We start from the raw sequence: 54,619 nt of genomic DNA, 5'->3' as shown, positions 1-54,619 counted from the left end.
CGCACCGAGCCCGATCGTACGTGTACTGCCCCAGCCCCACTCCCCGGCATTGACGATCGGCAGCAGCAGACCGATCAGGCCCACAGTCAGACCGATTGTGCCGACGACGTCGAAGCGCCCCGTGGCCAGCCGCTGCGACTCAGGAACCACTACTGCAACCGCAAGTGCGCACAGCACAGCCAGCACACCCGATCCCCAGAAGAGCATGTGCCACTCGACACGCTCCACGACCAGGCCCGCCAGCGGGATCCCAGCGACGGCACCCAAGCCGAGTACCGCCGTCAGGAAAGCTATCGCTCCACCGATTCGGGCAGGTGGCAGTTCATCCCGGAAGACACCCAGAACAAGCGGAATCACCCCGATCACGCAGCCCTGCAGCCCACGGCCGATCACCATCGGCCACAACGAACTTGTGAGCGCGGAAATCGCTGAACCAATGACCACCACGATGAGCATCAGCAGCAAAGTACGCCGTTTACCGAAAAGATCGCCCAGGCGTCCGCTGACCGGGGTGATGACCGCGCCGGTCAGGAGTGTGGTGGTCACCACCCACGAAGCGTCCGTTGGTGAGGTGCCCAGAAGCAGGGGAAAATTCGGGATGAGCGGAACAACCAGCGTCTGCAGCAACGACGCCAACAAAGTGGTAGTGGCGAGAACTACGATCATGACCGAAGGCGAACCGAAACGCTTCATGAGATCTCCGTACAGGCGAATTTATTAGATCACGGGCAACCCCTCCGCCCATCAGCTCGATTAACGGGGCAGTGACGGTGGGACCACTGGCCACCCGAGGCGCCAGGATGATGGGTACGATTTCTCATCCCATGCTTCACAACGGCAATGCGGATCTGCCCTGGACAGCGCGAGTCCGCAAAAGCACGACCTGTTTGGGTCACAGGGTCCGTGTGAAGTCCGTCGAGGATTACTTCGCTGTCTGCGCGTTCCCGTCCGGTCCGGCGCCTTGGGCGTCTCCTCGGCGCAGATCGTTGCACCAGGCGACCGCGCACGCGGCCAGATACAGCAACGCGATGGGCGCGGCAAGCACCAGCATGCTGAGCGGGTCGGTGCTGGGGGTGGCCACCGCAGCGAAGACGGTGATGCTCATGAACATGGCGCGCCACCAGCCGGCCATCCGGCGCGCGCTGATCACGCCGCCGAGGTTGAGCAGGACGAGGACCAGCGGAAGTTCGAAGGAAAGCCCGAAAACGACAACCATGCGCGTTGCCAGGTTGAGGTAGTCGTCGACCGGCAGGATGTTGGTCGCCTTGTCGGGGGTGAAGGAGATCAGCACCCGTGCCGTGGTCGGCAAGAGCCAATACGCCACCGCGGCACCAGACAGGAACAGGGGAATGCCGGCTGCCAGAAAGGTCCGGGTGTACTTCCTCTCACCGCGGTGCAGTCCCGGTGCGACGAATGCCCACAGCTGGTACAGCCACACCGGGCTGGCCACGACGACTCCTGCCGTGATCGACACCTTGAGCGCGAGGGTGAAGGGTGAGAGAAGGCCGTTGATCGAAATCACGCCACAATGCCCGGATTCACTGGCACTGGCCAACTGACCCGCGGTGCAGTCGGGCAGGGGATCGATGAGAATTCCGATAATTTCTTGGTAGAAGAAGGCTGCTGCCACCGTGACGAGCAGGATCGCTCCTACGGCTTTGGCGAGGCGGTTTCGCAGCTCACGCAGGTGCTCGGTAAGGGGCATCTGCGCAGCGGCGTGCGACGTTCGGGTGGGCATGGGCAGTCTCCGGCGCCTTCACGTACGGCACCTGCCGCACTGAGGCCTGTCGGTGGTGGAGATGGTGTATCAGCGCCGTTGAGCAGTGTCCGCCTCGGTCGCATCCGAGGTCGTGTGGCGGCCTTCGTGCGCGCCCTGCAGTACGGCAGCGGCTGGGCGTGCATCGCTGTCGGATTCCTTCACATCGTCCGTGCGCATGGCCTTCGTCTCGTTCTTGAGGATTCTCAGCGACTGCCCCAATGAACGGGCCATATCGGGAAGACGCTTGGCGCCGAAGAGGAGCAGAACGACAGCAAGAATGATGATGATCTCGGGTGCTCCGAGCCTTCCGAACATGAGTAGTTCCCTTTCTGGAGATTCGAGTGCGGAGGCGAGACTCCGACGCGGGTACCGGGCCGACGGATACGGAGACCCATCCTGTCGTCCGGTTTCTGAAGTGCCGGCCCAGCAGGGGCGGTCACCACTGTGATCAGGCTTTCACGGGCGCTGAAGTGACTACGTCGTAAAATGCGGCGGTCGTCGACAGTTCGCTCGCCCCCGGTATCGGGTGTCGTCAGTGGCGGGAGACGACGGCCGCGGAGTCCGTAGCTCCCTGCGGCTTCTTCGGCACGTCCGTCGTCGGGCTGTCGGGCGCCTCCCCTTCCAAGTCCGGACTCGTTTCCGGTTCGGACAGCACCAGGTCCTCGGCACTCAGCAAGTGTTTGCGGACGAGCACCTTCGGATTGAGGTCCTCCAGCGCCATGTCCTGCAGCTCAGGGGGGAGTTCATTGCGGATGCCGGCCTGCGCGCTCTGCGAGAACTCGCGGAACTTGCGCAGGGTCCTCGCTGCACTTGACACCATCGAGGGGAGTTTTTCAGGCCCGCCGAGAATGACGGCCAGAACAAATAGCGTCACGAGTTCGAGCGGGCCGATATCGAAGAACATTTACGGCTCCCGTTTGGAATGGTGGAGCGTCGCAACACCCGGACGGACGGCGAAACATGTTGATTGGCGAGAATGGATCAAGTGGCCGCCCGGGTGTGCCAAGAACAAAGGCCAAGCGCTCAGCTGTGTGTTGCCCCCGGGCACACGCCCGACGAGCAGGACGGGCGCTGCTCGACCGAAAGCAGGGCATACGGTCGACGGAGAACGCGTGCTCGAGGTTGGGGTGGGCTTCCCAGCCCACCCCAACAAAGATCCCGGGCGCGTGGGCGCTGTGTTCGTGGCGCATCCACGGGGAGATCAAATTCAGCCGCGTGCGCCCGGCCTGCCGACCGCTGCTCCAGCGGACAGCCGGGGGGACGGCCGTGGGATTGTGTCAGTGGTTGGTGAGCTGGTTTTCGAGGCCGATCATGGCTCCGAAGGCGCCGCCGTGTTCCTGCTGGATCTTGGCGACGCCGGGGACGGTGGCGGTGTGGGACCAGTCGCGCTGGAGTTCGCCCCCCACGGAGGTCCAGGTGATGGGGACGACGCCTGCCTGTTCCATGCGGCGCACGGCCATGTCGTGGGCCTCGGGGCTGACGTCGCCGGAGGCGTCGGTGACGGCGTAGACCTCGTAGCCCTCGTCCAGTGCGGACAGTGCGGGGTAGGCGAGGCAGATCTCGGTCCACAGGGCGGCTATGACGATCTTGCGGGCGCCGGTCTTGCGGATGGCGTCACGGACGGGGGTGTCCTCCCAGGCGTTGATCGCGGTGCGGTCGTAGACCTTCTGTCCGGGGAAGACGTCGGTGATCTGGGGGAGCAGCTTGCCACCGCGGTCGGCCAGGACGCTGGTCAGGACCGTGGGGACGCCGAACAGCTTGGCGGTCTTGGCGAGGCCGGTCACGTTGTTGATGACGGTCGTCGAGGGGTGGCTGCCCACGGCGGCGATGAGGGAGGGCTGGTGGTCGATGAGCACCAGGACCGAGTTCTTCGCGCTGATCGGGTCCCAGTGGCGGGCCTGCTTCGTGCCGGCTGTGGTCATGCCCGCCGGGGTGGCGTTCGTGCCCGACGCGTGGGCGGTGCCCGTGCCCGCGACCACGGCCGCCGCGCCCGCGGCCGACGCCGCCAGGACCGAACGCCTGCTGGTGATACCGGACATGATGCATCTCCTGTGGATGTAGGGGAGTCAGAAAGTCGCTGCCCGATCGGGGCGACACACGGACCATAGACCCCAGATTGTTAATCAGTCAACTACTGGTGATCGATTGGGCGGGGTGACCAGGCGGGCCATCCAGGCGCAGGTCATCCGGTCCCCGGATGGCGACCAAGGGCCGGTTCGGGGCCACTCCGCGGGTTGCGCCGGAGCTCACGGGCGCCTCTCGACACCGGCGCGACAGCAGGACAGATCGCTGCCCGTCCGGCAATTCGCAGGGGGCAGCCCCACCCCCTGCGGTGCCGCGATCGCCGCTTGTGCCCCGCGTCACCTTCTTGATCGACCGCATCGCCGGTGTCACACTCCGCCGCCCCAAGTCGTCGCCGCAGGAGACCTGGTGACGCGCCACCATAGGTTTCAGTCCCTCGCCGTCGTGGGTGCTGGCGGCCGAGACGCCGACGGACCAGGGGCAGTCAGTTCGCGTGCGGCAGGATGTGCAACCCGGAATCCGGCTGCCCCAGTCCACGGGGCTCGGACCTGTGTGTTCGCCCCCTCTCTCACGCAAGCCGTCCCAGACTGGCCGGGATGGGCCATGGCAAGCGGCCGGGCACCGACTTCCGTTGCGCTGATCAGAAACTCGACGGAGAAGGGGCCGGGGCGTCGGTTCCCAGGGACAGCGGCCGCACCGGGCGGCGTATCAGCGACCGTGGCAGTGGTGCAGCCCGCCTCATGGCGGTGTTCCCAGTGGCTCTTCCGGGAGCCGTTTGGGAGCCGACCCGCTCCCGGAGCCCCGTCCACACCACGCGAGACCAATCGGGACCATGGCCCTGACCAGCGCAACCGCAATCCACGTTGGCAAGATCAGCAACCGAACCTCATTCGGGACGAAGAGGTCGTGGGTTAACATCCGCCGCGCCGAAAGCTTTCCCTGCGTGAGCGGACGGCGGAATATGAGGCACCGAAAGCAGGGCCCAGCATCAGGCGGGATGGCACTGACCTGCAAGGACAGCACCACACGGCGTGATCCCACACCCCGATCATGAATTCGATCCCACTCCTAAAGCGGGTGTCGCAGGTTCGAGTCCTGCCGGGGGCACAACGTATTACCGGTCTGACCTGGGATTTCTTCCCTAGGGAGGGGTCCTGATCGGCCTCGGGCTTCTCGTCCGGGGCCGTTTGCGTGAGCAGATGTCCCAGCGGCCTCAGTGCTGCGGTAGATGTCGGCGCCATCTCGTGGTCCGCGAGCGCCAGGTCTGACATCAGCGCCGCTCTACTCGCGCTGTAGGCGCCTCGTGAGGAGCCGGTCCATGTGGCTACGCCGCAGCTCCCTCCAGCACCTGGACTCGATGCTGATCGGCTACCGAGCTGCACTGAGCCCGGGCGCGGAGTCAGATCCGGCAGAGGTTGTTCCGGCGCAGGACACCGCCACGGGCGCCGAGGAAGACGAGCTCGGTCCGGCCGGCACCGGAGTACTGGGCAAGGCGATGAGTCAGCTCCTCGACGAACTGGCTTGATCGTCTTCGGACGTCTCTGAACCAGCGGCGGCGGCGCGCCAGCGGCTGCCGCCAAACCAGTGGCGCCCCGTCGACGAGCCTCATAGCTTGTGCGCTCGTGGCTGATGATCCGAAGGCGCGCCCGAATCGATATGACCTCGGCCGGGTGTTCAACGAGGTGCCGGAGATCTATGACCGGGTCCGGCCGGGATACCCCGACGAGCTGTTCGCGGACCTTGTCGCTGTCACCGGCATGGACGAAAGGTCGTCGGTGCTGGAGGTGGGCTGCGGTACCGGTCAGGCGACGCGCTCGCTGGCAGCGCTCGGATGCTCAGTGACCGCCATCGAGCCGGGCGCGGAGATGGCCGCACTGGCTCGCCAACGGATCGCCACCTTCCGTAACGTCGAAGTCGAGACGTCGACGTTTGAGGAGTGGGACGACCGCGGTCGACGCTTCGATGTCCTCGTGGCTGCGTCGTCGTGGCACTGGGTCGACCCGTCGATCGGCTGGCAGCGAGCGCATGGCGTGCTCCATCCTGGAGGCTGGATGGCACTGCTCGGCAACGTCGTTGTCCGCCGGCCGGGAGAGCCTGAGGTGTACGCCGAGACCGCCGACCTCCATGAGCGGTTCTGCCCCGGGAACCCCGGCTGGGGCCATCCGCCTCTGGAGGACGACGTGCGCACCACCGACGAGGGTTGGGGACTGGTCGACGATCCCGGAGGATTGTTCGGCCCGACCATCGTGCGCTGGTACCCGACCGTTCAGTGGTTCGACGGGGACAGTTTCGCCGATCTCCTTCGCTCGACGTCGCTGTACCGGAAGATCGACCGTGACGTCCGTGAGCCCCTGCTCGACGCCATCGCCCAGCGCATCCGCACGCGTATGGGCGACCGAGCGCCCCGCCGTTATCTGAGCGTCCTCCGTGTCGGCCAGCGCGCCGAATGAGTCCAGGCTGCCGAGCCGAAGGACTGATCACCTCACCTCGGTAGGCGTCGTATGCGGCCGAAGCCCGAGGCCTCCTGCCTAGGTTCAGTTGAGCTTTGACGGATCTGCGTCAGTTGATGCTTTCCGGTTCCTAGCCTGTCGTGCGGTTCTTCGTGCCGTAGGCCTTGAAGCGGGTCACCTCCTTGCTGGTGGTCCGGGGTACCGTCCGCAGGCGGTGTCCGTCCTGGTCGAAGACGTGCAGGGTGGTGTCGGTGACCTCGACGCTGACCACGGTGCGGGCATGGACCATGCCGACCTGGACCTGCTGGCCGCAGACCTGGATGCTGCCGCGGGTCGAGACCTTGCGCCCGACCCGCACCGCGTCCTGCGGGGCCTTCGGGGACAGAGGGCTGAGCTGGGCGTCGCTGATGTAGGCACGCCGCTGGGGCGGGATCGGACACGGCAGGGTCCGCACCAGCATCCCGTCGGCGACGACCTGCATCAGCGGCCCGTCCAGCCGCAGCGTCACGCGCCGGCCGGCCAGCGGGACACCGACGGTGATCTGCTGTCCGGCCAGGCCCACCACCCCGGAGGCGTTCACCGTGCGGGCCACCTCGATCGGGCATCGGACCGCCAGCGGCCAACGCCCCGGCGAAGGCCGCGGACACCGCCCGGCCGGTCGCCCGTTCCACCACCGCCGCGATCACACAGAACCGGGAGTGGTCGTCCACCCCGGTCACCAGCTTCATCTCACGGCCGTCGGACAGATAGATCCCGCCCATCACGTCCAGCTGCCACAGCTGCATCGGCCCCGGCCGTTCCCACCGCCGGTAATCCTCCCGGCGTCTTCGCCTGGCGACCGGCACGATCAGCTGATGGCGGACCAGGATCCGATACACCGACGCCTCCGACGGCACCGGCTCAACACCCCGCCGCCCAAGCTCATGACGCAGCCGACGCTGACCCCACCGCGGATGCAGTCGCCGTAATTCCAGCACCGCCGCCTCCACCGCAGCAGGCATCTGCCACGGATGCGACCTCGGCCGGTGCGACCGGTCCGCCAAAGCGGCCAGACCACCCTCTTCATAGCGGCGCACCCACGAGTGCACCGACTGCCGGGAGACCCCATACCGGGCCGCGACCTCCGTCTTGGAAGTCTAAAACTGACGATCATCATTGACACCTGGGTCTCCGATCACTACGGAGATCCACATGCCGAAGTCCACGCCCATCACCCCGCCGCTTGACCGTGAAGCCAAGCGGCGCCGGGGCCAAGCCCTGGGCCGCAGCGGGTGCGGGCCCGAGTCGAGAACTGTGAGCACGCCGATGGGCCGGTTGGCTCCGAGACTTTAGGCAGCCACCATGGGGCGAGCCTCGAAGATCATGGCCCCAACGTCGTGCTTTACGGGCAGGTCCACTGACTGCCCGACTCGCCGGAAGCTTACGGGGCCATGATCACTCGCCCCATGGCACCTCCAGCCCAAAGTCTCGGAGCCAACCTCTCACCATCGTCGCCCTCGGATCGCGGATGTCGACTCCAAAGACGGAACTCGATTGCAGTTCCTCCCATGCCTCCGGTGATACTCGGCCATGAGCAGATTCGCCGAGGTCATCGTGTTGGCCAGCAGCGCAGAAGAGATCATGGAACCGCTGACACGGCCGGACCCCAACCGAAAGTGGCGTGGCCAATTCACAGATATCGGGCATGGCATGTTCGGTGGCTGGGCCATTGAGTTCATACGACGGAGCAACTGGGTCGGACTCCTGGAACACCTGGAGTCTCAGCCTTGGCCATCCCCGCACTCCGTGCAGGTACTGATCCACGACGAGGAAGATGACTGCTTCGGCTTGTGGATGATGCACGACGGCCGACTTGTGGAGGTGCCGCTGCCGCGCACCAGTCGCTACTTCTGGCGAAACCACTACACGGGCGAAGTCGATCCAGACTGCCCCGGAATTCTCATGCGCACGGACAAGTCCGATGGCTCGCCCGAAGGGGACTGAGGGCCGGCCCTCAAACTGTCCAGTCCAGGCAGGCTGCCCCGGGCTGCGGTACAACAGTGAAGTACAGCAACCCCAGCGACCGGCAGTGCCGACCAACGGCGCGCATAAGCCTCGCGGCAGCCTGTATGACCGACGCTGACCGATCTGCATAGAGCTACGGATCAGAAGTTGCCCGTGCCCCATCCGTGCCCGATCGCACGGGGAACCGCGGGGAATCACGGTGCCGAGCGGGCACCGCACAACGCGACGGCCCCTGACCGTATCGCCTGGTCAGGGGCCGTTCACCTGCGCGGTGGGTGTGGGATTTGAACCCACGGTGACTCGCGCCACGACGGTTTTCAAGACCGCCGCGCATCAAGCCTCTTTGGGGCTCTGATCTGCGTCGGAGCGCGCTTTGCTAGGTCAACCGTCCTCACTTGCCCACACATGACCCACGGCTCCCACGAAGGGGTTGTGCCATTGCAAGGCGAGCCGGGTGGGCCGACACCCGCTTTAGGGCGGTGGCGGCTGGTGAGCAGGTGCGGGTCAGTTGGCCGGCACTGGCTCTGCGTGCGGCGCGGGTGCGTGGTGTGCCGTGTGGCGGCGGATGACGTTGTGTGCCGTCTCCGCCGCGATCAGGGAGAGCACGATGAGCACGGCGCTGATGAGGCCGAGCCAGTGGGCGCCGGACCAGGTCATTCCGGCCTGTCCGAGCAGCGGGGCGAGGGAGACGCCGACGTATGTGGCGGCGGAGTTCAGGCCGCTGAGCATGGGGGCCGCGGCGGGCATGGCGCCGATCAGGCGGTGGGTCTGCGCGGTGAGGAATCCCCAGCCGCACAGGCCCCAGACGACCAGGGCCACGACGGCGGTGGCCAGGTGCGCGCTGGACCAGGGCAGCAGGGCGAAGTCCAGTGCGAGCGCCACGAGGGCGGTGTTGATGATCCGCCGGGAGCCGAGGCGGTCGACCAGGCTACCCGAGCCGAGGGTTCCGATGATGGACGCCACGCCCCAGACGAACAGCAGGATGGCGAGGGTGGTGCCACTGCCGCCGGTGGCGCGGTCCAGGCCCTCGGCGATGTAGGAGTAGACGGTGTACAGGCCGGTGAACAGCAGAAGGGTGGTCAGCAGGGTCAGGCCGATACGGCGGTCGCCGAGCGGGGCGAGGCGGGCGCGCAGCGGGACCAGCGGCGGGTTGGGGATCGTGGGCAGCAGCAGGGCGATCCCGGCGGCGGCGAGCACGCCGAGGGCGGAGACGAAGAGCATGGTGGCACGCCAGTCGCCGGCGAGGCTGCCGATCGCCGTGCCGAGGGGAGCACCAAGCGCGGTCGCGGCGCTGAGACCGGCCATCACGACGGAGATGGCGCGTCCCCGGCGCTCCGGTGGTGCGAGCGCGGCGGTCGCGGCGACGGCGGTGGGAGTGACCATGGCGCCGCCGACCCCGGCGAGTGCCCGCGCGAAGAGGGCCACGCCGAAGTCCGGGACGAGGGCGATGAGGAGGCTGCCCACGACAGAGAGGCCGAGGCCGGTGAGGAAGAGCGTGCGGCGTGGCCAGCGCGTGGTGGCCGCTGCCATGACGAGGCCGAGGATGGCATAGGTGAAGGCGTAGGCGGTGATCAGCCATCCCGCGGCGCCGATGTCGACGCCCAGGGAGTGTGCCGCGTCGGGCAGGATGCCGGCGATGATGAAGCTGTCGGTGCCGATGACGAACATTGCAGCGGTCAGTACGAGGAGTGATCGGTACACGTCGGAGGGGTCTCCCAGGTGATGTAACAATTCTTGTTACATTTAAGGCTTGAAGAAAGGCCGATCCATGTGGGTCGGCCGGGGTGGACTGCGGCTTGCTCGAGGGGTCAGGCGATTGTCTTTTTGAGCACGTCGGCGACGGTGACGGTGGCCAGTTCGGCTGTCATCGAGTCTTGCGCGCGGCCGTACGCCTTCTGCAGTACGGGTGGAATGCCCCGCCCGACGGGGCACTCCTGGTTGGGGGGCGTGGCGTGCAGCGAGAGGAGAGGCTCCGGTTCGACGGCCAGGTAGACATCCCGCAGCGTGATCGCGTCCGGGGTGCGCGCCAGCCTCCAGCCCGCACCCTGCCCGCGCTGTGAGACGACCAGGCCCGCGTCGCGCAGGCTGCCGAGGATGCGGCGGATGACGACGGGGTTGGTGTTGACGCTGACGGCGATCTGGTCGGAGGTCACGATGCCGTCGGAACGCTGGGGGCAGACCATCGCCATCCAGGTCAAGGCGTGTGTGGCCACAGTCATGCGGCTGTTGGCGCTCATCGGACCTCCTTCTGTTCGGAGCGGTCGAAGCCCTCCTATCGAAACCGATTTTGTTACGTCAGGAGAGTGTGTGTCAAGCTCCGCGAGTCGGGTCGGTCGGCGACGCGCTGGACGGCGCGCCGGTGGAGGCCGCGATCGGCCTGCGAATCCGGAGCCGATCGCATCGTGGCGGACGCCAAAGTCGCGCGCCGGGGTCGAGTCGGCCACCACCGACCGGGTCGACCGGCAGAGCCTGACAGGGACGCGGTCACGGCGGCCGGGCGGCCAGGAGAGGGGTCGCGGAAGACGAAGGACGGTGCCGGGCCCGGTGTGTGACCGGGCCCGGTCTGCCTGGTCAGCGGCTGTAGCGGGCGGCGGGCCGGGACAGCGACAGGTGGGGGCCCATGGCCTGGCGGGCCTGGTCGTAGGACTCCCACTGGCCGTACTCGGGCAGCGAGGGGATGGTGACCAGTTCGCCCGCCTCGAGTCCGGCGAGTCCGGCCCGGGCGGCATCCTGCGGGGACATCACCATCTCCTTCGGGAGCTGGTCGAGCTCGATGCCCGAACCGTTCCAGAGCGCGGTCTCCAGCGCCCCCGGCAGTACGACCTGCACCCGCACCGCGGTATCGGCGAACTCCTGGGCCAGCCCCTGGGTGAAGGCCAGCACATAGGCCTTGGTGCCGCTGTACGCGGCGCTCACCGGGAGGATGTTGAGCGCGAGCGCAGAGGAGATGTTGACGATCGTGCCTGCGCCGCGCGCGGCGAATGCCTTCGCCGCGGCGGCCGCGATCCGGGTGAACGAGGTCAGATTGAGCGTGATCAGCCTCTCCAGCCGGTCCGGGTCGGCCTTCGAGAGCGGGCCGAGCAGCGCCATGCCGGCGTTGTTGACCAGTGTGCCGATCGATGCGTCGTCGGCCAGGCGCTCCTCGACCGAACTGATCCCCTCGGCGGTCGTCAGGTCCGCGCTCAGGGTGGAGACCTTTCGTCCCGACCGTTCGGCCAGCCCCGCGGCGGCCTTCTCCAGCCTTGCCTCGTCTCGCGCGACCAGGATGATGTCGTGTCCCCGTGCGGCCAGTTCCTCGGCGTAGGCCGCACCCAGGCCCGCGGTCGCGCCGGTGATCAGTGCAGTGCCGGCGGTGGTGGTGGACATGGCTGGACCTCTCCTTGTACTTGGCGCGAGGTCGCACCGTTTGGATGGTGGCGACCTCCTGTTGCAACCAACTCTGTTACGTCACGGAGGTGCGTGTCAAGCTCCGGGCTCTGCGACTGGCAACAGCTCTGAACCATCGATGCGCACGAGATGCGCGCCAGAACGGACGGTCAGCCACAGTCAACGGACGCAACCTTCGCGACCCGGCGGCGACGGGCATTAAGAGCAATCCTTGTAGTCAGCGCCCGTAGCGCAGGCTTCGTTCACGTGAAGTAGCAGCGTTTGATCAGTGCTTTGGGTAGCAGTTGGTGATCTTGGTTCCTGCAGCTGCTCACGCGAAATGACGTCACCGCAGTGGGGTGCCACCGGAGTACGGCAGAAGCGGACCGCGCGGTTGGCGTCAAACGGCCCGGAAAATGCCCCGAAGCGATTTGCTTCAGGGGCATTGTGTCTGTTCGGCCTATATGGCCAGGGCTGGGGTCGAACCAGCGACCGAGCCCGGAGCTTGACACGCACCTCCGTGACGTAACAAGATTGGTTGCAACGGGGGGTCGCCACCATCTAAACGGTGCGACCCCGCGCTGAGTACGAGGAGAGGTCCAGCAATGTCCGACGGCACCCTCGGGTACGACGTCTTCGTCTCCGACCCGTTCCCGCAGAACATCCCCGGACTGCTGCCCAATGGCGAGCCACGCCTCTTTGCGCCGCTGTCGACCACGCTGATCTACGGCCGTGACGACGCCGTGCTCGTCGAAGCACCGCTCCTCGGCGACCAGGCGAAGGAGGTCGGCGACTGGGTCGAGGCGCACGGGAAGCGGCTGACCCACATCTTCATCACCCACGGCCACGGCGATCACTGGTTCACCGCCGACCTCCTGGCCAAGAGGTTCGGCGCCCAGGTCGTGGCCTCGGCCGGCACGATCACGCAGATGCACGGCAGTGTGGCCGCCCGCGAGGCGGTGTGGGACAAGGCCTGGCCCGGGCAGATCCCGCCGTCCCCGGTCACGGCGGTCACCGTGCCGGACAATCGGTTCACCCTTGAGGGGCACGAGCTGGTCATCGTCGAGGTCGGCCACAGCGACGGCGACGACACCACCGTCCTGCACGTGCCCGACCTCGATCTGGTGGTGGCCGGAGACGTCCTCTACAACGGCGTCCACCAGTACCTCGGCCAATCGATGGGCGGCGGGCGCGATGCCTGGCGCCAGGCCATCGAGACCGTCAGGGCCCTGAACCCGCGCTGGATCGTCGCGGGGCACAAGGACAAGACCCTCGACGACGACGCCACCCGCGTCTTCACCGAGACCCGCGCATACCTCAATGCCGCCGACGAACTCCTGGAGAAGCACGACACCGCTCTCGACTTCTTCAACGCGATGCTCGAACGCTTCCCGAACCGCCGTCTGGGAGCGCTCACCCTGTGGTCCAGCTCCCAGGCGCTCTGCAACTCGCGCGAGCACCCCGAAGACACCCGCCGGCACATGCTCGAAGGCTGGGTAAAGGTTTATCAGCCCTGACAGCCGCGCCACTTCACCGGCTGGACCCTTGAGCGAGGGGGGTGGCTGCCGCGCCCGGTACAGCACGGAAGTAGAGCAACTGCAGCAACCGTCATCGCCCGGCAGGGTCCTTCAGCGCCTGCGAAGCGACCGCTACGGCAGCCACTGACCCATCCACATAGAGCTACGGATCAGAAGGTCGCCGTGCCCGTTCCGTGCCCGAGAAGGCGGTAAACCACGGTCAACGGCGGGTGCTGGGGCGAGCTCATTGGTTCGCCCTAGCTGCCGTTGACGCTGGTCAGAGGACGACCGGGCCGCAAGGCCCGGTGATTCCCAAGCTCAGCGTCCCGAATGAGCATGTCCTTCAGTCGAGCCACACGAGCATTGCATCTTCCGCCACAGCGGCAGCCTCGAAGAAGTGCGTCAGGCCGTCGTACCAGGGACGCCCCCACTCAAGCGCTCCGGGCTCATCCCATCCGAGGGGATAGGCCCCAGCCAGGGGATACACATCAGCCTTGGTCAGGTCGGCCGGATTCACGCCATCAAGGAGCTGGTCATACGTGGTGGCACGCAGCCCCCCCGCTGCAAGACGCACCCGCTCCGAGCGCAGGTACCTCGGCGGCCCGTAACCCCAGTCCTGATCCTCGGCAAACGGCTCCTCACCATGGATGACATCCACCCGGAAGTCGGCACGCGCCAAGAGGAAGCCCAGCATGTCCCAGGTCTTGGACGTGCTGAAGTGACGCGCCTTGGTCGGCGCAGGCTCTGACTCCTCCTCGGCGTCCTGGACCTCTTCGGCGAAATCCAGCGCCCAGTCGGGGTCCTGAATCGCCCGGTCAAGTTCAGCAGCCGTAACGCGCAGGTACTCACCGATCATGCTCATGGCCGGAGATTAGACGAGGCCTCTGACAGCGGTAGGCGGGCAGATCGTCTCAGTTTCCGTCTCATTCAGCCCCGTTCAGCAACGTTCATCTACGCCCCCGTCCCGGTCCCCACCTGGTGGCGAGCTGCCCATGAACCCAGGTGAACGCCCCTGCACACACCCCGACACCCCACCAACACAGTTGGAAAGCGTGCGCCGTCGAGCGCACAGCGGGCCTGGCACGGGCACGTTGTCAGAGGCTGGTGGGATCGTGCGCGCATGGACACACTCTTTGAGCTTCCCGAACCGGAGACGTCGGAACAGGCCGTCATCGCCCACTACCGCCTCAGTGACGACGAGTACGGCTCACGTGCTGAGCGCGAAGCGATATTCGACGCTGAGCGGGCCATGGCGGTCGCCGTCAAGAAGGCGGGAGTCGGCGAGGTCGACGGCAACGAGTTCGGTGGTGGCGAGGCCGTGGTGTACGCCTACGGCGCGGACGCAGAAGCGCTCTTCAAGGTCATGGAGCCGACCCTTCGCCGTCTGCCGTTCAGGCCCGCGCACGTCGTGTTGCGGCAGGGGAGCCGGGAGACAGAGTCCCGCGTGGATCTGTGATGCGGATGGTCGGCTGTTCGGACCGCAGACGCCTTCACGTGGAAGTCCCAGGGTGCGGACCATGGAGGTCGCGCGGATAGGTGCGCACAGAGCACCCAGATTGCGGTGCAGGAATTGGTCTGGGGCTCACGTGGAGGGTTGCCGATCCACAGCGGAGATCTCCGTGAACCTGTATCACCGTGGACCGATGAGTTTGACGCAGGTGGTTCGTCTGACCTGATGACGATCGACGACCGTACGAGCGGCATGGAGTTGATGACCTTGACGGATGACGCCTCTCTGCAACCTGCTGTAGCAGCCGAGTTCGTGGCCCTCGCCGACTTGCTCGGCTTCGCCTCCGATGCGCAGTGGGATACTCCATCTCTGTGCGAGGGGTGGCGGGTTCGCGAAGTCATCGCGCACATGACCATGGCGGCCCGGTACTCCCAAGAGGAGTTCATGGCCGAGTTGCGCCGCTGCGACTTTGACTTCAGCCGCTTGTCGAACCAGATCGCCCGCCGGGACGCCGAACTACCGACTGACAAGCTCGTCGCCAACCTGCGCGGCGAGGTGATGCACCACTGGACGCCGCCGGGTGGTGGGTACCACGGCGCGCTCAATCATGTAGTGATCCATGGCCTCGACGTGACCGTACCGCTTGGGGTGCCGCGCCGCTCACCCGACGAGACGATCCGGGTCGTCCTCAACGACCTCACCGAGGGCGGCGTGCACACACACTTCGGCATCAACATTGAGGGACACAGCTTCCAGGCCACCGACCTTGACTGGTCGTACGGATCGGGTCCGGCGCTGCATGGCGCCGCCGCAGACCTGGCACTCAGGCTCTGCGGTCGGACAATCCCGGATGGACGGCTGAAGGGCACACCGCTTTAAAAGTCCTGACAAAGTGAGTGGTGGACGAGTCGGCGCCAGCAGATGATGCCGCAGGCCAGGCTGAGGAAGGCTTCATGGATGTCGTCGCGGATTTCGCCGAGCGGCGGGATCTGCTGGGGACTCATGGGAAACAACGGTGTCGTTGAAACTCCCGGCCAAGGTCGCTGTGCCGACCTCACGGCTGACTGCCTCCTGGACCATCACTGGGCGCCTGACATGATCCGCGGTATGACGACGGATGGGGTTGCCGAAGCGCTTGATCGACACGTGCGCCAGTTCTTCGCCGGCCACTCGGTGGGGACGGCGTACTACGACCTGGGCGACGGGCGTCGCGGCATGGTCCGTGACCTGCGGATCCTTGAGGTCGGCCCTGGGCCACGTGGCAACTGCTGGACCTACGTCACCATCGGGTGCTGGGCGCGGGCCCACCATCAGGGACACGGCCTGGAGTTCATCATGACGGCGCCGGTCAGCGATCCGCGGTTCGCGGACGTGCTCGCGATGACGGCCTTCTACCACTGCGGCGGGCCGGAGCCTCACCTTCTTGATCTGGGTCACAGCCTGCCGATGGGGGAACCCTGGACGCCCGGATCGACCTGCGAGTATCTGCTTGTCAGCCTGCCCTACCTGCACGGGCCCGACCTTGAACGGTGTGACCTGCCAGACGGACACGCCCGCTTGCTCTGGCTGCTTCCGGTGACCGCATCCGAGATCACGTTCCGCAGAAAGCACGGAACCGAGGCCCTGGAGCAACTCTTCGACGAAGCCGAGATCAACCCCGTTGATCCGCGCAGGCCCGCAGTCGTCTAGGCAAGGGAATGTGGGGGCGCCGTCCACGGGTGCCCCAAATGCCGCGCAGAGTGCGTCACCGGACGCCCGGTGCCCCTCGTTCCGTCTGAGCGGATGCCGGCCCATGTTTCCCCAGCCGGTGGTCACGCAGCGAACGCGTCGACGAAGTCCTCTGCCGGATTCAGCGGTACCAGCCGTCTGCGGGTCAGTCCTCTCTTACGACTGTCACGACGTTCTCCAGTGGCTCTCCGGCGACGAAGCGGCCGATCTGGGAGCGCAGCAGGCGCTTGACCCGCGGCAGGAAGGCGGAGGTCGCGTTGCCCACGTGGGGGCTGATGAGCACTCCCGGAGCGTGCCACAGCGGATGGCCCGCGGGCAGCGGCTCCGGGTCGGTGACGTCGAGCGCCGCGCGCAGCCGTCCGACCTCCAGCTCGGCGAGCAACGCCTTGGTGTCGACGACGCGGCCGCGCGCGATGTTCACCAACAGGGCGCCGTCCCGCATGCGCGCCAGGAAGGCGGCGTCGACGAGGTGGACGGTGGCGTCCGTGAGGGGCATGGCCAGAATCACCACGTCAGCGCGGGGGAGCAGATCGGGTAGGTCCGCAAGGGCGTGAACCGGGCCCAGGGGCGCGCTTCGAGCGGTTCGCGCGACCCTCAGCACATCGCACTTGAACGGCGTGAGCCGGTCCTCGATCGCGCTTCCGATGGCCCCGTAGCCGACTATCAGCACGGAGCGGTCGGCGAGCGCGGGGCGGACACCGGAGCGCCACTCCTCGACGTCCTGCCCATGGACGAAGTGCGGGATGCCGCGCAGCGAGGCGAGGGTGAGGGTCAGCGCCAGCTCCGCAACGCTCGCGTTGTGCACCCCGTGGGCGTTGCACAGCACGGTGCCGGGCGGTACGTGACCGTGCACGTGATCGATGCCGGTGGTGAGGGTCTGTGACTGGAACCGTGAACGGACTCCGCGTGCCCGGGGAGCGAGAGCCATGGTGGCCGGTGACCCAGCCGACCCCGGTCACTGGTTCCCGTGAATCCACGTCCGGGCGAGTTCCGCGACCCAGGCGGCTGCCGCGTCGGAAGTCGGCGGGGGTGCGCCTACGACCACGAGTTCTGCGATACCCGCTGCGGCGAGTGCGGGCAGATGCTCCGGTGTGCCGTCGCTCAACGCGACGGCAACCATGAGTTCGTCGAAGGCGCGACCTTGGCGGGCGCACTCGTCGGAGAGGACGGCGACGCGCGAGCCGACGTCGGCCGCCGGGACATTGAAGCCGTACCAGCCGTCGGCGAGCGCGACCGCGCGGCGCAGGGCGGCGTCGCTGTTGCCGCCGATCATGACCGGGAGCCGGCCGCCGCGCAGCGGCTTCGGGTTGACCCGGATCGCGTCGAAGCGCGTGAACTCCCCCGCGAAGGAAGCCGGGTCCTCGGCCCAGAGAGTACGCATCGCGGCGAGGTACTCCTCGGTCCGCCGCCCGCGCCCGGCGAAGGGGACTCCGAGCGCTGCGAACTCCTCGGCCGACCAGCCGACCCCGACACCGAGGCTGAACCGCCCGGCTGAGAGCACGTCGAGTGTGGCGGCCTGTTTGGCGACCACGATCGGGTTGTGCTCAGGCAACAGAAGTACGCCGGTGGCGAGTTCGATCCGGCTGGTGACCGCCGTCGCGAAGCTCAGGGCGAGCAGCGGGTCCAGCCAGTCCGCGTCCGCGGGCACGGCGATCTCACCGTCCGCGGAGTAGGGGTAACGGGAGACGGGCGCATCCACGAGCACCACGTGCTCGCCGCACCAGAGCCTCGCGAAGCCGTGCGTCTCCGCGGCTGTGGCCACCGCTCGGATAACCTCCGGACGGGCACCGTCACCGATGCCGAGCGCGTGCAACCCCACTCGCATCCGCTACCTCCTGGCGTGACCTTAAGTGCGAAGCGCGGACGCGTTCGGGTGACGTGGCACAAGGCGGGTGGAGGCGGCGCGGCATGTCATCCGGACGGGCGAGACCACCGACGAGATCGGCGCGCCCAGGATCGCCGCGCTGGGAGAGATGCGCCGGTTCAAGGTGCCCGTGCCTCATGCGTGCCCCATCGTGCGGGGTACCCCGGGGAACCAGGGTGGGACCCGGTGTGGGTTGTGCTGTGAGGCGGAGCCGCCCATGGCGCAGTACTGCACGACCGAGCGCCGGGGTCCTCCCCGGGCCGTCCGAGGCGAATCAGCGTCTATACGCTCGGCGCTATCGGCCGTCGGTATGACCAGCAAACAAGGTGAGGACTTGAGCAGGCCGGCACCACGAAGGATGTCCCCTGATCCGCCGTGGGCGTGCGCAGCCGAGGGAGGAACGGGAGCCGGGCTCAGCGCCAGGACTATTGTCGCGGACATGGTCGGACATGATGCTCTCAGTGCCACCCGTGATGCCTACGACGCTGCTGCCTCCTTGTATGCGCGGCGGTTCCGCGACGAGCTGCGTGGCAGGCCCCTTGATCGCGCAGTCTTGAGTGCCTTCGCCGAGGTCGTCAGTGCGAGTGGCGACGGTCAGGTGGCGGACCTGGGATGTGGGCCTGGCCATATCACCGCTTGCCTGAGCGAGTTGGGGCTGGCGGCGTTCGGCGTGGATGCCTCTCCTGCGATGATCAAGTTGGCTCGACAGGCCTACCCGGACCTGCGGTTCGACGTGGGCTCGATGGCCGCGTTGGACATCGCCGACGGAATGCTGGAAGGCGTCCTCTCACGTTGGTCCATCATCCACACTCCACCGCAAGAACTCCCCGCCATCTTGGCGGAGTTCCATCGTGTGCTGGCACCTGGCGGCTATCTTCTGGTCGGCTTCTGGGCCGGCGATGACCCGTCTCACCCGCCACAGGTCTTCGACCACGCGGTTGCGCCGGCCTATCGGTGGTCGCCTGATCACCTCGCCGCGATGCTGCGCACGTCCGGATTGGCCGAGGTGGCCCGGATGGTTCGTAACCCACAGCCCGCCGACCGGCGGCAGTTCCAGGAGATTCACCTGCTCGCGCGCAAAGTCGAGGCCACGTCCACAGACCAATAGTGGCCGCCATCCCCTTGATGATGAGCTTGCAGCTCCTCGGAGGCCGGGCCGGCGGGACATCGGGTGAGACCGTTCAGATGGCTCTCATTTTCGCGTCGCACACTCTCGGCATAGGACGAGGGAGCCGGTCAGCGCACGGTGCAGCCGGCGTGCGTGCGCCGTCTGGGAGTGCGCCCGGGGCCGGTGGGCGGCCATGGTGCGACGCGCCTGCCTCGGAGTGGCAAGGGGCGCGCAGTGAACACTCGGGGGAACGACTGACATGAAGAGCCCGCTCTGGCGTCTGACCTTGCGGCTGCGACTGGGACTGTCCGCTGCCGTGGCCGTGGCCGTAGCGGTGAGTGCTGTCGCAGTAGCGTCATGGCTCGTCACCCGACAGCAGCTGACAGCTCAACTGGACTCGAACTTGGAGAGCGTGCAGGCATCGCCCTCGTATGTCCAGGATCTGCTGAGTCTGTGCGGTACGGAATTGCCGGACACGGGTCAACGCAGCGAAACGCCCACGCCCTACGTGGTGCAGGTCATCACCGCGGACGGGACGGTATGTGTCGCTCCTGGCAACAAGAAGATTGCCGTCGATGAGAGCGATCTCGCCGTCGCGCGGGGCATGCTCAGGTCGGCGGTGCATGACGCCACGTCGCAGGACGGGCAGAGGATGCGCGTTTCGACGACACATCCCGATATGCCCCCGCGGTTCTCGGGAGACTACGCGGTATCCATCGCGCAATCCCTCAATGTCGTGGACAAGCCCCTGAACAGTCTCGCCCTCTTCCTGCTCGGCTTCGCAGGACTCGGCGTCGTCGGCGCGGCCACGGCCGGGATAGGAATCAGCCGTGCCGGCCTGCGGCCGGTGGGACATCTCACGGATGCCGCGGAGCACATCGCACACACGCAAGACCTGACAGTTCGGATACCCGCCGACGGCAATGACGAGATCGCCCGGCTTTCCAAGAGCTTCAATGACATGACCGAGGCTCTCGCGACGTCGCGAGACCGCCAACAGCAACTCATCGCCGATGCCGGACACGAGTTGCGCACCCCACTCACATCGCTCCGCGCGAACATCCAACTCTTGATCAGGAGCCACAGGTCAGGCCGGAACCTTCCCGAAAAGGCCATGAATGACCTGCTTCACTCCGTGGAGTCTCAGGTGGGAGAACTTGCGGCCCTCATAGCCGACTTGCAGGAGCTCTCCCGGCCGGACACCACCCCAGACGAGACATCCCTGCATGTCGTCGCCCTGCACGAGGTGGCAAGACGTGCCCTGGAGCGTGTGAAGCTGCGGGGCAGTGAACTTGAGTTCACCAGTGACCTGGATGAGTGGTACGTGTTGTCCGAACCCTCCGCTCTGGAAAGAGCGGTGGTGAACCTGCTCGACAATGCCGTCAAGTTTTCGCCCGCCGGAGGCACCGTGAGCCTTCGGCTCAGCGACGGCCGGCTGACGGTGCGCGACCAAGGTCCGGGCATTCCCGCCGACGAGTTGCCGCATGTGTTCGACCGGTTCTGGCGCTCGCCGACAGCGCGCAGCCTGCCGGGAAGCGGTCTGGGCCTCGCCATCGTGGCCAAGGTTGTTGAGCAGGCCGGTGGCACAGTGACGCTGCAGCCCGCCGACGCTCAGGGGACCGAGGCGGTCATACGTATCCCCGGTACGCGCAACCCACCGTCAGCCATGGAGCCCGGGCGCGCGCGCTCCGAGGCAGCGGCGTAGTAGGGGAGCACAACACCTTCCACCGCACGGTCCGCGTGCGCGTTGAACACGTGCGCGCTCCGATGGAGGGTGGAAGAACCTCGGGACGTGGTCCTCGGTCTCGGCTGGCCCGCTCGCTGATCATGACGTCCGGTGTGACGTGACTGTCGGCGCGCTGTCGGGAGCCTGCTCGCGGCACCCGCAGCGCACGCCTGGTACGCAGACAGGCGACGAGCCCGCGCTTGAGCACTCGGCGTCCCTGGGTGCGGAGGGCCCGGGAGATCGCCTCGTGCGGGATGCGCGTGGAGCCATCGTCGGGGACGTCGGTCTTGAGCCGATGGGAGATCTGTTCCGGAGCCCACGACGTCGCCCACCGGCGGTCCTGATGCCGGGGCTTGTTCTGTCTCTCTCGCGGCAAGGGGCGACAAATCATGCGGGACCTGTCCACAGCATGCAATCTGGACATGGGGCGCCATCCAGCGGCGAGCAGCAGGGCAGGTGGCGGACGACCAGTGGGGAAGGGCCGACGCAGACAGGGTTCGGTGGGCGATACGACCGATCGGAAGGCGAGAAGCTCTATGGACGAATACCCACCGATATCGGAACACGGGCTCATCGGTGACCTGCAGACGGCCGCACTGGTCTCCTCCGAGGCGACGATCGACTGGTTCTGCAGTCCGCGGTACGACTCGCCGAGTATTTTCGGATCGCTCCTCGATCATCAGACTGGTGGCTACTGCAAGATCAGTCCTCGCGTGGAGACGTACGCGAAACGGCAGCACTATTCTCCGGACACCTGCGTGCTGGTCACCAGATTCCTCACCGAGCAAGGCGTGGCGGCGGTCATCGATTTCATGCCCCCGGTGCTGACGGGCAGGCCGACGAGGAACCACCGGCTGGTACGTCTGCTGCGGTGCGCGCGGGGCGAAATGGCGTTCAACATCGAGGTCGCGCCCCGGTTCGACTATGCACGGCAACCGCATGACGTCAACGCGACCGCGGAGGGCTGGGAATTCACCAGCGGAGATGAGCGTTTGGCCGTACACGTCGTGGATTCGCTCGGCGACAAGTGCGCGGGCGAAGGGCGGATTCGCGAGGGTGTGCTGCAGTTGACGGCAAGGCTGAGGGCCGGCGGTGCCAGCGGGGTGCTGCTGGAGACGGACCCCGACGGTCCGCCCCGCATCATTCCGCCGGAGGAGTGCGACCGGCTTCTGGAGGACACGGTCAGCTTCTGGCACGACTGGTTGGCACATTCCCGGTACACGGGTCGATGGCGGGAAATGGTCAACCGCTCTGCCATGACACTCAAACTCATGACCTACGCCCCCTCCGGGGCCATGATCGCGGCTCCCACGACCAGCCTGCCGGAACAGATCGGCGGCGAGCGCAACTGGGACTACCGCTACGCCTGGGTCCGGGACACCACCTTGTCCCTGCACGCTCTGCTCGGGATGGGTTTCACCGAGGAAGCCGCCGCATTCACGGACTGGATGGGCGACCGCGTCCGGGAACAGGCCAATGAGGGGGGACACCCGTTGAAGGTCATGTACCGGGTGGACGGCTCGGGGAATCTGGGAGAGGAGACCCTGGACCATTGGGAGGGCTACCGGGCCTCCGCTCCGGTACGCATCGGCAACGGCGCCGCGGACCAGTTGCAACTCGACATCTACGGGTCGGTGCTGGACTGCCTCCAACACGCCGACCAGCGCCGTCTGCAGACGAGCTACGCCAACTGGCAGGCGCTGACCCGCATAGTGGACTGGGTGTGCGACAACTGGGAGCGGCCCGAGGCGGGAATATGGGAAACCCGTGGTGGGGACAAGAACTTCACTTACGGTCGGGTCGCGACCTGGATCGCCTTGGACCGGGCCATTCGCATGGCGACCGCCAGAGGCCGTCCGGCCGAGCTGAGCGACTGGATCCGCCACCGCAATGCCGTTTACTCGCAGGTCATGGAACGCGGCTGGAGTCGGGAGCGCGCCGCGTTCACGCAGTACCTCGGCAGTGATGTCCTGGACTCCTCCCTCTTGGTCATGCCGGCGGTGGGGTTCATCGCCCCCAACGACCCCCGCTGGTTGTCCACGATGGAAGCGATCAAGAAGGATCTGGTGTCGGACAATCTCGTCTACCGCTATGATCCGGCCGCTTCCCCGGACGGGCTACGCGGTTCCGAAGGTACTTTCTCCGCGTGCACCTTCTGGTATGTCGAAGCCCTCGCTCTCGCCGGCCGTCTTCGAGAAGCCAGGCTCGTATTCGAGAGGATGCTCACATATGCCAATCATCTCGGACTGTATTCCGAGGAAATCGGGCTGACCGGCGAACAACTGGGAAACTTCCCCCAGGCGTTGACCCACCTCGCCATCATCAACGCGGCGCTGACCCTGGACGCCCACCTCGATGAGATGGCCGTGCCGGTCGTCCCGCGCTCCTCGCTCGTTCCGGGGCCGTACTGGGTGTCCGCTCGGTAGCCCCGTCCCCACCGGCCGGCGCCGCAGACCGAGCACGAGGGCATGGTCACCGGCCGCCGTCACGGGGGGCGGAACCGAGGACGCAGGCACCGTCGACGGGGCGGGGAAGCACTGGGACCACCGGAGCATCGGCCCCGCGCCCGGGCGCCCGCCGCACCGATCCCTCGAGCCCCCGGCCGAGGCGGACGACCGGCCTGCGGAATCTCAGGCTGCCGCGTGGCGACGGGGGCGGTGGCGGGAGGCGATGGTGGCGGTGAGGGCCTCGACGGCGTCGACGGTTGCGGCGCTCAGGGCGACGGCGTGGCTGGTCACGGCTCTGTCGGAACCGTAGGACAGCTCGGCCGGCAGGCCGGACCGGGCGGCGAAGGAGTCGAACACCGACCGCAGTGCTCCTGGGGCCACGGGCTCGGCTCCGGCGGCGGACCGGGCCAGGGCGGAGAGGTGTTCGTGCATCGGATCGGCCAGTTCGGTCAGCTCCGGCACGGTGTCGTGCGGAGTTCGCGGCAGGTGTTCGTGCAGCAGGGTGACGCACCGGGCGACCATGGACACCTGGGTGCTGATCTGCTCCAGCTGCGCGGTCGACCAGGGACTGTGGCGCTGGGTCGGTTCGGCGTGCGACTCCTTCACCGCGGTCTCCAGGTGCTCCCTGACCTGCCGTGATCGCGCCCGCAGCTCGTCGACGGCCGCCGGATCGGTCGCTCCGACGTCGGCATAGCCGGTCAGCAGCTCGGGGAGCAGCCGGTCCTGCACCCGCAGCCACTCCGCGAGCAGGCCCGGCAGCCGCCGGGTGGACCAGGTCGGCCAGACCAGGAAGATGAGTACGGCGAGCGCGGCGCCGACCACGGTGTCGGCGGCGCGTGCCCACGCCGTGGGCCCGGGCAGCCCGCCGACGTGGTGGATCAGGAAGACGATCCAGGCGGTCAGCCACAGGTTGAGCATCAGCTGTCCGGTCCGCAGGGTCACGAACGAGGCCGCCGCCAGCACCACCGACGCGACCGCAAGGCCGAGGGGCGACCAGTGCGGCAGGGACAGCGCCCAGGCGAGCAGACCGCCCAGCACGGCCCCGGTCGCCCGTCCCCAGCCGCGGGCGATGGTGTGCCCATACTCCGGGAAGAGCACCAGCATGGTGGTCAGGGCGACCCAGAAGCCGTGCGCGGAGATGCCCAGCCCGCCCCACCCGCCGATCGACCGGCCGATGACCTCGGCGACGCCCACGCCCACCGCGAGCCGCACCGCATGGCGGAAGATCGGCGACTGGGGATGCAACTGCGCCCGCATCCGCCGGGCGGCGCGTGCCGCGGAGGCGGTGCCCGCGTACAGGCCCGGCACCTCGGAGTGGGGTTCCAGCGCATCGCCGAGGCGGTCGTCGGTCGAGCGCAGGGCCAGCTGCTCGGCCGGCCGCAGCCGCGTGGCCAGGTCGCGCACGCTGCGCACGGGCGAGGCGGCCGCCCACGACTCCAGGACGGTCCAGACCTCCTCGGGGGTGCCGTGCTCGCGGCCGGAGGCCACCGTACGGGAGATGCCGTCCAGCACCTGAGCGGCGGCGGCCAGTACTTCCTGGCTCCCGGCCGCTGCCTCCGTGGGTGCCGTCAGCCGCACGGTCTGCAGCGCGCGACGGATGCGCTCGGCCTCTCCCAGCAGTCCGAACATGGCCGCCGCCGGAGGTCGGCTGAACTGCGGCAGCAGATCCAGGGCCTGCCGGGCCGCCGTGAACGGAGCGGACCGGGCCAGGGCGGCGGAGTCCGCCGCGACCGAGGCCTCGGCGAGTGCCCGGTACAGAGCCGCCAGGGCACGGCGCTGGGCGGCGAACCGAGGACCGTACGGCGGGAGCAGCTGGACCACCACGACGAGTCCGGTCCCGGTCGCGATCCACCCGGCGACCACCAGGCCGCCGTGCACGTCGGGAGCGAGATCACCCGTGATCATCAGCCCGATGAGCGTGAGGCAACCCCGGATGCCGGGCGCGACGCCCAGCGTCCGCCACAGTCCGGCGGCGAATGCCGCGAGCGCGAGCAGCAGGAGGAACAGCCAGGTGGTGTCGTGCACCAGGGCCCCCAGCACCGCCATCGCGCTGAAGACCGCGGCCATCCCGAGCGCGTTGACCACACGGTGCCGCAGTGGGCTCAGCAGCGTGCCGATGCCGCAGATGAACGCTCCGACGCTGGCCATGGCCCCGGCGACAGGGTCGTCCAGCAGCCGGCCGAGGACCGTGGCGAGCAGCACGGCCAGTACGGCCCGTGCGATGGCCGACGGAGCCGCGAAGACCTGCTGGACGCGCAGCCCCTCCCGGCCGATCGTGACCAGCGACGACCACCAGCGCATGTCCGGGGCTCCTTACTTCTCCGTATGGCCGAAGGTGAGGGGGAGACCGAGCTGGACGCGCTCGGTGACCCAGCGGGTCGGCCGGTGGCGAGGGTCACCCGTGGTGCGGTGGAGTCCCTCCTGCAGGGTGAGCAGTCGCCGCCGTCCGATCAGCTCGCCCCAGGCGAGCGGGCCGTGCGGGTAGCCGAGGCCGGCCGTGACCGCCGCGTCGATGTCGTCGGGGGTGGCGATCGAGCGCTCGGCGATGGATGCCGCCACCGAGACGATCGAGGACAGCAGCCGCTGGGCGACCGATCCCGCGGTGTCCCGGACGACCGTGACGGTCGCACCGGACCTGGTCAGGACGGCCTGCGCGTCGCGCACCACATCCGGGTCCGACGCGGGGGTCGTGGCCAGTACTCGGCGCGGCGTGTCGAGCGACAGAGCGTCAATGCCCAGGGTACGCCGGGTGGGCAGGCCGTCGCCGAAGACCGCAGCGGCCACGGTCGTACCCCAAGTGGGAACCAGGACGATCGCCCGGTCGGACGCCGACAGGTCGGCACCGGCCCGGGCCAAGGTCTGGCGCAAGGCGTCGGCGTCCGGTCCGTCACCCGCGACCTGGACCGGCCGGTCGGCGTCACCGGTGATCGGTTCCTCGGCCGGGGCGGGGGCGTCGGGAGCGTACGAGTAGAAGCCGCGCCCGGTCTTGCGGCCGTACAGCCCGGCCGCCACCCGGTTGGGTGTCAGGTAGGAGGCCCGGAGCCGGTCGGAGTAGCGGAAGCCGCGCCAGATCGAATCGATGACCGCGGCCGATACGTCCAGGCCGGTGAGGTCCATGAGCTCGAACGGCCCCATGCGCAGGCCCAGTACGTCGCGGGCGATCCGGTCGATTCCGACCGGATCGGCGACCGACTCCTCCAGCAGGGCCAATGCCTCGGTGGCCAGACCGCGGCCGGCGTGGTTGATCAGGAAGCCGGGGGTGTCGGCCACCGTCACCGCACGGTGCCCGGTCTCCTGGACCAGCTTCACCAGAGCGGGTGGGATGTCCGGGCGGGTCAGCTCTCCAGGGATGACCTCCACGATCTGCATCAACGGCACGGGGTTGAAGAAGTGCAGCCCGACCAGTCGCGAGGGGTCGGACAGCCGCGCGGCGATCTGGGTGACCGGCAGCGAGGAGGTGTTCGTCGCGAGGACGGTCCGGGCGGGCAGGATCCGCTCGAGCCGCTGGAACAGCTCCGCTTTGACGTCGAGGTCCTCCAGGACCGCCTCGATGACCAGATCCACGTCCTGGCCCGGTGCCATCGGCTCGTCCAGCGGGATCAGCCGTTCTGCCGCGGCCGTGGCGTCCACGGGTGCGATGCGGTGCTTGCTCGCTGCCCGCGCGAGCATGTGACGGACGAATTCGATCGCGTCCTGGACGGCTTCCTTGCGGGCGTCGGCCAGTTCGACGGTGTGACCGGCGGTGGCGGCCCACTGGGCGATGCCGCGGCCCATCACGCCGGTGCCGATGATTCTGATGTGCACGTGGGTCTCCTTTGGATCGGCGTGGACAGTCGGCTGGGACCGCGGGTTCGGCGCGGCCCTGTGCGCTCGGGTCGATACGCGTGTGCGACAGGCGCAGTTGTTCGCCTGTGCCCGACCGCGCGAGGATGCCCAGGTCGGTGGTCGCCCGGTGACGCCTTCCCCGAGCGGGCGGGCTCACGGCCCGTCGGCGGCGGATCGGCCCCGTACTCCTCGGCCGTACGCTGAGCTGATCGGGATGGTCGGGCGACCTCGTGGGCCATGTGGCCGGGAATCGGGTCGGCCCGGCTGAGAACGTCGCTGATGCGCCGGCGAGTCTCATGTCCGGCACCCGTCGCACGCGCTTTGGCCGAGCAGCACGCCGGACGGTGTGGATACGGGACAGTCCCCGACGGTCAGGCTTCCAGCACGACCGCGATCCCCTGCCCCACGCCGATGCAGAGTGCCGCGAGGCCGATCCCACCGCCTCGCCTGCGCAGTTCATGGGCCAGATGCAGGGTGATGCGCGCGCCTGACGCACCGAGGGGGTGGCCGATGGCGATGGCTCCGCCGTGGATGTTCACGCGCTCGGGGTCGAGTTCGGGCCAGGACGTGAGGCAGGCGAGCGACTGGGCGGCGAAGGCCTCGTTGAGTTCGACGAGGTCGACGTCCTGCCACCGCAGGCCCGCGCGGGCCAGCGCTTTGTCGGCGGCTTCGACGGGAGCGATCCCGAAGATGTCCGGGTCGTTGCCGACGACGGTACGGGAGACGATCCTGGCGAGCGGATCGCCCTCGATCCCCGCGTGGGAGTTCGCGATGAGCAGACAGGCCGCGCCGTCGTTGAGGGGCGAGGAGTTGCCTGCGGTCACCGTGCCGTACGGGCGGAAGGCGGGTCGCAGGGCGGCCAGCTTCTCCAGGGTGGTGTCCTCCCGGATTCCTTCGTCGCGCGTCAGGTTCGATCCGGCCGGTGCGACGAGTTCGTCCTCAAAGACGCCGTCGCGACAGGCCTGAGCGGCAAGCCGGTGGCTGCGCAGCGCGAAGGCGTCCTGTTCCTCGCGGCTGATGCCGAACTTGTCCGCCAGGATCTCGGCGGTCTCTCCGTTGGAGACCGTCCACTGGGCGGGCAGCCTGGGGTTGGTCATACGCCACCCCAAGGTGCTGGAGTAGAGGGTCTGATCGGCTGCGGGGAACCCCCGTTCCGGCTTGGGCAGGACCCAGGGCGCGCGGCTCATCGACTCGACGCCGCCCGCGAGGAGCACATCGGCGTCCCCCGACTCGATCGCGCGGCTCGCCTGGACGACCGCTTCGAGACCGGAGCCGCAGAGGCGGTTGACGGTGGCTCCCGGGACGGACGTCGGCAGACCGGCCAGAAGTGCGCTCATCCGGGCCACGTTGCGGTTGTCCTCGCCTGCTCCGTTGGCGTCTCCCAGGAAGACGTCGTCGATGCGCGCGGGATCCAGGTCCGGGTGCCGGGCGAGGAGGGTGGTGATGACCTCGGCCGCGAGGTCGTCGGGCCGGATGTGGGCCAGTGCCCTTCCGTGCCGGCCGAAGGCGGTTCGCACGCCGTCGTAGATGTAGCTTTCGGTTGTCATGTCAGTTCTCCTCCCGGCGGATCAGGCGAAAGCGGCTATGCCGGTGATGTCGCGGCCGACGATGAGGGACTGGATGGAGTCCGTGCCTTCGTAGGTGTGGACCACTTCCATGTCGGTGAGGTGACGTGCCACGTCGTTCTCCAGCAGGAGCCCGTTGCCTCCGAGCATGTCCCGGGCTTCCCGGCACAGGTCACGGGCCCTGTCGCAGACGTGCATCTTCAACAGCGACGCTTGTGCGTTGCGGAGCCGTCCGCTGTCCTGCAGGGCTGCCGAGCGGAAGCACAGGAGCTGCATGGACGTGAGCTCCCCGAGCATCTTGGCGAGCTTGTGCTGGATGAGCTGGAAGCCGGCGATCGGTTTCCCGAACTGGTGGCGGGTCAGGGCGTAGCGCGCGGCGATCTCGTACGCCGCCGTGGCGTGCCCCAGTGCTTCCCAGGCGACCGTGGAGCGTGTGGCGCTCAGGACGGTGGAGACGTCGCGGAACGAATGGGCATGGGCGAGCAGGTTGTCGTGGGGGACGAAGACATCGTGAAGCTGGATGTCCGCCTGGGGGACGGCTCGCTTGCCGATCTTCCCGAGGATGGGGGACGCCTGGAATCCGTCCGGGTAGCGGCCATCGGTCTTCTCCACGACGAAGCCCCGCACCTTGCCGTCGGCCTCGTCCCGGGCCCAGATGACCACGACATCGGCGATGTGCCCCAAGCCGATCCAGCGCTTCGCACCGGACAGGAGGTATCCGTCGCCGCTGCGGCGCGCGCTGGTCTCCAGCCGCACCGAGTCCGAGCCGTGCTGGGGCTCGGTGAGACCGAAGGCCCCGAGTCTGTCGAGCCGGGCGAGTGACGGAAGCCATCGCTGCTTCTGCTCCTCGTTGCCGAAGAAGTCGAGGGTGCCCATGACCAGCCCGGAGTGCACGGCGTTGATGGTGTTGAAGCTCCCGTCACCACGGGAGAGTTCCATCGCGACGAGGCCCGTCTGGAACCGGTTGAGGCCGGGTGCTCCGTACCCCTGCACCGCTGTGCCGACCACACCTGTCTTCGCGAAGCCCGGCAGGAGGGCTTGGGGGAACTCCGCTCGTTCCCAGTAGCCGTTGATGACGGGCAGGAGTTCGTCCTGCACGAAGGATCGGACGCGCTGGAGGAGTTCGCGGTCCTCGTCCGACAGCAATTCGTGCAGGCCGTAGTAGTCGGTGTCCACGGGGCGTGTCGGGATGCCTTCGACGGGTTCGGGTACTGCGGTCATCGAGGATCCCTTTCGTTGAGTTCGGAAGCCGGGCCGTCGAGCCAGGCGAGGATCTCCTCGCGGTGTTCGCCGAGTCCCGGGGGTGCGTGTCGGTATGTGGGAGGCGTGGCCGAGAAGGTGATGGGGTTTCGGATTCCGGGAAGGGCCTGGTCGCCCTCGCCGCTCAGGACGACGGGATCGAGTCCGAACCGGGTCGCGGCGGCCAGACCGCCGGCGGTGTCCTGGATGGGGGCTGCCGGTATCGACGCGCTCGTCAGGAGGTCGAACCACTGGTCGGCGGTCCGCTCGGACAGGGCGTGGGTGAGCAGCGGCCTGAGGTGGTCCCGGTTCACGCTGCGGGCGTGAGCGGTGCCGAAACGGGGGTCGTCGGCCAGCTCGGGCAGTCCGAGCACCCGGCAAAGGCGCCGGAACTGCCGGTCGTTGCCGATGGCGATGACCAGCTGTCCCCCGCGCGTCTCGAAGGGCGCATAGGGGTAGAGGCTGGGGTGCTCGTTGCCCATCCGGTGCGGCACGGTCCCTGCCATGACGTATGCGCCGGTCTGGTTCACCATGCCGGACAGGGCGGACATCAGCAGGCTCAGCTCGACGTGCTGGCCTTCACCGCTGCGGATGCGGTGGTGCAGGGCCGCAAGGATGCCGATCGCGGTGTGCAGGCCGGTCATGACGTCGACGATCGGCACGCCGGCCCGCAGCGGCGGTGCATCGGGTGTGCCGGTGACGTCCATCAGGCCGGACATCGCCTGGACGAGGAGGTCGTATCCAGGCAGCCCCGCGGCCTGCGGCCGGGTGCCGAAGCCGCTGATCGAGGCATAGACGACGGCGGGGTTCTCCTTCGCGACCGAGGGATGGTCCAGCCCGAAACGGGCCGCGCCTCCCGGTTTGAAGTTCTGCAGGACGACGTCCGCGCGGCGCGCGATCCGCTGGGCCGTGCCGAGGTCCGTGGGGTTCGTCAGGTCCAGCACGATGGATCGCTTGTTGCGGTTCAGGGACAGGTAGTAGGTCGAGTCCTCGCCCAGGGTGGGCGGCTTGTAGTGCCGTGTCTCGTCACCGGCGGGACTCTCGATCTTGATGACCGTGGCTCCGAGATCGGCGAGCAGCATCGAGCAGTAGGGACCGGCCAGTACACGGCTGAAGTCGGCCACGACGACGCCGTCAAGGGGGCCGGTGGTGGCCACTGGGCCCGCCTCTTCAGGGTCCGCGGTGGGCAACAGCATCGTTGCTCCCTTCTCTCCCATCGCTTACCGCACTCACGTGCGACATTTCCCAGGCTGCGCCTCGTTTTGATATGAGTCCAATACCTAATTGGACGGGTACTATTTCAATAGCGACATTAATAGCGACATCAATGGCAAGGCGGGCGGAGGATGTCATGGAGATTCAGGACGTGCAGGTGTTCCTGGCCGTGGCGGAGGAGCTGCACTTCGGCCGTGCCGCGGAGCGGTTGCACCTGGCCCAGCCTCCGGTCAGCCGCAGCGTGCGCCGCCTGGAGGAGGAACTCGGAGCCCGCCTGTTCGAGCGGACCACGCGCAGCGTTCGCCTGACCGCGGAAGGGGAGGCCCTGCGCGGCCCGGCCCAGGACATGCTGGACGCCCATCGCCGCGCCCTCCTGGTCGTGAAGGCGGCAGGACGAGGTGAAGTGGGCTTGGTACGAGTGGCGTTCGCCGGGGCGTCGACCCACTCGATGGTCGGCAGACTGGCCCGGCAGGTGCGTCAGGACTACCCGGGCATCCAGATCGAGCTCCACAGCCAGAACTTCGCCATGCCCGCGCTCAGCAAGGTACTGAGGGGGGAGATGGAGATCGGCTTCTCCCGCTGGGACGGCGCCATCCCGGGCCTCGCGGCACGAGTCGTGGCGCACGAGAACCTCGTCGTCGCCGTCGCCGCCTCGCATCGCCTTGCCCAGAGGAAGACCGTCCGCATCGAGGAGCTGGCGCACGAGCCGTTCGTCTCGCTGCCGCCCTACTCCGGCTCGGTGCTCATCGACCGGCTGCGCAGCCTTTCGCACAGCGCCGGCTTCTCGGCGGACATCGTCCAGCTCGCGCCCGACACCTGGACCCTGCTGGCCCTCGTCGAGGCGGAGGTGGGCTGCGCCCTGACGCTGACGACGGTCGCCGACAACGTCAGCACACCGGGCGTGCGCTTCCTACGGGTCACGGACCATTACGAACCGATCGCGCTGAGAATGGCTTGGCGTGAAAAGGGAGCCAAGGGCGCCATGGCGACGGTGTTGCGGCTGGCCGAGCGGGTGCTGCCGACCCCGACGGCCGGATGATCAGGGGTGAAAGATCCATGGGACGCGGCCCAGGTGGTACTGACACGCTGGACGGTCTCCGGTCCGGTAGGGCGAGGGCCGTGTGCTCACGCCGGCGGGTTCTGCAGGGGAAATCCGGCTCGGCTCGGACGAGTCGAGGGGAGACCTCCACGAGCTGTGACGCTCCTGTTGCCGGAACTGTGGGCTCCGTCACGGTCGACGTGTTCTCGGGTTGGTTGGCTCACCCGATGGCGTATCTGCTCCTGTTGCTCATCCCGGCCGGGCTGGTCGTTCCCTTCGCCTTCGCCGGGTACGGCTTCGGCACCCTGGGCAGGGTCGGCCTCCGGCACGCCGACCGCCAGGTGTGGCTGCGGAGTCTCGCCGCGCTCCTGGGCGCCGGCGCGGCCGCCTTGTACGCGTGGGGCCTGCTCGGTGTCGGCGGCGCCGTCTTGGACGCGGAGGACGGCGGCACCGATTCGGCGCCGCTGCGGCCCTGCCGGACACCGGGCCAGTGGGAGCGAGCGCTGCATGTCGTCGACTACACCGTGGACTACGTGCCCCCTCGGTTCGTCTGCGTGACGAAGGACGGCGGAAGCTACGCCGCCGAAGCCGTTCCGGGCTACGTCAACCCGGGCGTGGTGGGCTTCGCGCTGGCCGGCGTCGTGTGCGCCGGCACCGCAGCCTTCGCATCGCAGCGGCGCGGCGCAGTGGAGCCCGGTTGAACCGGTCCCGCCACGGATTCGCCGACCGGCGGCTCATGGCCGGGCGCGGCTGATCGTCAGGTCCGATCGCGCCGCCCTGTGCACCTTGTCGAGCTCCTGGATCACCCCACGCAGCCGGTGGCCGGACCTGTCGAGCGTTCGTCCGTGTCCGTCCACGACACCGCCCGCCCGCACCTCCGTATCCGTCCAGACCGAAGCCCCCGGCCGCAGGCGGCCGGGGGCTTCGGTCTTCCTTCGTTCCGTCAACTCCTTGTCAGTACTTGCCTCGTGACGACTCACCGGGCGGCGCCTCGTGCGCGTGCTTCAGGCGCATCCGTGTGTCCACCGCGCTCTCCACCGCCACCTCCGCCCAGAAGCGGTGGCAGGAGACGAAGACCGCCAGTTCGCGCTCGCGCTGCCGGAGCTTCTCCACCTCGGCCTGTTCGTCCTCGGTCCAGCCCGGGGAGGCGGGGCGCTCCACCTTGCGCCAGCCGGTGTCGTCGCTGAATGCGTCGAGCGGCTCCACCGACCAGGGAAGCCGCTTCAGCAGGGCCAGAAGCTCGGCCCGGACCTGATGCAGCTCCTCCTGACCAGCGAGGAGGTCACTCGGAAAGTCATAGGTCGCAGCCACGCCGCAATGCTACGCCTGTTCGATTTTGCGATGCGAGCCGCTTCTTCCGGTTCACTCGAACGGTTGACCGGCTCGGAGATCTTCAGGGCGAGTTGCCCAGGTCCGCCTGCCAGGGTCGAATTGGACAGGTGAAACTGGACAGTTTTACCTGAAGGAATTAGCGTGTCGGGCATGGACCAGAAGCCCGAAGGCGTCTCCGAGTCCGCCGCTCGGGCGGCTCGTGACCTGCGCGTCGTGTTCAGCCGGCTGCGGCGCCGTATCAGAGAGGTCGCCGGGGACGAGGAGCTCACGCCCTCGCAGGTGTCCGCGCTCACCCTGATCAGCAAGGGCGGCGCCGCCACCGCCAGCACCCTGGCGTCCGCCGAGGGTGTGCGTCCGCAGTCGATGGCCGCCACGCTCGCCGCCCTCGAACAGCTCGGACTGATCAGGCGCAGTCCCGATCCCGACGACGGCCGCCGCCAGCTGGTCACCCTCACCGAGGCCGGACGCGAGCGCGTCGAAGGCGACCAGCAGGCCCGCGAGGAATGGCTCACCCGTGCGCTGCAGGACCGCTACACGGAGGAGGAGCGCCAGACCGTGCTGGCAGCCCTCGCGCTGATGGAACGGCTGACCCGCCAGTGATACCGCAACCGGCCGGCGCGCCGGCCCCGACCCGGCGCGCCGCCCCGGCCGACCGCTTCGACCGCCGGCTCATCGCCCCGATGATCCTCGGGTCGGTCCTCAACCCGATCAACTCCGCGATGATCGCCGTGGCGCTCGTCCCGATCGGCATCGCCTTCAGGGCGCCGCCCGCCGAGACCGCCTGGCTCGTGTCGGCGCTCTACCTCGCCACCGCCGTGGGGCAGCCCGTCATCGGGCGGCTGGTCGACATGTACGGGCCGCGCCGCCTCTATCTGACCGGTACGGCCCTGGTGGGCGCCGCCGGCCTGATGGGTGCGCTCGCGCCGTCCCTCGGTCTGCTGATCGCCGCGCGCGTGCTGCTCGGCCTCGGCACCTCGGCCACGTATCCGGCGTCCATGCAGCTGACCCGGAACGAGGCCGAGCGCACCGGGCGGGACAGCCCGGCCCTGGTGCTGACCGCGCTCTCCGTCGCCAACCAGACCGTCGCCGTCGTCGGACCGGCGCTCGGCGGATTCTTGATCGGCGTGGGCGGCTGGCGTGCGATCTTCACGGTCAACGTGCCACTGTCCGCGGCCTGTCTGGTCCTCGGGACGCTGTGGCTGCCCCGGTCGAAGGTCGTCCAGGACCGGCGCGCCGTCGACCTGCCGGGCATGGTGCTCTTCGCCACCATGCTCCTGTCCCTCATGTTCTTCCTGATGAGCCCGCACCTCACGCACTGGTGGATGCCACTGCTCGCCGTCGTGGCCGCAACGGGCTTCGCCCTGCGGGAGTTGCGGACGCCCGGGCCGTTCATCGACCTGCGGGTGCTCGGCGGCAATGTCCCGCTGCTCGCCACGTATCTACGCCAGTTCCTCGGCTACACCACCGCGTACGCGTTCCTGTACGGGTTCACCCAGTGGCTGGAGGAGGGGCGAGGGCTGGGCCCGTCCGCCGCCGGTCTGGTGCTGCTGCCGCTGTCGGCGAGCGCCCTGGCCGTCTCCGGTATCACCGGGCGCCGTGAGGCGGTGCGCGGCAAGCTGCTCGTCGGTGGAGTGGTCCAGGTCGTGGGCTGCGCCGGGTTGCTCATGCTGAACTCCGGCAGCCCGGTGTGGCTGCTGCTCGCCGTCGGCGTCGTCATGGGTGTCCCGCAAGGCCTGATCGGACTCGCCACCCAGAACGCCCTCTACCGGCAGTCCGCCCCCGAGCGCATCGCCTCCGCCGCCGGACTGCTGCGCACCTTCATGTACCTCGGCGCACTGGGCGCGTCCGCCGCGAACGCGGCCTTCTTCGCCCACGGCGCCGACTCGACGGGGCTGCACCACCTGGCCCTGTTCATGGCAGCGGGATCCGTCCTGCTGGTGCTGGTCACGCTGCCGGACCGTTCCCTGTCCACCCCCATCTCCCCTTCGCGCACACCCACGTCAGGAAAGGCCTGATCCATGGCTCTCACCACCCTCGACCCGCGCACCGCGCTGGTCGTGATCGACCTGCAGAACGGCATCGTCGGGACGCCCGTCCAGCCGCACAGCGGGCCCGACGTGGTGGCCCGCAGTGTCGAGCTCGCCGACGCCTTCAGGGCCCGGAACCTCCCCGTCGTGCTGGTCCGGGTATCCTTCGCCGCCGACGGTGCGGACGTCGTACCCGGCCGCACGGAGCGCGTGCCCGGCGCCGGCGCCTTCCCGGAGGGCTGGGACGTCATCGTCGACGAACTGTCCGGCCACCCGGGCGACATCCACGTCACCAAGCACAACTGGGGTGCCTTCCACGGCACCGACCTCGACGTCCAGCTGCGCCGCCGCGGGGTCACCCAGATCGTGCTGACCGGTATCGCCACCAGCATCGGCGTCGAGTCGACCGCCCGGGCCGCGTACGAGCACGGCTACCACGTCACCCTCGCCACCGACGCGATGGCCGACCGCGATGCCGAGTCGCACCAGGGCAGCGTCGAGCGGATCTTCCCGCGCCTCGGCGAGACGGGCACGACCGCCGAGGTCCTGGAGCTGCTGGCCAAGACCCACCTGGTCTGATCCCGGGGCCGGTCAGGACCCGTTGGTCCGAGCCGGCCTCCGGCGTGCCGGGCGGCGCCTTCCGCCTGGCGCACACCTGGCGGCCCCGGAACGACCGGGGCCGCTACAGGCGTATCAGGGACCCCGGCTCCGGAAGGTGCAGCCGGTCGGCCAGGCCCGCCTCCGAGAACGCCTTGGTGAGCTCGGCGCCGCCCTGTGTGAAGTGGGCCCAGTGCTCGAAGTGCAGAGGGACCACGTGACGGGCGCCGAGGATCCGGGCCGCCTCGGCGGCGTCCTCACTGGTCAGCGTCAGCGGGGCGTCCGGGACCAGCGGGGTGCGGGCGGCACCGGCGAACAGGACGGCCACGTCGAACGGGCCGAGCCGGTCGGCGATCGCACGCACCACGCCGAGTGAGGCGTTGTCCCCGCTGACGTACACGGTGGGCAGGCCCTCGCCGGACAGCACGAATCCGGTGACCTCGCCGACCACCGGCTCACAGCCCTCGGGGCCGTGCAGCGCGGGTACGGCCGTGACCCGCAGCACTCCGCCGTTCGGGCGGGGAAGGTCCGCGTGCTGCCAGGCCGGCAGGGCCCGTACCGGGGCGCCGATGCGGTCGTACGCTGACGCCGTGGAGAGGGTCAGCGGGACCTCGGCGAGGTAGCGGCGTCCGGCCGTGTCGAGGTTGTCCGGGTGCTGGTCGTGGGAGAGGAGGACGGCGTCGACCGGGGCGATCTCCGTCTCCGGGAGCGCCGGGCCTGCCGTCTTCACGAGGCTGCGCGAGCCGATGGGGTACTCGCCCGGCGGGTCGAAGGTGGGGTCGGTGAGCAGACGTGCGCCGCCCAGCTCGATGACGGCGGTGGGGCCGCCCACGTAGAGGATGTCGGCAGTGGTCATGCCCTGCACAATCCAGTGGCGAACAGGGGTATTCCCACCGGTTTCGCGCGAGGCAGGGTGCGGGCGGTGCGAGGGCGCGACACTGGACCCATGTGCCGCAGTATCAAGACGCTCCGACCGCCCGTCATCCCCGAGGACGCCACGGAGGAGGAGATCCGCGCCGCCGCGCTCCAGTTCGTGCGCAAGGTCTCCGGTTTCCGCGCCCCGGCCGCCCACAACCGTGAGGTCTTTGACCACGCGGTCGACGCCGTCGCCGCGGCCACCGCGGAACTGCTCGCCGGGCTCGAGGTACGGGGACGGTCCCGTGACGCTACTTCCGCGGTGCCGGACGGCGTATGAGACAGGCCGCGCCGGCGCCCGCCGCGAACAGGGCCACCACCGAGACGCCCGTCGCCAGCCAGCTCGCGCCCAGCCACTGCCCGCCGAAGTAGCCGAGGGCCACGCTGTAGGCGGCCCAGGTGACGCCCGCCACTGCCGACCAGGGCAGGAAGTCGCGAGCCCGGCGGTGGGCGGCGCCCGCACCCAGGGAGACGACCGAGCGGCCCGCGGGCGCGAACCGGGCGAGGATCACCAGGGCGCCGCCGCCGCGGGCGAGGGCCGTACCGAGATGTTCCTGCGCGCTGGTCAGCCGGCGCGAGCGGGCGATCGCGCGGTCCAGCCGGGCACCCCCGCGCCAGGCAAGCCGGTACGCAAACAGGTCGCCCAGGACCGAGGCGGTCGCCGCGCACAGGATGAGCGCGAGGATGTCCGGAGCGTGTCCCACGGCCGTTCCGGCCGCCGCGGTCGCCGCCGCGATCACCAGTACGCCGCTCGGCAGCACCGGCAGGAAGACGTCCAGCAGCACCGACAGGGCCACCGCGGGGTATATCCAGGGGCTGTCGGCCAGCGACCCCACACTCTCCAACACGAACTCCCCGTCCGACTCCGCAGAGGCAACTGCGAGCCGCGATCTTTCGGGGGAGCGGCAGGAGCGGCCTTCGACAGCCGAACAGAGTACGCCGCGGTTGGGGCGGCAGATGCACCGGGGGCTGGTGAGGAGTCTGTGTGGGGGCCGGTCACAGGACGCACGGCGGGGCCCGACTCCGCCGCCGGGCGCGCCGTCCGTGCGCCGGGGTGGATCAGGCCGTGACGGGGTCCGAGGCAGGGCCTGCCGCGGTGACGGACCGGAAGGCGAGGAGGCGGTCCAGGCCGAACGCGCGGGAGCCGGTGAAGACCAGCAGCAGGAAGGACCAGCAGAAGATCGCCGACATCTCGCCGCCGTTCTGGATCGGCCACAGGGCGCCCGACTGGTGCACGTCGAAGTACGCGAACGCCATCGAGCCGGACGCCATGGACGCGGCACCCGCGTGCCGAGGCCGAGCAGCACCAGTGCGCCGGTGACGAGCTGAATCACGGCGGTGTACCAGAACGGCCAGGTGCCGGCCGGTACGGTGCATGCCTGATCTATGCCGGCAGTTCAACCTTCGGGCAGGTGGCCGACCGTGCCGGCGGTTCCGTTTCCGCCGCCGCGGTGCGCAGAACGGCCCGCGCCACCGCGTCGGAGTCGGACAACGTGACCGAATCCACCCCGGGGCGGGCGCCCGCCGCGGTCACCCAGTGCACGCCCTCGGTGGGCACACCGAACGCGAACCGCCGTGGATGGGCGATGCCCTGACGGTCAATCAGACGGTAGGGTCGCGGTGTGACGTCCACGCCTCCGGTTTCGTAGCCGTCCACCGTGTGCGGACGGCATCCACCCGTTCGGAACAGGCCGCCGAGGAGTTCGTCGGCGGTGCGCCGTAGATCCGGTTCCGGCAGCCGCGCCTCGATGAGTGTGCGGACGCGTACGGTCGAGCCCGGGACGTCCGGCGAGTGGGCGACCCAGGCACCGGGCTCGGCCCGCACCTCCAGACACGGGCCCACCACCTCCAGCACGCCCGCCCCGATCAGCGCGGTCATCTCCTCGATGCGCCGCCTGGGCGGGCCGATGGACAGGAAGGCGTTGAGCGGGGTGTACCAGCGGTCCAGGTGATCCCGGCGGGAGGCGCCGGACAGACCGCCGTGGTCGACGATCAGCCGCAGCTCGTTGCGCAGGTCGCGCAGCACGTCCAGGGCTGCCTTGAGCGGACCCTCCACATTGCCGAGCGCGGCTTGCGCGGCGTCCTCGCGCAGATGGGCAAGAAGCCAATCGCGCCATGCGGAGGGCGAGGTGAAGGCCCGTCCCGTATACGGGCGGGAGACGCGTTTCCAGCACCAGCGGTCCGTATCCGGTATGCCGAACTCGTCCAGGAGCGCGCTCTCCTCGGGTGCGCGGCGGCGGGCGGCGAGAAAACGGTCCCGGAAGCCGGGTCGTTCGGCGCCCCGGCGGGCCAACAGCGCCTCGTAGTAGACCGTTTCCACCTCCTTGGCCACGAGCGGCCACAGCTCTTCCCTGAAGTCCGGCGCCTCGCCCGAGTCGGCGCGCTTACGGAAGCGGGCTATGACCTCGTCCGTCAGCAGCAGGGGGACATGGCGGCCGTAGGGGCCCTTGGCGTTGTCGCCGCGCGCCTGGTATGGCACACCGCGGCGGGATCCGGCGTACAGCCGCGGCTCCTGCCCCGAGGGCCGGTAGCGCAGCCCTTCGGCGGTGCGGACGAACCGGCCGCCGCGGCCCGTCGTGAGCAGGGCCATGTGGTCGAAGAAGTTGAGGCCCAGGCCACGGAGCAGGACCGTTTCCCCGGGTGCGAGCGGGGAGAGGTCGACGTCCGCCGGGTTGGCGGGCGGGATGTGGCGCAGCCCGTGACGGGCCGCATGCGCGGCGAGCCGGAGCCGGTCGGGGTCCGCTGCGGCGGGCAGATGGCCCTGGGCGAGGACCACGGCGGACAGTCCGGTCAGGGTGCGTCCGGTGGCAAGGGTGAGGGTCTGGCGGCCGTCGGACGCGTCCTCCAGGCGTATCGCGCGGGCGTTGTGCACCTGGACCCGGACCGCGGCCGGGGCGCCGTCCACCGCACGGGCGAACACCCACTCCAGGTACCGGCCGTACTGGGCGCGGGTGGGGTAGTCGTCGGGTCCCAACGGGCTTGTGGCGGCCCTGTGTTCGGGGCCTTGAGACTCCAACTCACCTGCGGGAGCCGGTCTGTCGCCGTGAGCCCACTCGTACAGGCTCGGTCCGGGCCGGATCGGCCCCGCGCACTCGACGCTCTCGTCCGTGAACAGCGTCACCTGTGAGGCCACCGTGTTCATCAGCAACTCGGGGGACTGCGCGGTGCGCCAGACGCGGCCAGGCCCCGGCGGCGCCGGGTCCACGACGTGCACGGTCAGTCGCGCGCCGGATGGGAGGAGTTCCGGGGCGGAGGCGCAGAGGCGTTCCAGGACGCTGGTGCCGCGTGGTCCCGCGCCGACGACGGCGACGGAGACGGACACGGATTTCATGGTCGCGGCAGACAAAACGGGTGACTCCCGGGCGTGTGGGGGCGCAGGGTGACAGACGTGCCGTTGGAACCCGGCAGTCCGCATCATCATGCCGTCGCGGGCCGCGGAAGCCAACGCGCGTCCCACACGCCCCGGATGTCCCTCATGAGGTGGTCAAGGAGGACTCCTCCACGGTCGTGAGCCGTGCCTTTCCGGTCCCGTCCGGGCGTGCCCGGTCGACCCGCAGTGACGCGGAACGGCCGTGCAGCGTCAGCGTCATGAGGTGGTTGCCGAACCACGGGCCGCCTCTGCGGCGCCAGTCGAGACGGGGTCGCGGGCCCCGTCCGTGGCGGGCCAGGCGGCGGCCGAGGAAGCGCCCGAGGCCGCTCCAGCCGAAGCGGAAGCCGAGTCTTATGGACCACGGGACGGAGTTGTGGACCGGGGAGCAGGTCAGCTGGAGCACACGGGCGTCGGGCCCGGCGTCCGGCCACATGGGCTCGGCGATGTACGCGTGGTGCACATCGCCGGACCGCACGGACACACTGGCCGGCGCCCCCGGCCCCGCGGCCGCCTCGGCGATGAGATCGGCCAGTGCCTGGAACGACTCCGGGAACGCCGCCCAGTGCTCCAGGTCCGCGCCTTGGCGCAGGCGTTCGCCGAAGCGGGCCCAGCGGGGCCCGCGCCGGCCCCGGCACAGGGCGGCACTCCAGGCCTCGGCGTCGTGTATGAGATGGGGGAGCAGCCAGGGCAGGGAGGTGCCGATCAGCAGATGGTCGCAGCCGTTCCGGGCGCCGAGCGTCTGCTCGCGCAGCCACTGCGCCTCGGCGGGGTCCAGCATCGCCCGGCCGTCCTCGTCGAGGACGCGGGCCGCCCGGGTGTCCACCATCACCACCCTCACGCGGCCGAAGTCCCGGTGGTAGCTCCAGCGGACGGTGCCGGGGTGGGTGTCGGCCTGGGCGGCGTACGCACGCAGGACGTCCGTGCCGTCCGGGGTCTCGCGCACGGCCGCGTAGAGCGGGTCGGCGGCCAGCTCCGCCGGGGAGAGATTGCCGAGGTGCTGGTGGACCCAGTACGACATCAGGCCGCTCAGCAGCCGCTCGCGCCACCACGCGGTCGCGCGCACACCGGCGAGCCAGGACGCGCTGGTGTTCCAGTCGTCGATGATGTCCCCGATGCGCAGCCATGCGGCCTGGCTTCAGCGCAGCGCACCACGCCTGCATCCGCAGCGCGAACCACGATGGCTACTGCCGCAACGCGCTGGGGGTGTCCTGGTGAGCGCTGTTCTGAACGTCCTTGGAAGCGAGCTGCTCGGGGTCGCTGGCTACCTGGTGCTGGCGCTGATCTGGCGAGCGATCCGGGGTGACCGATAAGCGCCCCGCAGGTACGGCGCCTCAGCAGGCACGCAGCAGACGTCATGGTGCGCCGTGACCTTCCCGTGACCGACCTGGCTGACGTGTTCCGCCACAGTGCAGGGACCGAGCGTCATGAGGGGCGCTGGCGCGTAGTCGGGCGCAACGGCCTGGTGGCAGTCCTCAGTGACGATGGCGTGATCATCACAGTGCTGTTGCGGCGCAGCGAGCAGTGGACCGACAGCGACGTACGGGGGCGAGCGTGAACCATCCCTATGTCGGCGCACACGATGAGCTGCGCATCGAGTACAGGCGGATCACAAAGAGACTCGATCGTTACTACGAACTACAGCGCAAGGGTGATGACTCAGTCCTCACAGCGCAGAAGGTTCGCCGACTCGAAGCCTTGCAACAGGCGCTGATGGGCCACCCAGAGGCACTCAGCCGATGACACCAGGGGCCGGATTCCCAGCGATGGGGACCGGCCCCTATTGCTGCTCGGGTGGCAACGGGTCGGTCACATGGCTGCCACGGCCGGACCACGTGATGATCAATCCCTCAGCGCGCAGGGCAGCCATCGCCCGCTGAACAGTCGACGCAGCAACATCGAATTCCGACGCCACGCGCAGCACTGACGGCATGCCAGAGCCAGGCGGATACGTGCCAGCACGGATGCGGGCGCGCAGGATACCGAGGATCTGCGGATAGACAGGCTGCGTGCGGTCGATCATGCGACCCAGCGTGCGACCTTTCGAGCCATCACGCATCCGACCATTCGACCCGTCGAGCATTCGACGATGCGAGTAGCGTGGGCAGCGCACACAGAAACGGCCCCGCTCCGCTGGACTGGGCAGAACAGCGAAGCGGGGCCTACCGACTGGATTGGAGTCGGCATGGAGAGACTACGGCCCCTGGGGTACGACGCAGCGACGGGCAAGCAGGCGTACGCAGTAACGCGACCAGGCGGGGCGCTGGACAAAGCAGCGGACATGTTCGCGCTGGAAACGGCCACGGTGTGGCACAGCCTGGCATCCGCCATGTGCGAGGCAGACGAGCCACTCAGCGGAGAAGAGGCAGCTTTCGTCCTTGCACGCGTGGTCGAGTCACTCGGCGAGGTACTGCCCATTGCTGCTCGCAGCGTCGCTGACAATCCGGCCGCAGACTTGCCCACCTATCGCGACAGCGGGCGAGACATTGGCGCTGCGATGCGAGACATGAGGCAGTAACCGGCCCCAGAAACAGCTAACGCCCCCAGTACCGAGACAGGTACCGGGGGCGTTCTGTTTGGTGCTCAGCGAGGCTCACAGCGCGCAGCGCGCATGTCGTCGGCGAGCAGGGCCAGCGCAGTGCGCATGACCAGGTTCGGGGACAGAGCCATCTCTCGTGCGAGGGTCAGCAGCTCGGCTACTGAACTTGAACTTGTGATGTCGGATGGTCATCCGCGTGGGCTGCTGCTGTGGGCAAACGGGTCGGTGAGCTGTGTCTCGGGCGGCGTGGCGATGAGGAGAGTGCTGACGGGTCCGGAGGCCGCCGTGAGATTCGTGGGGTCGAGGCTGAGTTCCTGAGCGATGGTCGGGGCGGGGCACTCCCAGTCTGCAAGGAGGTCCACAGCTTCCTCCGGATCCAGGTCTTCGGGGCGTCCCGCGATGTCGATCGCGTCAAGGCTGTTGCGTTCTGGTCGAACGGGCTCGCCCAGTGCGAGCTCGGGGTACTCGCTGATCCAGCGTCTGATGACTGCACCGTGCTCGGCGATCAGCCAGGCATCTCCGTCGCGTCGCTCGCCGTAGAAGTAGGCCTGTGCCTGACCGTGGTGCGTGCTCAGTTCCAGGCAGAGGCGGGTGACATCGGCCGTGCGGTTCAGGTACGGCAGTCCGCACCACGGGCCGATGACCAGCACCCAGCCGTTGAGCGAGGGGGTGACCAACACACGCGAGAAGCGCTCGGAGGGATCGTGGGCGATACGGTCGATCAGATCCGTGCCGGTGGACCAGGACGTCTCGGTGACCTGCGCGAGCCCGACCTGGTCGACCAATTCCGCGCGGTCCTGGGTGCGAACCGCCAGCCAGGACAGCCAGCAGCTGGTGATCGCCTGCGGTGGCTCAAGCGCTGTCATGGGCGGCAGCCTAGCCGCAGGCTGCGTCGCAGGGCGCTTGGCAGATGCAGGAGACGGAACGGCTGTAGGCGCCTTTACGGGGCGCGTAGCTCGGGGTACCGGCGCAGGCTCAGGGGCGCCCACAGGGGCGTGCAGTGCCTTTACGCGCCACAGCACCAGGGGCGCTATCGCGCTGAGTGCCACAACCAGCGGAACGGATACAGGCGCCAGGTGCGAACTCACCAGGTGCGCCAGCGCGTTCGTCAGGATGAGTGCGCAGACAACTGCGGGTACGTCGCGCTTCACGCTGAATGCACGCAGCGCGTAGATGTCGAGTGCGGCCGGAATGCATCCCGCGACGATTGCGCCGTATCCGCAGGCACGTGCTAGGGCGTATTCAGCGCTGGCGGTTACAACCAAGGCAGCGAGCAGGGCAGCTAGGCCGAGTAGGTCTCTGTTTTTCAAGATTACCTGACGGTCCGTCAGTCAGCTATTCCGTACACCTCGCGGACTCGCTGGCGCTCAGGCTCAGAAAGCTCCTGCCATTCGGCCTGGCCGATGCCAGAGCCAATCGGCGGGAAATCGTGGCCCTCTTGGCCCTCTCGTCGCTGTCGGCGCAGCTCACGCGTGTACTCGGTTTTGCACTTGCGGCACCAGGGCTGCAAGCCTCGGCGCGCTTCAAAGGCGAACTCGCTGGCTGGCTTTTCCTGCTGGCAGCGCGAGCACCATTCAGGGAAGTCGTCCCAGTAGTCGGCGGTTACGGTCATGGGCCACTCTCCGTGTAGCTGTATGTCCAATTGGTTGTGTAGAACCAGGTTCTGAAAGGGGCGCACCAGTCGGCGCCCTCCCCCGCGCTCCGGGTCCCCTAGAGCCCAGGGAATCCCCCCCACCCCCAATGTCACTCGCTGTGATTTCTGACAGAAAATCAGAACTCGCGAATGTTGTTCAACGTGATGGGCGAGGGGCGCAGGCCAGGTGGGCAGCCAGCCAGGCAGCCCGGGTCACCTACCAGTCTTGGTAGGTGGTGGTGGTCGGTCACATGAGCCGCCAAAGCATGCGCTCAAAGGTGTTCTCTTCCGTGCGCGGCGGAGTGTAGGCAGTGGCAATTCCCTGGTCTATCCAGCCCTGCGCAACATCGGTCGGCACATTGCGGAGTATCTGCCCGCCGCTGAATACGGCGCCCTGGTAGGTGACCTGGAATCCGGCATTGATCTTGACGTACATGGACTTACGCCCCTTTCAGTTGGGCCAGGCAGGCGGGCCAGGGTGTAATGCCCCGACCCACCTACCAGTTTTGGTATGTTCTCAGCGCTTCAGCGGAACAGCCTGGGCAGCGCCAGCGCGCTCAAGGGTGTCCGCAAGATCCGCATCGACTAGACGCACCAGGCCATCGACATTGATGGGCCGGTACTCCGGTGCAGCCGTGTCGATGGTCAGCCCATACGAAGAAACGAACTGGCGGCAGAACTCGGAAAACGTCGTGTTCGACGTCGGGTTACCGTCCAGACGAGGCAGCGGGCCAGCGCCCTGCGCGTACTGGGTACCGACCAGCGCGACAGCAGCACTGCGCATAACGACAGTGGCATTCCGCATGGCCTGCTCAGCCTCAGCGCGTGCGCGCTCAGCAGCAACATAGGCGGCGCGAATGTCGTCAGCCATGCCGGGCGCAGCCTGCTGCCAAGCAAGGGTTACGGCGCCATTGGCCTGGTTCGCACGCTGGCGCAGCGCCTCCAGAACGCCTACAGCCTCGCCTCGCAGCTTTGCAGCCTGCTCGTAATGGCTGGGCCCGGTCGACAGAGGCTTGCCAGCGAGAGTGGCAGCCTTGGCGTCCTGGGCATCGCGCTGGTGGGCACGCTCCTGCCAATGGTCATCGGCCACGTCGGCGTACTTCAGCTCAGCGTCGCCCAGCGCGTCATAAGCCTTATCGCGCTCCGTCTCAGCAGCAGCAACAGCCTTTGGCATGCCGAACGGGGAGAACGTGTTCGCAATGTCAGTCATCTTCTCCAGCTTTCAGGTGGGCGCCAGTCGGCGCAAAGGTTTCAAGTTCAGCGGCAGTGCGCTTGGTGTGGCCGTGGCCCGAGATAGCGTCACGGCGCATAGTGCATTCGGTCCCGGCGTAATGCCCCCAGTGTGGGCGCTGGTGGCTCGTACGGCGCCGGAATACCTGGGTCAGGCACCTCGGGCACATAAACGGCCCAACGGCCTCTGTATCGGCCGTACAGACGTTCATGTCAGCGATGGACAGCGCGAACAGCACGGGCGTTTACGCACTCCGGACAACGTGCCGCGCGTTCAGGGCGCGTATGTGCTGGGCCTGAGCCTCAGTCAGCGCAGCAGCCTGGCGGATCAACTCAGCGCACTGGGCGACAGTTTCCAGCTCAATGGGCCCGTCATCGTCGGTGATGGAATCGGCCAGTGCGGTTACCAGCCGCTCGACAGCCATACGGGCCTGGGTTGCAGTGTTGCGTGGGCGGATGAGTCCGGACCGCGCAATGTCAGCGGGTGTGGGCGTCATGGTGTCTTCCTAGGCAAGGCACATACCAGTTTTGGTAGGTGCTGGGCGTAGCCCTATCGAGTGGGGCGCGTCCGACGAATAGGCAGCGCCTTGATGATGGTTGTCTGTGTGCTGAGAACGGCGCGATTGGCGGCGAGTAGGTCTGTGACTGCCTCGCGGAGTAGGACCAGTTCGTCATAGATGTCGCGCGAAGTCGGCTCAGGTTCAGTGCTCATCAGTACTCTCGTTTTGCAAAGGGTCGCGGATGCGGGGCGCAGCGCGTTGAACAGCGGGTATGCCTGCGCCGGCGAGGGGTGATCGTTTGCGCGAGCAGCGAGGATGGCGCACGAGCGGGGTGGGTGTCAGATTTCTTGACACCTGTACATTCCCCCTTATGAATTAGAGGGGGTTACTACAGGTGCCAACTTTTCTGACACCCCCATTGGCGCGACCCATCCCGCTGTGCGTTTACGCGTTTTCTGAGCGGTTGAAGACGCCGGGGCCAGTGCCCTGGGGGTCGCTCATCATGCGAATTCCTCGGTAGATCCAGCCACTTGCCTTGGTGCGCACTTCCTCGACCTTCCCGCTGTCGATGAGATGCCGCTTCACGCTGGCAGGGCTGTACTTGTTGGACTTGTCACCGTTCGTGTCTCGCCAGACCTTGAGATCAGCGTTGAAGGTGGAGCGGCGCACTTCGCTGCCCTCGGCGTAGTCGAACAGCTCTCCCACCAGATCCTTGAGCGGGTCCACGGAATCCTTGTGGAACTCCGTTGCAGCGATGACAGCGAGCGGATCGCGCAAACCCTCGGCGTAGTACCGCTTGGCGCCTTCCACAATCCACGCTGCGACGCCTTCCCGTTCCGGCCCTTGAATGGTCGGCTCTAGGTCCGGGTCCCGCCTGTCAGCGAATGACTGGCCGAACAGAATGGCCTTGGTACGGGCCCACAGCGCTGCGCCACCAGAGGCGAACTCCGGCAGGTGGTTGGTCGTCAGAACGATGGTGAACGTGGGCTCAAACGAGAACGTCTTACCGTGAAGGTGGCGGGTACTCACTCGGTCGCCACCACTCATGTTCTTCAGCAGCGCCGTATTCATCGGGGTGCCCTGGTTGCCTTCCTGGGCGACGACCATGCGGGCGCCTCGCATTCCGGCGATTTGCTCAGTGTGGGGCGCCTGTCCACGCACGTTCTCGAAGATGCTGAACTCAACTTCGCGGATGATGTCCGGGCCAAACACAGACTGCATGGTGCGTACCGTGGTGCCCTTGCCATTGCGCCCGTGTGCGCCGTACCAGACGCCTAGCGCGTGTTCCCGCACTTCGCCAGTCACGCAGTACCCAAGGAACGTCTGGAAGTAGCTCTGTAGCTCGCTGTCCTCGGGGAAGACTTCTTCCACAAACCGCAGCCAGCGAGGGGCGGTTGCATCTGGCCGGTATTCGACCTTGGCGCTCTGGGCCAGCATGTCGGCAGGGTTGTGCTTGCGCAGTTCGCCAGTCCACAGGTCCACGGTGCCATTGGTGAACGTCAGCAGGTGGCGCGCACTGTCGAACTCATCCGATGTGACTCGCAGGCTGCGCAGGTTCTCTAGCTCAGCGACGATGGCCTTACGGTGCGGACTGTTGAGCATCAGCTTTACGGCGCTGTTTACCCAGGTGATTGCGGCCGGATTGTCAGTGGCGTACCTGTGCAACACGTGGGCAGCGTCCGTGATGGCCTGAAAGGCTGCGCCGGCCCCTCCCGTTGCTTCCCAGACAGCGTCATTCCAGCGGTACCATCCGACGTTTTCCATGTATCGCAGATGGTGTCCAGCATGGCGGGCAACGAACTTGGCGTAATTCACGTGCTGCACTGGGTTGTCTCGGTTGTAGTGCAGCTTGTCAGGGAGGGTTTCCCAGTTCTCAGTCATGTTCACATGTCCTCATCGTCGAGCAGGTTGGCAGGCTTCTTGGGCGCTGACTTTCTGTCAGGAATCTCGACGCCGTTGGCCTTGGCCAGGGCCCGTTTGAAGGACGTTGCATCAGCAGTAGCGGCAGCCAGCGCGAGGGTTGCGTGTGTCTGCGCGAGAGTGGCGTATGCGGCCTTGTCGTAGTCGCTGACTCGTCCGCTGGCTACCTGCTCGGCGAGTTCCTCGGCGCGCTTGTAGTGGTCAATTCCGTTCATGTGGTTGTCCCTTCCTGGCAGTTGGGTCAGCGGGTCCAGAGCCGAATGGTTCCGACGTCCAGGCCAGTTGCGACGCGTATCTGCGCATGCGTCATTCCGGGGCGAGCCTGCGGGAGGATGGTTTGCAGCTCGCTGTCAGTGGCTGCCAGCTCCTCCTTGAGCCTCTTTCGACGTGCGCCGATTTCGCGTACGCGCCGTGTCAGTTCGTCCATGGGTTTCGCCTCCCTGTTTCGGATCCCTCTGTCAGCAGGGCAAAGCGAAGGCCCCGGTCGCGGTGACCAGGGCCCTGCCTATTTCCTTCTGCCAGGAAGGGAAGTTCTGTGTGAGGCGCTATGCGCTGCCTCGGTATACATCTGTCGATTGGATTACCGGCGCCGTGCGCTGCCTCGAAGTTGTACTAGCGGTTCGAATGCCTCTCCGACATTTCCGCTGGTCAGAGGCTTGCAAAGATAACGGGATGATAACTTTGTGGTCTGTGTTACGCGTACTGGCGTACCGGTCAGCGCGCTTGCCTCGAATAGGTACTAGCGGTTCGAACGCCAGGTAGACAGACGCGAACCTGTTGACACCCGTATTGGTGCGGGTCACCGACCTGCCAGCGCGCAGCAAAGCGCCCCGTCCACCAGATCCACCAGGACTCAGCGAACGGGGCGCAGAGGGGCGCTCAGCGGCGCTCAGCCTCCCATTCGCTGATCATCTCCTCTTGCTCTGCTGCCACCAGGTCAGCCCACGCATTCGCGTAGAACTCGTTCCGCAGGTCGAAACTGACGCGCGACTCGTCCAGCGAGCGCCAGCCACCAGCGCGCCCAGGCTTCACACGCACCTCTGCGCCAGCCTCGATCAGCAGTAGGCGCCGCCCAGCCTGCTCGCTGTGCTCGTACTCGTCAGCGAACGTGAGGCCGGTCGGCTCGTAGCGCACTTGCGCCGCTACCGCTGGCATCGCTTCTAGGGCAGCCAGCCGGGCGTCAAGCGCTTCCATGCGCTTCCTGCGGGATTCCTTACCTGCCTGGCTTGCGGGGCGCTCAGCGCGTGTCTCATCTAGTTCTGCGGACAGCTCTGCAATCTCGGCCGCTGGGCTGAACCCCGGAATCTCGATCCGACGCGTCACGGTCAACGGCCCCACAGCGCTGATGAACTCGCGCTCCGTGTACGACTCCAGCCAGTCAGCGCGCAGGGATACCGGAGTAGCGCACGCCCGGCCATTGGCTTTCGAGCCGCATTTGTACGTGGGGCGCTGGCCACTACGCGACGACTGGACGTTCAGGTACAGCTTGCCCCCGCAGGAATCGCACAGCGCGACGTCGAGCAGCAGCGCGCGAGTGTCCTTGCGCACCTTCGGGCCGCGCGAACGCGCTGTGATCATTGCGCCGATGGTGTCGAACTCAGCACGATCCATGATCGGCTCAGCAGTCAGCGGAACCGGGTTGCCCTCTGCGTCCAACACCATGCGCTTGTCGGTCGTCTTGTGTCCCACAAGGGCAGGGTTACGCAGGATGTTGGCCACGGTCGTTGCCGACCACACAGCGCCGGCCGACTCGCGACCCTGGCGAACGCGCCAGTAGTCAGCGGGAGTTGGGATCCCGTCCGCTGTCAGCGCCAGCGCTATGGCCGTAGGCGAGACTCCATCGTGCAGCGCGTCCACCATGCGCCCGATCACAGCGACTGCGTCAGTGTCCTGCACGAGCGTCCAGCCACCTGCGGGCAGCTCAGCGGGCATGTAGCCATAGGCAGGCTTGGAGCCTCGCCAGCGCAGAGGCATGGTCCGCATGGCAGCCTGCGCCCCGCTGACGCGATCCTTGATCGATTGTGCTTCGAACTCCGCAGCGAAGCTGAAGACTTGAAGCAGCAGGCGCGTAACCAGGTCGACACCCTCACGGAAGTCCAGGACAAGCCTGCCGCCCGGCCCCTCAGCGAAGATCAACACCTTGCGATGGTCGGCAGCCCACTTGGACAGCTCAGCCATGTCGTCCATGCGCCGTAGGGCTCGGTCGAATCGCCACCACACAATGGCGTCGAACTGTGACGCACGGTCACGCAGCCAGGGGCCCAGTTCCGGCCGGTCGAACGGGCTCGTCTTGCTGGCGGACACGCCCAGGTCGACAGCCTCAGCGACGATGGCAGCGCCAACTGCCTCTGCTGCCTGCTGATTTGCTGCTCGCTGACGCTCGGGCGAGGTGGTCTCATCGGTCAGGACAGACAGGCGAATCGCGCTCAGTGCTCTCATCATGGGCAGAACTGTAACTTGCGCATTCTTGGATCGTCGAAGATCATGCAGCTGGCACGGTCGACAGCAGCCAGCGGATCTCCGGGTCCCGCCACGACTCGTGGTACAGCCAGCTGTACTCCTCGTAGTCCGCCACCTGGCTGCCGAGGGGGTCCGCCCGGTCCGGGCGGAACCGGGAGCGCGGGGAAGGACCGGCGAACCCGCGGCGGGCGGTGATCCGCTCGCGCATCGCCGGCGAGGTCTCGTCCGCGTACACCTGGTCGCCCAACAGCAGCAGGACGTCGGGGCGTTCGGCGTCCGGGGCGGCGGCAAGGCGCGCCGCGAGTGTGTCCAGCGCGTCGGGGCCCACCGGGTCCTTGCGGCCGAAGGGAGGCGCGGCCCAGCGGCAGGAGCCGAAGGTGACGCGGAGCACCCCGGGATCCGGGGTGCGTATGGAGGAGGGCGGGAGCGACGACTCGGGCGGTGGCCATACGGGAGTGCCGTCCAGCAGCACCTCGTACGGCTCCGTGGTGCCCGGCACGAGTCCGGTCACGGGCACGATCGCGTAGTGGTGCCCGGCGATGTGGAAGGTCCTGGCCGTGCCGCGGGCGCCCGAGGGGCAGCGCACCTCGGCGGTGCAGGGGCGGCTCGCCTCGACCCACACGGTCGCGGACGAGTCGTCCACGTATCTCAGCAGCGGCCCCAGGCACAGTCTCGCCACGGTGATCCCCTCCTCCGTCGCCCCGTACGGTACGGAACGACGGAGGTGAGCGGGGAGGGGCCGGGGATCAGCAGTTGGCGAGGTAGCTCTGCAGCGCGCTCTTCTCGGCCGAGTCGACTGAGAGGTTGTAGTAGTGCTTCACCTGCACCCAGGCCCGGACGTACGTGCAGCGGTAGGCCGTGCGGGACGGCATCCAGGTGGCCGGGTCCTGGTCGCCCTTGGCCTGGTTGACGTTGTCGGTGACGGCGAGCAGCTGCGGACGGGTGATGTCGTTGGCGAACGCCTGGCGCTGGGACGTCGTCCACTTGCCGGCGCCGGAGTCCCAGGCCTCGGCGAGCGGGACCAGGTGGTCGATGTCGAGGTCGGAGGCGGCGGTCCAGGTCGCGCCGTCGTACGGGGAGTACCAGCTGCCGCTGGTGGCGGCGCAGGAGGAGTCGGTGACGACGTTCGAACCGTCGCGCTTGAGGATGTACTCGCGGGTGTTGCAGGTGCCGCTGATGGTGATCCAGGTCGGGAACAGGTCGCGGTTGTAGCCGGTGCGGTTCTCCGTCGCCACGGTGAGCGAGGCGAGGTAGCTGCGGGCGGTGGCGCCACTGACCGGAGTGGGGAGTGCGGCCGAGGCGGTCGGACCGTTGAAGAGTCCGACGGAGGCTATGAGTCCGGTAAGAGCCGCGAGTATGCTGACGCGTCGACGCGCGTAGACCTTGGGCATGCGAACTCCCTTGTGGGGTGGGGGTGTTGAGGTGCGAGCCAGGACATGCTCGCGGGGGCGCGTTGCCTGCAGGTATGCGTCCGGTTAGACGCTAGTGACGCGTACATGACACAGCAAGGGGTGTGACATGACTTACGGCCCCTGAAGGGCCGCCCGGCGGTCGCGTAGCATGGGGTGCGCAGAAGGGGAGTAGCTCTTCGCCGGACCGTCGACATACTGCTCAGCTCGTCTGAGCCGGCGCCCGGAGGCGGATCCTTGTCGAGGATCGGCCAGCGAGACCTTCGGCATGCAGTGCACATCCGTGTCCTCGGCACGGGTGACCCGTGCGCTGTCATGCCGAGGTGTTGCAGCAGTCACAGCGCTCTCGGTGGGGCAGCCCCGACCGATTGAGGAATTTTGATCAGCATCACCGTCCTGGCGCTCGTCTTCGGCGTCGTCTTCCTGGCCGAGCTGCCGGACAAGACGGCCCTCGCCGGACTCGTCCTCGGCACCCGCTACCGCGCCTCGTACGTCTTCGCCGGTGTCGCCGCCGCCTTCCTGCTGCATGTCGTGCTCGCCGTCGCGGCGGGCAGCCTGCTGACCCTGCTGCCGCAGCAGATCGTGCACGGGATCACCGGAGTGCTCTTCCTCGGGGGCGCGGCCGTGCTGCTGCTGAAGAAGGGTGACGACGACGAGGAGATCCGCCGGCCGGAGAACCAGAGCTTCTGGAAGGTGTCGACGGCGGGCTTCATGCTCATCCTGGTCGCCGAGTTCGGCGACCTCACCCAGATCATGACGGCCAACCTCGCCGCCCGCTATGACGACCCCCTCTCAGTGGGTCTCGGCGCCGTCCTCGCCCTGTGGGCCGTCGCGGGCCTCGGTATCGTCGGCGGCAGGGCGCTGATGAAGAGGGTGCCGCTGAAGCTGATCACCAAGGTGGCGGCGCTGCTGATGCTGGCCCTCGGGGTATGGAGCCTGTACGAGGCCGTCGCGGCGTGACGCGAGTGCCGCGGGCTACAGGTGGCCGTTCGCCTGTCGCCACGGCGTCCGCGCGGTGTCGCAGCGGTGTCCTCGAGATGACCGTTCCGGAGGGAGTGACTCCGATGCAGGTCAGCGGCGGTGGCACGAGGCGAGCCTGTTTTGTATCGTGAAGGAACAAAGTGGCTCCCGTCCGCTTCCCCTGACCGGCGGGCGGGGCCGCCTTGTCCCTGGGGCCGCCCGCCGGCCCCTTCCTCGCGTACTGGAGCCATGCCGATGCCGGCCACGACCGTTCTCACCGCCCGCGCCCTCCTGCTGGACATGGACGGCACCCTCGTCAACTCCGACGCCGTCGTGGAGCGCTGCTGGCGGCGCTGGGCGGACCGGCACGGGCTGGACGCGGACGAGGTGATGAAGGTCGTGCACGGACGCCAGGGGTACGCCTCCATGGCCGTCCTGCTGCCGGACCGCCCCATGGAGCAGAACTTCGCCGACAACGACCGCATGCTCGCCGAGGAGACTGCCGACGTGGACGGCGTGGTCGAGGTTCCCGGCGCCTCCGCGTTCCTCGCCTCCCTGGCCGGGCTCCCGCACGCCCTCGTGACCTCGGCGGACGTGGCACTGTCCACCGCCCGTATGGGTGCGGCGGGCCTGAAGCTGCCCGACCTGCGGATCACCGCCGAGTGCGTGGGCGCGAGCAAGCCGGACCCCGAGGGTTTTCTGAAGGGCGCGGCCGAACTGGGTGTCGCCCCTGAGGACTGCGTCGTCTTCGAGGACTCCGGCGCCGGTATCACCGCGGGACGCGCCGCCGGGATGCGGGTGGTCGGCGTCGGCCCCCGGGCCGGTGTGCACAGCCCCGACGTCCTGGTCCCGGACCTGACCCGGGTGCGCGCCGAGGCGGCGGAGGACGGGACGATCCGGGTGCACATCGGCTGACCGGGCGGCGTCCCGCCGGGCGCGTCAGGGCTCGGTCGTCTCCGACTCCAGCTTCAGCCTGGTGGCGGGCCCGTACACCCCGTACTCGTCCCCAGTGACGCCGCGCGCGAACTGGTAGGTACGCACCGCGTATTCCACCTGGCTGTCGTACTCGCCGTCCGCCTTGCCGCTGTGCAGGTTCAGCTGACGCAGCCGGAGTTGGAGTTCGGTGACCTCGGGGCCCTCGTCGCCCGGCCGCAGGACGGGGCCGGCACCGCTCCCGGAGGTCGCTGACGGCGATGCGGTGGCCCCCGCGGTCGTGGCCGAGCGGCTCGGGGCGGCGGAGACGGAGGGGGTCGGTGACGCGCTGTACGTCACCGAGGGCGAGGGGCTGCTGGTCGGCGACGGCGGCGCACTCACCGAAGGTGCCACCGCCGAGACCGTGGATGGCGGGGCCGACACCTCGCTCGGCGACGAGGCCTCCGGCACGCTCGCCCGGATGCCCTCGGGCA

General features: G+C 68.1%; 53 protein-coding genes, 1 tRNA gene and 6 pseudogenes (2 of these 60 only partly in view). 19 read left to right on the top strand and 41 right to left on the bottom strand.

What is annotated here, in order from left to right; all coding sequences use genetic code 11:
• From ACWDA7_RS01295 to ACWDA7_RS01270, 6 genes and pseudogenes are all read right to left on the bottom strand, one after another.
• Positions 1 to 693, bottom strand: the beginning of a protein-coding gene (locus tag ACWDA7_RS01295) for an MFS transporter (RefSeq protein WP_450602142.1). It extends 780 nt beyond the left edge of the window; the window shows 693 of its 1,473 coding nt (coding positions 1-693); it begins with the start codon at positions 691 to 693; its stop codon lies off the left edge, out of view.
• Positions 694 to 922: 229 nt separating this feature from the next.
• Positions 923 to 1,738, bottom strand: a complete 816-nt coding sequence (gene tatC / locus ACWDA7_RS01290; RefSeq protein ID WP_450602141.1) for a twin-arginine translocase subunit TatC — start codon at positions 1,736 to 1,738, stop codon at positions 923 to 925.
• A 69-nt stretch (positions 1,739 to 1,807) separates the two neighbouring features.
• A complete protein-coding gene (tatA, locus tag ACWDA7_RS01285; RefSeq protein WP_450602140.1) occupies positions 1,808 to 2,074 on the bottom strand; it encodes a Sec-independent protein translocase subunit TatA in 267 nt (88 codons plus the stop codon).
• A 217-nt stretch (positions 2,075 to 2,291) separates the two neighbouring features.
• Positions 2,292 to 2,663 (bottom strand): Sec-independent protein translocase subunit TatB, encoded by a 372-nt coding sequence (locus ACWDA7_RS01280; protein WP_450602139.1) that lies wholly within the window; start codon positions 2,661 to 2,663, stop codon positions 2,292 to 2,294.
• Between the two features lie 373 nt (positions 2,664 to 3,036).
• Positions 3,037 to 3,681, bottom strand: coding sequence for a hydrolase (locus tag ACWDA7_RS01275; RefSeq protein WP_450602160.1), 645 nt, complete (start codon positions 3,679 to 3,681; stop codon positions 3,037 to 3,039).
• Between the two features lie 478 nt (positions 3,682 to 4,159).
• Positions 4,160 to 4,351, bottom strand: a pseudogene (locus ACWDA7_RS01270) (IS5/IS1182 family transposase); the annotation flags it as partial.
• A 748-nt stretch (positions 4,352 to 5,099) separates the two neighbouring features.
• Here ACWDA7_RS01270 and ACWDA7_RS01265 point away from each other — a divergent pair.
• Entirely contained in the window at positions 5,100 to 5,306 is a 207-nt protein-coding gene (locus ACWDA7_RS01265; RefSeq protein ID WP_450602138.1) for a hypothetical protein, read from the top strand.
• A 97-nt stretch (positions 5,307 to 5,403) separates the two neighbouring features.
• Entirely contained in the window at positions 5,404 to 6,231 is an 828-nt protein-coding gene (locus tag ACWDA7_RS01260) for a class I SAM-dependent methyltransferase (protein ID WP_450602137.1), read from the top strand.
• 130 nt (positions 6,232 to 6,361) lie between these two features.
• Here the strand turns inward: ACWDA7_RS01260 and ACWDA7_RS01255 are convergent, their stop codons facing one another.
• Positions 6,362 to 6,811: a hypothetical protein gene (locus ACWDA7_RS01255; protein WP_450602136.1), complete on the bottom strand. Its 450-nt coding sequence runs from the start codon at positions 6,809 to 6,811 to the stop codon at positions 6,362 to 6,364.
• A 28-nt stretch (positions 6,812 to 6,839) separates the two neighbouring features.
• A pseudogene (locus ACWDA7_RS01250) lies at positions 6,840 to 7,358 on the bottom strand (helix-turn-helix domain-containing protein); the annotation flags it as partial.
• Positions 7,359 to 7,800: 442 nt separating this feature from the next.
• Between ACWDA7_RS01250 and ACWDA7_RS01245 the strand changes: the two are divergent.
• On the top strand, positions 7,801 to 8,214 hold the full coding sequence (locus ACWDA7_RS01245) for a hypothetical protein (RefSeq protein ID WP_450602135.1): 414 nt from the start codon (positions 7,801 to 7,803) through the stop codon (positions 8,212 to 8,214).
• Positions 8,215 to 8,507: 293 nt separating this feature from the next.
• Here ACWDA7_RS01245 and ACWDA7_RS01240 read toward each other — a convergent pair.
• The 4 genes from ACWDA7_RS01240 to ACWDA7_RS01225 form a co-directional block, all read right to left on the bottom strand.
• Positions 8,508 to 8,586: transfer RNA gene (locus tag ACWDA7_RS01240), tRNA-Ser, on the bottom strand.
• 153 nt (positions 8,587 to 8,739) lie between these two features.
• Complete coding sequence (locus ACWDA7_RS01235; protein WP_450602134.1) at positions 8,740 to 9,936, bottom strand: MFS transporter; 1,197 nt, start codon at positions 9,934 to 9,936, stop codon at positions 8,740 to 8,742.
• A 107-nt stretch (positions 9,937 to 10,043) separates the two neighbouring features.
• Positions 10,044 to 10,472 (bottom strand): Rrf2 family transcriptional regulator, encoded by a 429-nt coding sequence (locus ACWDA7_RS01230; protein ID WP_450602133.1) that lies wholly within the window; start codon positions 10,470 to 10,472, stop codon positions 10,044 to 10,046.
• A gap of 334 nt (positions 10,473 to 10,806) precedes the next feature.
• Positions 10,807 to 11,601, bottom strand: a complete 795-nt coding sequence (locus ACWDA7_RS01225) for an SDR family NAD(P)-dependent oxidoreductase (protein WP_450602132.1) — start codon at positions 11,599 to 11,601, stop codon at positions 10,807 to 10,809.
• Positions 11,602 to 12,206: 605 nt separating this feature from the next.
• On the opposite strand from ACWDA7_RS01225, the gene ACWDA7_RS01220 reads away from it, so the two are divergent.
• On the top strand, positions 12,207 to 13,118 hold the full coding sequence (locus tag ACWDA7_RS01220) for an MBL fold metallo-hydrolase (protein ID WP_450602131.1): 912 nt from the start codon (positions 12,207 to 12,209) through the stop codon (positions 13,116 to 13,118).
• A gap of 343 nt (positions 13,119 to 13,461) precedes the next feature.
• On the opposite strand, the gene ACWDA7_RS01215 is transcribed toward ACWDA7_RS01220, so the two are convergent.
• The gene (locus ACWDA7_RS01215) at positions 13,462 to 13,980 is read right to left on the bottom strand and encodes a YfbM family protein (protein WP_450602130.1); all 519 of its coding nucleotides are present in this window, start codon (positions 13,978 to 13,980) and stop codon (positions 13,462 to 13,464) included.
• A gap of 258 nt (positions 13,981 to 14,238) precedes the next feature.
• Between ACWDA7_RS01215 and ACWDA7_RS01210 the strand changes: the two genes are divergently transcribed.
• Both ACWDA7_RS01210 and ACWDA7_RS01205 read left to right on the top strand, forming a co-directional pair.
• Complete coding sequence (locus ACWDA7_RS01210; RefSeq protein ID WP_450602129.1) at positions 14,239 to 14,574, top strand: hypothetical protein; 336 nt, start codon at positions 14,239 to 14,241, stop codon at positions 14,572 to 14,574.
• Positions 14,575 to 14,793: 219 nt separating this feature from the next.
• On the top strand, positions 14,794 to 15,447 hold the full coding sequence (locus ACWDA7_RS01205) for a maleylpyruvate isomerase family mycothiol-dependent enzyme (protein ID WP_450602128.1): 654 nt from the start codon (positions 14,794 to 14,796) through the stop codon (positions 15,445 to 15,447).
• Here ACWDA7_RS01205 and ACWDA7_RS01200 read toward each other — a convergent pair.
• Positions 15,444 to 15,572 carry a hypothetical protein gene (locus ACWDA7_RS01200; RefSeq protein ID WP_450602127.1) on the bottom strand — a complete coding sequence of 43 codons (129 nt, stop codon included), beginning with the start codon at positions 15,570 to 15,572 and terminating at the stop codon, positions 15,444 to 15,446. The genes ACWDA7_RS01205 and ACWDA7_RS01200 overlap by 4 nt on opposite strands.
• A gap of 103 nt (positions 15,573 to 15,675) precedes the next feature.
• Here ACWDA7_RS01200 and ACWDA7_RS01195 point away from each other — a divergent pair, with 103 nt between their 5' ends.
• On the top strand, positions 15,676 to 16,257 hold the full coding sequence (locus tag ACWDA7_RS01195; RefSeq protein ID WP_450602126.1) for a suppressor of fused domain protein: 582 nt from the start codon (positions 15,676 to 15,678) through the stop codon (positions 16,255 to 16,257).
• A gap of 184 nt (positions 16,258 to 16,441) precedes the next feature.
• Here ACWDA7_RS01195 and ACWDA7_RS01190 read toward each other — a convergent pair whose 3' ends face one another.
• Positions 16,442 to 17,224: a 2-hydroxyacid dehydrogenase gene (locus tag ACWDA7_RS01190; RefSeq protein ID WP_450602125.1), complete on the bottom strand. Its 783-nt coding sequence runs from the start codon at positions 17,222 to 17,224 to the stop codon at positions 16,442 to 16,444.
• Positions 17,225 to 17,251: 27 nt separating this feature from the next.
• Positions 17,252 to 18,121, bottom strand: coding sequence for an LLM class F420-dependent oxidoreductase (locus ACWDA7_RS01185; RefSeq protein WP_450602124.1), 870 nt, complete (start codon positions 18,119 to 18,121; stop codon positions 17,252 to 17,254).
• Positions 18,122 to 18,599: 478 nt separating this feature from the next.
• On the opposite strand from ACWDA7_RS01185, the gene ACWDA7_RS01180 reads away from it, so the two are divergent.
• A complete protein-coding gene (locus ACWDA7_RS01180) occupies positions 18,600 to 19,268 on the top strand; it encodes a class I SAM-dependent methyltransferase (RefSeq protein WP_450602123.1) in 669 nt (222 codons plus the stop codon).
• A gap of 259 nt (positions 19,269 to 19,527) precedes the next feature.
• On the top strand, positions 19,528 to 20,973 hold the full coding sequence (locus ACWDA7_RS01175) for a sensor histidine kinase (protein WP_450602122.1): 1,446 nt from the start codon (positions 19,528 to 19,530) through the stop codon (positions 20,971 to 20,973).
• Between the two features lie 109 nt (positions 20,974 to 21,082).
• Here the strand turns inward: ACWDA7_RS01175 and ACWDA7_RS01170 are convergent.
• Positions 21,083 to 21,343, bottom strand: a pseudogene (locus tag ACWDA7_RS01170) (IS30 family transposase); the annotation flags it as partial.
• Between the two features lie 187 nt (positions 21,344 to 21,530).
• Here ACWDA7_RS01170 and ACWDA7_RS01165 point away from each other — a divergent pair.
• A complete protein-coding gene (locus tag ACWDA7_RS01165; RefSeq protein ID WP_450602121.1) occupies positions 21,531 to 23,420 on the top strand; it encodes a glycoside hydrolase family 15 protein in 1,890 nt (629 codons plus the stop codon).
• A gap of 204 nt (positions 23,421 to 23,624) precedes the next feature.
• Here ACWDA7_RS01165 and ACWDA7_RS01160 read toward each other — a convergent pair whose 3' ends face one another.
• The 5 genes from ACWDA7_RS01160 to ACWDA7_RS01140 all read right to left on the bottom strand — a co-directional run bounded on the left by ACWDA7_RS01160 (position 23,625) and on the right by ACWDA7_RS01140 (position 31,266).
• Positions 23,625 to 25,742, bottom strand: coding sequence for an FUSC family protein (locus ACWDA7_RS01160; RefSeq protein WP_450602120.1), 2,118 nt, complete (start codon positions 25,740 to 25,742; stop codon positions 23,625 to 23,627).
• 12 nt (positions 25,743 to 25,754) lie between these two features.
• Positions 25,755 to 27,245 carry a 3-hydroxyacyl-CoA dehydrogenase gene (locus ACWDA7_RS01155; protein WP_450602118.1) on the bottom strand — a complete coding sequence of 497 codons (1,491 nt, stop codon included), beginning with the start codon at positions 27,243 to 27,245 and terminating at the stop codon, positions 25,755 to 25,757.
• Between the two features lie 392 nt (positions 27,246 to 27,637).
• Complete coding sequence (locus ACWDA7_RS01150; protein WP_450602117.1) at positions 27,638 to 28,813, bottom strand: thiolase family protein; 1,176 nt, start codon at positions 28,811 to 28,813, stop codon at positions 27,638 to 27,640.
• A 21-nt stretch (positions 28,814 to 28,834) separates the two neighbouring features.
• Positions 28,835 to 30,052, bottom strand: coding sequence for an acyl-CoA dehydrogenase family protein (locus ACWDA7_RS01145; RefSeq protein WP_450602116.1), 1,218 nt, complete (start codon positions 30,050 to 30,052; stop codon positions 28,835 to 28,837).
• A complete protein-coding gene (locus ACWDA7_RS01140) occupies positions 30,049 to 31,266 on the bottom strand; it encodes a CaiB/BaiF CoA transferase family protein (RefSeq protein ID WP_450602115.1) in 1,218 nt (405 codons plus the stop codon). The genes ACWDA7_RS01145 and ACWDA7_RS01140 overlap by 4 nt, the downstream gene beginning before the upstream one ends.
• A gap of 155 nt (positions 31,267 to 31,421) precedes the next feature.
• Here ACWDA7_RS01140 and ACWDA7_RS01135 point away from each other — a divergent pair, with 155 nt between their 5' ends.
• Both ACWDA7_RS01135 and ACWDA7_RS01130 read left to right on the top strand, forming a co-directional pair.
• On the top strand, positions 31,422 to 32,324 hold the full coding sequence (locus tag ACWDA7_RS01135; protein WP_450602114.1) for a LysR substrate-binding domain-containing protein: 903 nt from the start codon (positions 31,422 to 31,424) through the stop codon (positions 32,322 to 32,324).
• Positions 32,325 to 32,551: 227 nt separating this feature from the next.
• Positions 32,552 to 33,025, top strand: a complete 474-nt coding sequence (locus ACWDA7_RS01130) for a hypothetical protein (protein WP_450602113.1) — start codon at positions 32,552 to 32,554, stop codon at positions 33,023 to 33,025.
• 253 nt (positions 33,026 to 33,278) lie between these two features.
• On the opposite strand, the gene ACWDA7_RS01125 is transcribed toward ACWDA7_RS01130, so the two are convergent.
• The gene (locus ACWDA7_RS01125) at positions 33,279 to 33,635 is read right to left on the bottom strand and encodes a hypothetical protein (protein ID WP_450602112.1); all 357 of its coding nucleotides are present in this window, start codon (positions 33,633 to 33,635) and stop codon (positions 33,279 to 33,281) included.
• 171 nt (positions 33,636 to 33,806) lie between these two features.
• Here ACWDA7_RS01125 and ACWDA7_RS01120 point away from each other — a divergent pair, with 171 nt between their 5' ends.
• Genes ACWDA7_RS01120 through ACWDA7_RS01110 form a run of 3 tightly spaced genes read left to right on the top strand, consistent with a single transcriptional unit; the run spans position 33,807 to position 36,262 of the window.
• Positions 33,807 to 34,256, top strand: coding sequence for a MarR family winged helix-turn-helix transcriptional regulator (locus ACWDA7_RS01120; RefSeq protein WP_450602111.1), 450 nt, complete (start codon positions 33,807 to 33,809; stop codon positions 34,254 to 34,256).
• A complete protein-coding gene (locus ACWDA7_RS01115; RefSeq protein WP_450602109.1) occupies positions 34,253 to 35,671 on the top strand; it encodes an MFS transporter in 1,419 nt (472 codons plus the stop codon). The genes ACWDA7_RS01120 and ACWDA7_RS01115 overlap by 4 nt, the downstream gene beginning before the upstream one ends.
• Positions 35,672 to 35,674: 3 nt before the next feature.
• Complete coding sequence (locus ACWDA7_RS01110; protein WP_450602108.1) at positions 35,675 to 36,262, top strand: hydrolase; 588 nt, start codon at positions 35,675 to 35,677, stop codon at positions 36,260 to 36,262.
• A 103-nt stretch (positions 36,263 to 36,365) separates the two neighbouring features.
• Here the strand turns inward: ACWDA7_RS01110 and ACWDA7_RS01105 are convergent, their stop codons facing one another.
• Entirely contained in the window at positions 36,366 to 37,136 is a 771-nt protein-coding gene (locus ACWDA7_RS01105) for an MBL fold metallo-hydrolase (RefSeq protein ID WP_450602107.1), read from the bottom strand.
• A gap of 90 nt (positions 37,137 to 37,226) precedes the next feature.
• Between ACWDA7_RS01105 and ACWDA7_RS01100 the strand changes: the two genes are divergently transcribed.
• Positions 37,227 to 37,475: a DUF2277 domain-containing protein gene (locus tag ACWDA7_RS01100; protein ID WP_450602106.1), complete on the top strand. Its 249-nt coding sequence runs from the start codon at positions 37,227 to 37,229 to the stop codon at positions 37,473 to 37,475.
• Here the strand turns inward: ACWDA7_RS01100 and ACWDA7_RS01095 are convergent.
• From ACWDA7_RS01095 to ACWDA7_RS01080, 4 genes and pseudogenes are all read right to left on the bottom strand, one after another.
• Entirely contained in the window at positions 37,447 to 38,043 is a 597-nt protein-coding gene (locus ACWDA7_RS01095) for a DedA family protein (protein ID WP_450602105.1), read from the bottom strand. The two genes, ACWDA7_RS01100 and ACWDA7_RS01095, sit on opposite strands and share 29 nt — an antisense overlap.
• A 211-nt stretch (positions 38,044 to 38,254) precedes the next feature.
• Positions 38,255 to 38,568, bottom strand: a pseudogene (locus tag ACWDA7_RS01090) (DoxX family protein); the annotation flags it as partial.
• Positions 38,569 to 38,579: 11 nt separating this feature from the next.
• A complete protein-coding gene (locus ACWDA7_RS01085) occupies positions 38,580 to 40,526 on the bottom strand; it encodes an FAD/NAD(P)-binding protein (protein WP_450602159.1) in 1,947 nt (648 codons plus the stop codon).
• 142 nt (positions 40,527 to 40,668) lie between these two features.
• Positions 40,669 to 41,673 (bottom strand): annotated as a pseudogene (locus ACWDA7_RS01080) (alkaline phosphatase D family protein); the annotation flags it as partial.
• 443 nt (positions 41,674 to 42,116) lie between these two features.
• Here ACWDA7_RS01080 and ACWDA7_RS01075 point away from each other — a divergent pair.
• Entirely contained in the window at positions 42,117 to 42,305 is a 189-nt protein-coding gene (locus tag ACWDA7_RS01075) for a hypothetical protein (protein WP_450602103.1), read from the top strand.
• A 37-nt stretch (positions 42,306 to 42,342) separates the two neighbouring features.
• On the opposite strand, the gene ACWDA7_RS01070 is transcribed toward ACWDA7_RS01075, so the two are convergent.
• The 12 genes and pseudogenes from ACWDA7_RS01070 to ACWDA7_RS01015 all read right to left on the bottom strand — a co-directional run bounded on the left by ACWDA7_RS01070 (position 42,343) and on the right by ACWDA7_RS01015 (position 52,235).
• Complete coding sequence (locus ACWDA7_RS01070; protein ID WP_450602102.1) at positions 42,343 to 42,585, bottom strand: GntR family transcriptional regulator; 243 nt, start codon at positions 42,583 to 42,585, stop codon at positions 42,343 to 42,345.
• 704 nt (positions 42,586 to 43,289) lie between these two features.
• A complete protein-coding gene (locus ACWDA7_RS01065; RefSeq protein ID WP_450602101.1) occupies positions 43,290 to 43,967 on the bottom strand; it encodes a hypothetical protein in 678 nt (225 codons plus the stop codon).
• A 461-nt stretch (positions 43,968 to 44,428) separates the two neighbouring features.
• Positions 44,429 to 44,713, bottom strand: a complete 285-nt coding sequence (locus ACWDA7_RS01060) for a hypothetical protein (protein WP_450602100.1) — start codon at positions 44,711 to 44,713, stop codon at positions 44,429 to 44,431.
• A gap of 268 nt (positions 44,714 to 44,981) precedes the next feature.
• Positions 44,982 to 45,170, bottom strand: coding sequence for a hypothetical protein (locus ACWDA7_RS01055; RefSeq protein ID WP_450602098.1), 189 nt, complete (start codon positions 45,168 to 45,170; stop codon positions 44,982 to 44,984).
• A gap of 81 nt (positions 45,171 to 45,251) precedes the next feature.
• Positions 45,252 to 45,944, bottom strand: coding sequence for a hypothetical protein (locus ACWDA7_RS01050; protein WP_450602097.1), 693 nt, complete (start codon positions 45,942 to 45,944; stop codon positions 45,252 to 45,254).
• Complete coding sequence (locus ACWDA7_RS01045; RefSeq protein WP_450602158.1) at positions 45,937 to 46,134, bottom strand: hypothetical protein; 198 nt, start codon at positions 46,132 to 46,134, stop codon at positions 45,937 to 45,939. The genes ACWDA7_RS01050 and ACWDA7_RS01045 overlap by 8 nt, the downstream gene beginning before the upstream one ends.
• Positions 46,135 to 46,908: 774 nt before the next feature.
• Positions 46,909 to 48,345, bottom strand: a complete 1,437-nt coding sequence (locus tag ACWDA7_RS01040) for a DNA primase family protein (protein ID WP_450602096.1) — start codon at positions 48,343 to 48,345, stop codon at positions 46,909 to 46,911.
• Between the two features lie 2 nt (positions 48,346 to 48,347).
• Positions 48,348 to 48,599: a hypothetical protein gene (locus ACWDA7_RS01035; RefSeq protein ID WP_450602095.1), complete on the bottom strand. Its 252-nt coding sequence runs from the start codon at positions 48,597 to 48,599 to the stop codon at positions 48,348 to 48,350.
• 26 nt (positions 48,600 to 48,625) lie between these two features.
• Entirely contained in the window at positions 48,626 to 48,811 is a 186-nt protein-coding gene (locus ACWDA7_RS01030; protein ID WP_450602093.1) for a hypothetical protein, read from the bottom strand.
• Between the two features lie 452 nt (positions 48,812 to 49,263).
• Positions 49,264 to 50,826, bottom strand: a complete 1,563-nt coding sequence (locus ACWDA7_RS01025) for a recombinase family protein (protein WP_450602092.1) — start codon at positions 50,824 to 50,826, stop codon at positions 49,264 to 49,266.
• A 29-nt stretch (positions 50,827 to 50,855) separates the two neighbouring features.
• Positions 50,856 to 51,523 (bottom strand): annotated as a pseudogene (locus ACWDA7_RS01020) (DUF7800 domain-containing protein); the annotation flags it as partial.
• Between the two features lie 67 nt (positions 51,524 to 51,590).
• Positions 51,591 to 52,235 (bottom strand): HNH endonuclease family protein, encoded by a 645-nt coding sequence (locus ACWDA7_RS01015; RefSeq protein ID WP_450602091.1) that lies wholly within the window; start codon positions 52,233 to 52,235, stop codon positions 51,591 to 51,593.
• A gap of 396 nt (positions 52,236 to 52,631) precedes the next feature.
• Between ACWDA7_RS01015 and ACWDA7_RS01010 the strand changes: the two genes are divergently transcribed.
• Together ACWDA7_RS01010 and ACWDA7_RS01005 are read left to right on the top strand one after the other, a co-directional pair.
• On the top strand, positions 52,632 to 53,213 hold the full coding sequence (locus ACWDA7_RS01010; RefSeq protein ID WP_450602090.1) for a TMEM165/GDT1 family protein: 582 nt from the start codon (positions 52,632 to 52,634) through the stop codon (positions 53,211 to 53,213).
• A gap of 249 nt (positions 53,214 to 53,462) precedes the next feature.
• A complete protein-coding gene (locus ACWDA7_RS01005) occupies positions 53,463 to 54,128 on the top strand; it encodes an HAD family hydrolase (protein WP_450602089.1) in 666 nt (221 codons plus the stop codon).
• Between the two features lie 24 nt (positions 54,129 to 54,152).
• Here the strand turns inward: ACWDA7_RS01005 and ACWDA7_RS01000 are convergent, their stop codons facing one another.
• Positions 54,153 to 54,619 carry the end of a peptidoglycan-binding protein gene (locus ACWDA7_RS01000; RefSeq protein ID WP_450602088.1) on the bottom strand. Its footprint extends 784 nt past the window's final position, so 467 of the gene's 1,251 nt are visible here — the last part of the coding sequence; its start codon lies beyond the right edge, outside the window; the stop codon is at positions 54,153 to 54,155.

This window comes from Streptomyces sp. NPDC001156, from assembly GCF_053598275.1.
Note: the sequence above shows the minus strand (reverse complement) of the source record. Positions and strands in the feature narration are given on the sequence as shown.

What these genes read in the sequence shown, in the direction of transcription:
- tatC (WP_450602141.1), bottom strand. Translation starts at nt 1,738, where the DNA reads ATGCCCACCCGAACGTCGCACGCCGCTGCGCAGATGCCCCTTACCGAG.
- tatA (WP_450602140.1), bottom strand. Translation starts at nt 2,074, where the DNA reads ATGTTCGGAAGGCTCGGAGCACCCGAGATCATCATCATTCTTGCTGTC.
- ACWDA7_RS01280 (WP_450602139.1), bottom strand. Translation starts at nt 2,663, where the DNA reads ATGTTCTTCGATATCGGCCCGCTCGAACTCGTGACGCTATTTGTTCTG.
- ACWDA7_RS01275 (WP_450602160.1), bottom strand. Translation starts at nt 3,681, where the DNA reads ATGACCACAGCCGGCACGAAGCAGGCCCGCCACTGGGACCCGATCAGC.
- ACWDA7_RS01265 (WP_450602138.1), top strand. Translation starts at nt 5,100, where the DNA reads ATGTGGCTACGCCGCAGCTCCCTCCAGCACCTGGACTCGATGCTGATC.
- ACWDA7_RS01245 (WP_450602135.1), top strand. Translation starts at nt 7,801, where the DNA reads ATGAGCAGATTCGCCGAGGTCATCGTGTTGGCCAGCAGCGCAGAAGAG.
- ACWDA7_RS01230 (WP_450602133.1), bottom strand. Translation starts at nt 10,472, where the DNA reads ATGAGCGCCAACAGCCGCATGACTGTGGCCACACACGCCTTGACCTGG.
- ACWDA7_RS01225 (WP_450602132.1), bottom strand. Translation starts at nt 11,601, where the DNA reads ATGTCCACCACCACCGCCGGCACTGCACTGATCACCGGCGCGACCGCG.
- ACWDA7_RS01220 (WP_450602131.1), top strand. Translation starts at nt 12,207, where the DNA reads ATGTCCGACGGCACCCTCGGGTACGACGTCTTCGTCTCCGACCCGTTC.
- ACWDA7_RS01215 (WP_450602130.1), bottom strand. Translation starts at nt 13,980, where the DNA reads ATGAGCATGATCGGTGAGTACCTGCGCGTTACGGCTGCTGAACTTGAC.
- ACWDA7_RS01210 (WP_450602129.1), top strand. Translation starts at nt 14,239, where the DNA reads ATGGACACACTCTTTGAGCTTCCCGAACCGGAGACGTCGGAACAGGCC.
- ACWDA7_RS01205 (WP_450602128.1), top strand. Translation starts at nt 14,794, where the DNA reads ATGACGATCGACGACCGTACGAGCGGCATGGAGTTGATGACCTTGACG.
- ACWDA7_RS01200 (WP_450602127.1), bottom strand. Translation starts at nt 15,572, where the DNA reads ATGAGTCCCCAGCAGATCCCGCCGCTCGGCGAAATCCGCGACGACATC.
- ACWDA7_RS01195 (WP_450602126.1), top strand. Translation starts at nt 15,676, where the DNA reads ATGACGACGGATGGGGTTGCCGAAGCGCTTGATCGACACGTGCGCCAG.
- ACWDA7_RS01190 (WP_450602125.1), bottom strand. Translation starts at nt 17,224, where the DNA reads ATGGCTCTCGCTCCCCGGGCACGCGGAGTCCGTTCACGGTTCCAGTCA.
- ACWDA7_RS01185 (WP_450602124.1), bottom strand. Translation starts at nt 18,121, where the DNA reads ATGCGAGTGGGGTTGCACGCGCTCGGCATCGGTGACGGTGCCCGTCCG.
- ACWDA7_RS01180 (WP_450602123.1), top strand. Translation starts at nt 18,600, where the DNA reads ATGGTCGGACATGATGCTCTCAGTGCCACCCGTGATGCCTACGACGCT.
- ACWDA7_RS01175 (WP_450602122.1), top strand. Translation starts at nt 19,528, where the DNA reads ATGAAGAGCCCGCTCTGGCGTCTGACCTTGCGGCTGCGACTGGGACTG.
- ACWDA7_RS01165 (WP_450602121.1), top strand. Translation starts at nt 21,531, where the DNA reads ATGGACGAATACCCACCGATATCGGAACACGGGCTCATCGGTGACCTG.
- ACWDA7_RS01160 (WP_450602120.1), bottom strand. Translation starts at nt 25,742, where the DNA reads ATGCGCTGGTGGTCGTCGCTGGTCACGATCGGCCGGGAGGGGCTGCGC.
- ACWDA7_RS01150 (WP_450602117.1), bottom strand. Translation starts at nt 28,813, where the DNA reads ATGACAACCGAAAGCTACATCTACGACGGCGTGCGAACCGCCTTCGGC.
- ACWDA7_RS01145 (WP_450602116.1), bottom strand. Translation starts at nt 30,052, where the DNA reads ATGACCGCAGTACCCGAACCCGTCGAAGGCATCCCGACACGCCCCGTG.
- ACWDA7_RS01140 (WP_450602115.1), bottom strand. Translation starts at nt 31,266, where the DNA reads ATGCTGTTGCCCACCGCGGACCCTGAAGAGGCGGGCCCAGTGGCCACC.
- ACWDA7_RS01135 (WP_450602114.1), top strand. Translation starts at nt 31,422, where the DNA reads ATGGAGATTCAGGACGTGCAGGTGTTCCTGGCCGTGGCGGAGGAGCTG.
- ACWDA7_RS01130 (WP_450602113.1), top strand. Translation starts at nt 32,552, where the DNA reads ATGGCGTATCTGCTCCTGTTGCTCATCCCGGCCGGGCTGGTCGTTCCC.
- ACWDA7_RS01120 (WP_450602111.1), top strand. Translation starts at nt 33,807, where the DNA reads ATGGACCAGAAGCCCGAAGGCGTCTCCGAGTCCGCCGCTCGGGCGGCT.
- ACWDA7_RS01110 (WP_450602108.1), top strand. Translation starts at nt 35,675, where the DNA reads ATGGCTCTCACCACCCTCGACCCGCGCACCGCGCTGGTCGTGATCGAC.
- ACWDA7_RS01105 (WP_450602107.1), bottom strand. Translation starts at nt 37,136, where the DNA reads ATGACCACTGCCGACATCCTCTACGTGGGCGGCCCCACCGCCGTCATC.
- ACWDA7_RS01100 (WP_450602106.1), top strand. Translation starts at nt 37,227, where the DNA reads ATGTGCCGCAGTATCAAGACGCTCCGACCGCCCGTCATCCCCGAGGAC.
- ACWDA7_RS01085 (WP_450602159.1), bottom strand. Translation starts at nt 40,526, where the DNA reads ATGAAATCCGTGTCCGTCTCCGTCGCCGTCGTCGGCGCGGGACCACGC.
- ACWDA7_RS01070 (WP_450602102.1), bottom strand. Translation starts at nt 42,585, where the DNA reads ATGATCGACCGCACGCAGCCTGTCTATCCGCAGATCCTCGGTATCCTG.
- ACWDA7_RS01065 (WP_450602101.1), bottom strand. Translation starts at nt 43,967, where the DNA reads ATGACAGCGCTTGAGCCACCGCAGGCGATCACCAGCTGCTGGCTGTCC.
- ACWDA7_RS01060 (WP_450602100.1), bottom strand. Translation starts at nt 44,713, where the DNA reads ATGACCGTAACCGCCGACTACTGGGACGACTTCCCTGAATGGTGCTCG.
- ACWDA7_RS01055 (WP_450602098.1), bottom strand. Translation starts at nt 45,170, where the DNA reads ATGTACGTCAAGATCAATGCCGGATTCCAGGTCACCTACCAGGGCGCC.
- ACWDA7_RS01050 (WP_450602097.1), bottom strand. Translation starts at nt 45,944, where the DNA reads ATGACTGACATTGCGAACACGTTCTCCCCGTTCGGCATGCCAAAGGCT.
- ACWDA7_RS01045 (WP_450602158.1), bottom strand. Translation starts at nt 46,134, where the DNA reads ATGTGCCCGAGGTGCCTGACCCAGGTATTCCGGCGCCGTACGAGCCAC.
- ACWDA7_RS01040 (WP_450602096.1), bottom strand. Translation starts at nt 48,345, where the DNA reads ATGACTGAGAACTGGGAAACCCTCCCTGACAAGCTGCACTACAACCGA.
- ACWDA7_RS01035 (WP_450602095.1), bottom strand. Translation starts at nt 48,599, where the DNA reads ATGAACGGAATTGACCACTACAAGCGCGCCGAGGAACTCGCCGAGCAG.
- ACWDA7_RS01030 (WP_450602093.1), bottom strand. Translation starts at nt 48,811, where the DNA reads ATGGACGAACTGACACGGCGCGTACGCGAAATCGGCGCACGTCGAAAG.
- ACWDA7_RS01025 (WP_450602092.1), bottom strand. Translation starts at nt 50,826, where the DNA reads ATGATGAGAGCACTGAGCGCGATTCGCCTGTCTGTCCTGACCGATGAG.
- ACWDA7_RS01015 (WP_450602091.1), bottom strand. Translation starts at nt 52,235, where the DNA reads ATGCCCAAGGTCTACGCGCGTCGACGCGTCAGCATACTCGCGGCTCTT.
- ACWDA7_RS01005 (WP_450602089.1), top strand. Translation starts at nt 53,463, where the DNA reads ATGCCGATGCCGGCCACGACCGTTCTCACCGCCCGCGCCCTCCTGCTG.